The 42,410-nt window shown below is 46.9% G+C and carries 38 protein-coding genes and 7 tRNA genes (1 of these 45 only partly in view); 27 read left to right on the forward strand and 18 right to left on the reverse strand.

Features of this window, described 5'->3' with window-relative positions; translation table 11 throughout:
• The 9 genes from Q7S83_03130 to glmS form a co-directional block, all read left to right on the forward strand.
• On the forward strand, window positions 1-180 hold the 3' end of the coding sequence (locus Q7S83_03130; protein MDO8467107.1) for a pitrilysin family protein. Its footprint begins 1,095 nt before the window's first position; only the last 180 of its 1,275 coding nucleotides appear in the window; its start codon lies off the left edge, out of view; its stop codon occupies window positions 178-180.
• Between the two features lie 405 nt (window positions 181-585).
• Window positions 586-1,605: an AI-2E family transporter gene (locus Q7S83_03135; protein ID MDO8467108.1), complete on the forward strand. Its 1,020-nt coding sequence runs from the start codon at window positions 586-588 to the stop codon at window positions 1,603-1,605.
• Window positions 1,606-1,699: 94 nt separating this feature from the next.
• Window positions 1,700-3,163, forward strand: a complete 1,464-nt coding sequence (metG, locus tag Q7S83_03140; GenBank protein ID MDO8467109.1) for a methionine--tRNA ligase — start codon at window positions 1,700-1,702, stop codon at window positions 3,161-3,163.
• Window positions 3,156-4,001: a TatD family hydrolase gene (locus Q7S83_03145; protein MDO8467110.1), complete on the forward strand. Its 846-nt coding sequence runs from the start codon at window positions 3,156-3,158 to the stop codon at window positions 3,999-4,001. Before metG ends, Q7S83_03145 begins: the two co-directional genes overlap by 8 nt.
• A 37-nt stretch (window positions 4,002-4,038) precedes the next feature.
• Window positions 4,039-4,377: a hypothetical protein gene (locus Q7S83_03150; GenBank protein ID MDO8467111.1), complete on the forward strand. Its 339-nt coding sequence runs from the start codon at window positions 4,039-4,041 to the stop codon at window positions 4,375-4,377.
• An 82-nt stretch (window positions 4,378-4,459) separates the two neighbouring features.
• Window positions 4,460-6,106, forward strand: coding sequence for an AMP-binding protein (locus Q7S83_03155; GenBank protein ID MDO8467112.1), 1,647 nt, complete (start codon window positions 4,460-4,462; stop codon window positions 6,104-6,106).
• 43 nt (window positions 6,107-6,149) lie between these two features.
• Window positions 6,150-8,468 (forward strand): leucine--tRNA ligase, encoded by a 2,319-nt coding sequence (gene leuS / locus Q7S83_03160; GenBank protein MDO8467113.1) that lies wholly within the window; start codon window positions 6,150-6,152, stop codon window positions 8,466-8,468.
• A gap of 88 nt (window positions 8,469-8,556) precedes the next feature.
• On the forward strand, window positions 8,557-8,835 hold the full coding sequence (locus Q7S83_03165) for a hypothetical protein (protein MDO8467114.1): 279 nt from the start codon (window positions 8,557-8,559) through the stop codon (window positions 8,833-8,835).
• Between the two features lie 67 nt (window positions 8,836-8,902).
• Window positions 8,903-10,726, forward strand: a complete 1,824-nt coding sequence (gene glmS / locus Q7S83_03170) for a glutamine--fructose-6-phosphate transaminase (isomerizing) (GenBank protein MDO8467115.1) — start codon at window positions 8,903-8,905, stop codon at window positions 10,724-10,726.
• A 259-nt stretch (window positions 10,727-10,985) separates the two neighbouring features.
• Here the strand turns inward: glmS and Q7S83_03175 are convergent, their stop codons facing one another.
• Window positions 10,986-12,026: a trypsin-like peptidase domain-containing protein gene (locus Q7S83_03175; GenBank protein ID MDO8467116.1), complete on the reverse strand. Its 1,041-nt coding sequence runs from the start codon at window positions 12,024-12,026 to the stop codon at window positions 10,986-10,988.
• A 91-nt stretch (window positions 12,027-12,117) separates the two neighbouring features.
• Window positions 12,118-12,768: a DedA family protein gene (locus tag Q7S83_03180; GenBank protein ID MDO8467117.1), complete on the reverse strand. Its 651-nt coding sequence runs from the start codon at window positions 12,766-12,768 to the stop codon at window positions 12,118-12,120.
• 71 nt (window positions 12,769-12,839) lie between these two features.
• On the opposite strand from Q7S83_03180, the gene Q7S83_03185 reads away from it, so the two are divergent.
• Complete coding sequence (locus Q7S83_03185; protein ID MDO8467118.1) at window positions 12,840-13,661, forward strand: hypothetical protein; 822 nt, start codon at window positions 12,840-12,842, stop codon at window positions 13,659-13,661.
• Between the two features lie 2 nt (window positions 13,662-13,663).
• Complete coding sequence (locus tag Q7S83_03190) at window positions 13,664-14,068, forward strand: hypothetical protein (GenBank protein ID MDO8467119.1); 405 nt, start codon at window positions 13,664-13,666, stop codon at window positions 14,066-14,068.
• Between the two features lie 13 nt (window positions 14,069-14,081).
• Here the strand turns inward: Q7S83_03190 and Q7S83_03195 are convergent.
• From Q7S83_03195 to Q7S83_03205, 3 genes are all read right to left on the reverse strand, one after another.
• Window positions 14,082-14,164, reverse strand: a tRNA-Leu gene (locus Q7S83_03195).
• A gap of 4 nt (window positions 14,165-14,168) precedes the next feature.
• Complete coding sequence (locus Q7S83_03200; GenBank protein ID MDO8467120.1) at window positions 14,169-14,831, reverse strand: hypothetical protein; 663 nt, start codon at window positions 14,829-14,831, stop codon at window positions 14,169-14,171.
• Between the two features lie 79 nt (window positions 14,832-14,910).
• Complete coding sequence (locus Q7S83_03205; protein MDO8467121.1) at window positions 14,911-15,300, reverse strand: 50S ribosomal protein L19; 390 nt, start codon at window positions 15,298-15,300, stop codon at window positions 14,911-14,913.
• A 32-nt stretch (window positions 15,301-15,332) separates the two neighbouring features.
• On the opposite strand from Q7S83_03205, the gene Q7S83_03210 reads away from it, so the two are divergent.
• Both Q7S83_03210 and Q7S83_03215 read left to right on the forward strand, forming a co-directional pair.
• On the forward strand, window positions 15,333-16,442 hold the full coding sequence (locus Q7S83_03210) for a glycosyltransferase family 1 protein (protein MDO8467122.1): 1,110 nt from the start codon (window positions 15,333-15,335) through the stop codon (window positions 16,440-16,442).
• Between the two features lie 80 nt (window positions 16,443-16,522).
• Entirely contained in the window at window positions 16,523-18,520 is a 1,998-nt protein-coding gene (locus Q7S83_03215; GenBank protein ID MDO8467123.1) for a DUF4012 domain-containing protein, read from the forward strand.
• On the opposite strand, the gene Q7S83_03220 is transcribed toward Q7S83_03215, so the two are convergent.
• The 5 genes from Q7S83_03220 to Q7S83_03240 all read right to left on the reverse strand — a co-directional run bounded on the left by Q7S83_03220 (window position 18,459) and on the right by Q7S83_03240 (window position 20,136).
• A complete protein-coding gene (locus Q7S83_03220) occupies window positions 18,459-19,181 on the reverse strand; it encodes an RluA family pseudouridine synthase (GenBank protein ID MDO8467124.1) in 723 nt (240 codons plus the stop codon). The two genes, Q7S83_03215 and Q7S83_03220, sit on opposite strands and share 62 nt — an antisense overlap.
• Before the next feature lie 19 nt (window positions 19,182-19,200).
• A tRNA-Val gene (locus Q7S83_03225) sits at window positions 19,201-19,272 on the reverse strand.
• Between the two features lie 19 nt (window positions 19,273-19,291).
• Window positions 19,292-19,363, reverse strand: a tRNA-Ile gene (locus Q7S83_03230).
• Window positions 19,364-19,418: 55 nt separating this feature from the next.
• Window positions 19,419-19,610 carry a hypothetical protein gene (locus Q7S83_03235; GenBank protein MDO8467125.1) on the reverse strand — a complete coding sequence of 64 codons (192 nt, stop codon included), beginning with the start codon at window positions 19,608-19,610 and terminating at the stop codon, window positions 19,419-19,421.
• 1 nt (window position 19,611) lies between these two features.
• Complete coding sequence (locus Q7S83_03240) at window positions 19,612-20,136, reverse strand: hypothetical protein (protein ID MDO8467126.1); 525 nt, start codon at window positions 20,134-20,136, stop codon at window positions 19,612-19,614.
• 21 nt (window positions 20,137-20,157) lie between these two features.
• Here Q7S83_03240 and dprA point away from each other — a divergent pair, with 21 nt between their 5' ends.
• Both dprA and topA read left to right on the forward strand, forming a co-directional pair.
• Window positions 20,158-21,210, forward strand: coding sequence for a DNA-processing protein DprA (gene dprA / locus Q7S83_03245; protein ID MDO8467127.1), 1,053 nt, complete (start codon window positions 20,158-20,160; stop codon window positions 21,208-21,210).
• Between the two features lie 4 nt (window positions 21,211-21,214).
• Entirely contained in the window at window positions 21,215-23,287 is a 2,073-nt protein-coding gene (gene topA / locus Q7S83_03250) for a type I DNA topoisomerase (GenBank protein ID MDO8467128.1), read from the forward strand.
• A 10-nt stretch (window positions 23,288-23,297) separates the two neighbouring features.
• Here the strand turns inward: topA and Q7S83_03255 are convergent, their stop codons facing one another.
• The gene (locus tag Q7S83_03255; protein MDO8467129.1) at window positions 23,298-23,831 is read right to left on the reverse strand and encodes an NUDIX domain-containing protein; all 534 of its coding nucleotides are present in this window, start codon (window positions 23,829-23,831) and stop codon (window positions 23,298-23,300) included.
• Window positions 23,832-23,908: 77 nt separating this feature from the next.
• Window positions 23,909-25,003 carry a queuosine salvage family protein gene (locus Q7S83_03260; GenBank protein MDO8467130.1) on the reverse strand — a complete coding sequence of 365 codons (1,095 nt, stop codon included), beginning with the start codon at window positions 25,001-25,003 and terminating at the stop codon, window positions 23,909-23,911.
• Window positions 25,004-25,037: 34 nt separating this feature from the next.
• On the opposite strand from Q7S83_03260, the gene Q7S83_03265 reads away from it, so the two are divergent.
• Window positions 25,038-26,717 (forward strand): RelA/SpoT family protein, encoded by a 1,680-nt coding sequence (locus Q7S83_03265; protein MDO8467131.1) that lies wholly within the window; start codon window positions 25,038-25,040, stop codon window positions 26,715-26,717.
• Here Q7S83_03265 and Q7S83_03270 read toward each other — a convergent pair.
• Together Q7S83_03270 and Q7S83_03275 are read right to left on the reverse strand one after the other, a co-directional pair.
• Window positions 26,671-27,555 carry a ParB/RepB/Spo0J family partition protein gene (locus Q7S83_03270; protein MDO8467132.1) on the reverse strand — a complete coding sequence of 295 codons (885 nt, stop codon included), beginning with the start codon at window positions 27,553-27,555 and terminating at the stop codon, window positions 26,671-26,673. The genes Q7S83_03265 and Q7S83_03270 overlap by 47 nt on opposite strands.
• A 259-nt stretch (window positions 27,556-27,814) precedes the next feature.
• Window positions 27,815-27,897, reverse strand: a tRNA-Leu gene (locus Q7S83_03275).
• A 279-nt stretch (window positions 27,898-28,176) separates the two neighbouring features.
• On the opposite strand from Q7S83_03275, the gene Q7S83_03280 reads away from it, so the two are divergent.
• The 4 genes from Q7S83_03280 to Q7S83_03295 all read left to right on the forward strand — a co-directional run bounded on the left by Q7S83_03280 (window position 28,177) and on the right by Q7S83_03295 (window position 29,289).
• Window positions 28,177-28,635: a hypothetical protein gene (locus Q7S83_03280; protein ID MDO8467133.1), complete on the forward strand. Its 459-nt coding sequence runs from the start codon at window positions 28,177-28,179 to the stop codon at window positions 28,633-28,635.
• Window positions 28,636-28,689: 54 nt separating this feature from the next.
• Window positions 28,690-29,040 carry a hypothetical protein gene (locus tag Q7S83_03285; protein MDO8467134.1) on the forward strand — a complete coding sequence of 117 codons (351 nt, stop codon included), beginning with the start codon at window positions 28,690-28,692 and terminating at the stop codon, window positions 29,038-29,040.
• Window positions 29,041-29,115: 75 nt separating this feature from the next.
• Window positions 29,116-29,187: transfer RNA gene (locus Q7S83_03290), tRNA-Cys, on the forward strand.
• Between the two features lie 19 nt (window positions 29,188-29,206).
• Window positions 29,207-29,289: transfer RNA gene (locus tag Q7S83_03295), tRNA-Leu, on the forward strand.
• 64 nt (window positions 29,290-29,353) lie between these two features.
• Here Q7S83_03295 and Q7S83_03300 read toward each other — a convergent pair.
• Both Q7S83_03300 and infB read right to left on the reverse strand, forming a co-directional pair.
• Entirely contained in the window at window positions 29,354-29,701 is a 348-nt protein-coding gene (locus Q7S83_03300) for a ribosome-binding factor A (GenBank protein ID MDO8467135.1), read from the reverse strand.
• A 3-nt stretch (window positions 29,702-29,704) separates the two neighbouring features.
• Entirely contained in the window at window positions 29,705-31,126 is a 1,422-nt protein-coding gene (gene infB, locus Q7S83_03305; protein MDO8467136.1) for a translation initiation factor IF-2, read from the reverse strand.
• A 69-nt stretch (window positions 31,127-31,195) separates the two neighbouring features.
• Between infB and Q7S83_03310 the strand changes: the two genes are divergently transcribed.
• Both Q7S83_03310 and Q7S83_03315 read left to right on the forward strand, forming a co-directional pair.
• Window positions 31,196-32,083: a tyrosine-type recombinase/integrase gene (locus Q7S83_03310; protein MDO8467137.1), complete on the forward strand. Its 888-nt coding sequence runs from the start codon at window positions 31,196-31,198 to the stop codon at window positions 32,081-32,083.
• A gap of 35 nt (window positions 32,084-32,118) precedes the next feature.
• Window positions 32,119-33,540 (forward strand): carboxypeptidase-like regulatory domain-containing protein, encoded by a 1,422-nt coding sequence (locus Q7S83_03315; GenBank protein ID MDO8467138.1) that lies wholly within the window; start codon window positions 32,119-32,121, stop codon window positions 33,538-33,540.
• 22 nt (window positions 33,541-33,562) lie between these two features.
• On the opposite strand, the gene gpmI is transcribed toward Q7S83_03315, so the two are convergent.
• A complete protein-coding gene (gene gpmI / locus Q7S83_03320; protein MDO8467139.1) occupies window positions 33,563-35,089 on the reverse strand; it encodes a 2,3-bisphosphoglycerate-independent phosphoglycerate mutase in 1,527 nt (508 codons plus the stop codon).
• A gap of 22 nt (window positions 35,090-35,111) precedes the next feature.
• On the opposite strand from gpmI, the gene Q7S83_03325 reads away from it, so the two are divergent.
• The 3 genes from Q7S83_03325 to Q7S83_03335 are packed head-to-tail and all read left to right on the forward strand — an operon-like array spanning window position 35,112 to window position 40,457.
• Complete coding sequence (locus Q7S83_03325; GenBank protein ID MDO8467140.1) at window positions 35,112-36,179, forward strand: hypothetical protein; 1,068 nt, start codon at window positions 35,112-35,114, stop codon at window positions 36,177-36,179.
• A complete protein-coding gene (locus Q7S83_03330) occupies window positions 36,151-37,554 on the forward strand; it encodes a hypothetical protein (protein MDO8467141.1) in 1,404 nt (467 codons plus the stop codon). Before Q7S83_03325 ends, Q7S83_03330 begins: the two co-directional genes overlap by 29 nt.
• 11 nt (window positions 37,555-37,565) lie before the next feature.
• The gene (locus Q7S83_03335) at window positions 37,566-40,457 is read left to right on the forward strand and encodes an Ig domain-containing protein (GenBank protein MDO8467142.1); all 2,892 of its coding nucleotides are present in this window, start codon (window positions 37,566-37,568) and stop codon (window positions 40,455-40,457) included.
• A 38-nt stretch (window positions 40,458-40,495) separates the two neighbouring features.
• Here Q7S83_03335 and Q7S83_03340 read toward each other — a convergent pair.
• Window positions 40,496-40,579 (reverse strand) — tRNA-Leu (locus tag Q7S83_03340).
• A gap of 156 nt (window positions 40,580-40,735) precedes the next feature.
• Here Q7S83_03340 and Q7S83_03345 point away from each other — a divergent pair.
• A complete protein-coding gene (locus tag Q7S83_03345) occupies window positions 40,736-41,038 on the forward strand; it encodes a hypothetical protein (GenBank protein ID MDO8467143.1) in 303 nt (100 codons plus the stop codon).
• Window positions 41,039-41,208: 170 nt separating this feature from the next.
• On the forward strand, window positions 41,209-41,985 hold the full coding sequence (locus Q7S83_03350) for a hypothetical protein (GenBank protein ID MDO8467144.1): 777 nt from the start codon (window positions 41,209-41,211) through the stop codon (window positions 41,983-41,985).
• Window positions 41,986-42,410 lie beyond the last annotated feature (425 nt).

Raw genomic sequence — 42,410 nt, forward strand, 5'->3', positions numbered from 1 at the left:
CAGGAGATCTTAGAGAAAGAATCCAAGACTCCGGCGGAAGTCGCAAAAGGAATTGCCAAGGTTACAAAAGCGGAAGTGGTGGCGGTGGCGAAAGACATTTTCAAAAATGATAAGTTGAATCTGGCGATGATTGGACCCTATAAAGACAAGGAGCAGTTTGCAAAGATTTTGAAGTTTTAACCTCGCTTTTAGTACCCTCGGGCAATTACTTCTCGGAAACGGCATAATTTGCTTCCAGCGAGCAAATTTGCCTCTCCCTCGCTCCGCCACTCTGAAGAGACCAAGCTGGCGGAGCTCCGGCATGTTCCTTAAAGTAATTTGCCCTACGACCAAAAGCGACACTACGATCTTTTCTCCGAAACCCGAGCGAGCTTAATCGGCTAGGAGGTTTTTGTATAATATATCTTTAACAAAAACCCGATTAGCGCGAGTGCCAAGTGGAGTTCGCCGCAGGAGCGAACGAAGCGGGTTGAGGGAAGAGATTGGGGTGGAGTCCTTTGCCAAAACTTGGAAAGTTTAGTATTATATTGCATAATATAAATGTGCTTCGTTACGTTATAAATTACGTAGCGCAGATTGTTAAAAATGGATCAGAAAGCAGTCTCAATCAGTTGGGGTAGCTTGTGGAAGGTCGTTATGATGCTTTTGCTTGTTGTCACCCTGTATGTCGCTCGCGATATTTTAATCGCGTTGTTTTTGGCTATCATAATTTCTTCCGCCTTAGACCCGATAGTTACTTGGATGGAAAAACGCCGCATTCCTCGCTTGTTGGGCACCCTCGCTATTTATATCGTATTAATTTTTATGATCGCTCTTTTGGCGTATGCCGTTGTTCCGATAGCCCTTTCCGAGTTGAATGTGCTTTTGGGTAGCTTAAGCCAGTATTCCGGCACGCTATTTGATTTCATTGATACCTCCGGATTTATTGACTCTGTTAACCAGGCGCTTGGTAAAATTACCAATTTGTTGCTGAGTGGCAGTACTTCGGTGTTGGAAATCGGCACCAAGTTCTTGGGTGGCCTGACCGCTACTGTTTCAGTCTTCGTGCTCTCTTTCTATCTTACTGTCGGCAAGGACGGCGCAGAGAAGTTTTTGCTGACCATCCTGCCTTCGGTGTATGAAAGTAAAACCGTGCTTTTGTATCGCCGGATTAAGAAAAAAATCGGCAATTGGCTGGCTGGGCAGGTGGTTTTGAGCTTGGCTGTAGGTTTACTGGTATTTCTAGGACTCTGGATTCTAGGGGTCAAATATAGCCTCATTTTGGGCATTTTAGCCGGTATCTTCGAGCTTATTCCTTATGTCGGCCCTATCTTTAGCGGAAGCTTGGCAGTCCTGGTGGCTCTCACAGATTCCGCTCCGCTTGGATTTTATGTGTTGATTCTATTTATTATTATTCAGCAGTTAGAAAACAACGTGCTTGTCCCTGCTGTCACCAACTTAACTACGGCGCTTCAGCCGGTAGTGATTTTGATTGCTCTATTGATTGGGGCGAAAGTTTTTGGTTTCCTTGGCCTTGTCTTGGCTGTCCCGTCGGCGGTGTTGCTGCAGGAGTTCTTGGATGACTGGTCGGAATCAAAGGCTAGGCGAAGAGGGTTGGGCCTTTAGGCGAGTAGTCGCTAATAATGCGAATTTTGGCCAATAATGCTAATATTTATTCGCATTATTAATTCTTCCATTTGCATTATTCGCGATTACTTCAATGAATAAGTTTTACGTCACAACTTCCATACCCTATGTAAACGGCGCTCCCCACATCGGCAATGTGCTTGATTCGGTTTATGCCGATGTTTTGGCGCGCTATCATCGCCAACTCGGTGATGATGTCCGATTTTTGACCGGCACCGATGAGCATGGCTCTAAGATAGTGCGCAGCGCGAAGGCGGCCGGGTTAACTCCGCAGGAATTTGTGGACAAGAACTCTTTTCAGTTTAAAAAGTTGAAAGATGTTTTGAATCTTTCTTGGGATGATTTTATTCGAACCTCTGACCAGAGCCGTCATTGGTCCGGAGCGCAGAAATTATGGGGCAAGTTGGAAAAAGCGGGGGATCTCTACAAAAAAGCTTATAAAGGCCTTTATTGCATCGGCCACGAGGCTTTTATTACCGACAAAGACTTGGTTAACGGTATTTGCCAAGACCATCAAAAGGCGCCGGAGGTGATTGAGGAAGAAAATTATTTTTTCAAACTTTCTAAATACACCAAAGAAATTGAAAAGCAAATAAATTTGGGAACGTTCAAGGTTGTCCCGGAATCGCGAAGGAATGAGATTTTGTCGTTGTTGTCTCAAGGTTTGGAGGATGTGAGCTTTTCTCGCCCTGCTAAGGATTTATCTTGGGGCGTGCCGGTTCCCGGAGATTCTACCCAAACTATGTACGTTTGGGCTGACGCTTTAGTGAATTACATTTCCGCTCTTGGATATGGGAGCTCCGACGAGAAAATCTTCGAGAAATATTGGCCGGCAGATGTGCAGGTCATCGGGAAGGACAATCTTCGCTTTCACGCCGCTATCTGGCCGGGAATGTTGCTTTCCGCGGGCTTGCCTCTGCCACAAACAATTTTTGTGCATGGATTTTTGAATGTAAACGGACAAAAAATTTCTAAGACCGTGGGCAATGTAATTGATCCGGCGGAGTTGGTGGCGAAATATGGCACTGATCCTGTGCGTTTCTATCTTTTGCGGGAAGTCGCTCCATTTGATGATGGAGATTTTAGCTATGAAAAATTTGAAGAAGTTTATAACGCCAACTTAGCCAACGGATTGGGTAATTTTTCCGCCCGGGTACTGGCTCTTGGAGAAAAAGCGGGTGAGTTGGCTGGGGACGTGAATGATCCGAAAGTTAAAGAGATATTAGCGAAATCTGCAGAAGTGCGCGCGGCTGTAGCCGGGAAAGTTTCGGATTTTAAGTTTCACGAAGCGTTGGCGGCGATCTGGGGGTTTATCAGTTACGGCGATGTTTATGTAAACAATGAAAAGCCCTGGGAGGCCGGAAAAGAAAAAGTAATCACTCACGCCCTACTTATATTGGAGCAGGTCGCTGATCTTTTGAAACCATTTCTTCCGGAGACCGCTAAAAAAATATTGGATTGCATAGAGGTTACCGGTATCGGCACCCTTAAAGCCAAAAAGTGTCCGCCCCTGTTCCCACGAATTGAGCATGCCTAAGTTATTTGATAGCCATACTCATATACACTTTCCTATTTATGATCATGATCGGGAGGAGGTAATTAAGCGTGCCAGAGAAGCGGGAGTGAAGATGCTTTGTGTTGGCACGCAGGCCGCTTCGTCGCAGGCGGGCGTGGATTTGGCAAAAAAATATCCCGGCGAAATTTGGGCCGCGGCGGGTTTTCATCCGAATCATTTTGCCAGCGCTTGGTATCACGACAAGAAAGAGCAGGCAGAATCCGAAAGAGAGAAGTTTGACGCGTCAAACTTATTAAAAATCGCCCAGCAGCCAGAGGTGGTGGCAATCGGGGAGTGTGGGTTGGATTACTACAGATTACCGAACGACAAACAAGAAACAACTAACGACAAAAATACTCAACGCGACGCGTTTATCGCGCAGATTAAGATAGCCGAGCAGGTTGGGAAGCCGCTGATGATGCACATTCGTCCCTCACGAGGAACCGATGACGCCTATTTAGATGCTTTGGATATTTTGAAATCCGAAAAGTTTTCCGGTGGGAAGATTAGTCATTTTTTCGTGGGCTCGTTGGAGGCCGCAAAGAAAATGGCAGAGGCAGGATTCAGTTTTACTTTCGGCGGAGTGATCACTTTTGCCCGAAATTATGATGAAGTAATAAAATATTTGCCGATAGAGAATATCTTACTGGAAACTGACGCGCCGTATGTTGCTCCAATGCCGTACCGCGGAAAAAGAAACGAACCAGCATATATTTCGGCGACTGCGGCGAAAATCGCCGAGCTAAAAGGACTTTCAGTGGAGGAGGTAGCCGAGAAAACTTTCGCCAACGCATTGCGTATTTTCAAAATTACTTTATAATTTCTCCTTAGTTGTTCATAAGAATGGAGGCGCTCTGATGGTGAATTTTCCGAACACGAAGAAAGTTTTGAAATGTCTGTCAAATCTCACTGAGCGCGAAGAGATTATCTGGTCTCGTGACAAGTCGGGAGAATGTTGCAGCGTGGCATACCTACGTTGGAAATTCGAACTGATTTGGTCCCGCGGTCAGTTAGAATTTCTGATGGATGGAGTAAAGATGGAAAACTGTGTTGCGGAAGTGAAATCTCTCCAGGAGGGCATTGAGGAGCAGGAACAGAGGCGCAAGCCGGATATCTCTCACAAGCAGGAAAGTACTGCCGCCTCTTTCCTGCGAGACCTCTCTCGTCACAACAAGCCAGTACAGGCAAAAAAGTAAGCTGCGTTTATCGCGGCTTTTTTATTGGACAATTCAGTCAAAATTTGGTTAAATTTGCCTAGTTTTTTGAAAGGGAAGAAACGTGGCGATAACTCTGAACGACCTCTGGCGTGAAACGGTGGATCGTTTCCCCGACCATGACTATTTGAGTCTTTTTGGTCGAACGGTTACTTACACTAAGGTGGATAGGGAAAGTAGAAAGTTTGCCAATTTTCTCCGTTGTCAGGGTTTGAGGCCTGGCGACCGAGTAATGTTGTTGATGCCGAATTGCCCGCAAATGGCGATTGCTTGCTGGGGAATTTGGAGGGCGGGTTGTGTAATGACGGCTCTGAATCCTTTGCTTACTTCGTCTGAGTTGGTGGAGATGGCTAGATTGGTCGAACCGAGTCTTTTTGTGACGCTGAAGGATCTGGACGCGCACAACCGGGCACTTGTACCCAATTTGCCTTCCGACTGCGCAACGATGATGGTAGGCCTTGAGGCTTATTTGCCGCCCATAATGTCTGTGCTTTACAGGCTAAAAACTTTAGTTACGAAGCGTAATCCATCGTATCAATTCACTTGGAGTTCTATCCGGGATTCGGAATGCTCGAGCTATACCTTTGAAGACCTGCCCAAGCCGGATGATCTGGCAGTCCTGCAGTTCACCGGCGGCACTACCGGAAGCGTGAAGGCGGCTATGCTGACTCATGCCAATCTGGTGGCCAATACCGAGCAGGCGATGGATCTGGTCGGAAAAGTTATCGACGAGAATTCCGTCATTTTCAGCGCCATCCCATGTTTCCATGTCTACGGACTATCCGTTTGCTTAGTACTGGCCGCTTCTCGGGGGGCTAAAGTGGTGATGGTCCCGAAGTTCATGGATAGGAATAAAGTTATGAAAGATGGAAAAGAAGTTACTATCGCCACGATCAACAAAGAAGTCTTTCGGATCTTTAAGGAGGACTGCATCACTTTGCTTCCCGGAATTCCGAATATTTTTGCGGCTTTGATTGACGATAAAAGATTTCGGGATTTGGATATCGAGCACATGCGCCTTTGTGTGTCTGGGTCTGGCGCTTTGAATCAGGAAGTTAAGAGGAATTTTCAGGCCTGGGCCGGGTGCGAAATCATCGAAGGCTACGGACTTTCCGAAACTTCTCCGATTGTTTCTATCAATCCCCCCGGCCGCGCATTGCCGGGCAGTTTGGGAATTCCGGTTCGTGATACCGAGATTCGAATTGTTCCCGAGCCGGATGCCAAACTAGAAGACGGCGGCGAACTCTGGGTACGCGGTCCGCAGGTGATGAAGGGGTATTGGGAAAATGAAGAGGCGACCAAGGACGTGCTTACTCCCGACGGTTGGCTCAAAACCGGAGATATGGTGATTCAAGTTGGTGAACATCTTGTGATGACCGACCGGAAGAAAGACATGATTAAGGTTAGCGGTGAGAATGTTTATCCCAGCGAGATTGAAAAAATTTTGCTGGAGAAGTTGGGAGTTGCCGAGGCTTATGTGGTGGGCGTTCCTGACGACAAAAGCGGTGAGCGAGTGGTTGCCTGTCTTGTTCCGCAAGACGGCACTCGCAATTTTTCTCTCGAAGAGGTCCGAGCGGCCTGCGGCGGTCTAAGTAAAATAAAAATCCCCAAGGAAGTGTGGAATTTTTCTAAGGACCAAATTCCGCGAACTTATTTGGGCAAGGTTCAGAAGAAAGAATTAAGGAAGATGCTGACAAAAACCCCATCGTAAGATGGGGTTTTTTTATTGCTCGGAAAAAGTTAAAATTATCTCGATGAAGTACGACTTCAAGAAAATAGAAAAGAAGTGGCAAAAGGAATGGGCCAAGGGAAAATATAAAGTTTGGCATTCTGAAGATAAGTCCAAAAAACCGAAAGCTTATGTTTTGGATATGTTTCCTTATCCATCAGGAGAGGGCCTGCACGTCGGCCACGTGGAAGGCTACACCGCTTCCGATATCTATAGCCGATTTTTGCGGATGAGCGGCTATAACGTTCTCCACCCGATGGGCTGGGACGCTTTTGGTTTACCGGCGGAAAATTATGCTATAAAAAAGAAAATTCATCCGAGTATTGTGGTGAAAAATAACGTAAAGAATTTTACTCGCCAGTTGAATAGCTTAGGCTTCAGCTATGATTGGCAACGTGAAATTAATACTACCGACCCCGATTATTATAAATGGACGCAGTGGATTTTTCTTCAGCTTTTCAAAAAAGGACTGGCCTACGAGGCGGAGATTCCGGTTAATTGGTGTCCGAATGATAAAACCGTTCTGGCCAATGAAGAGGTGATTGATGGCGGCTGCGAGCGCTGCGGAGCGAATGTGGAGCGCAAGAAGCTGAAGCAGTGGGTTTTGAAGATTACTGCCTACGCCGACCGCCTGCTTGCCGACTTAGATGGGCTAGACTGGCCCGGGCGAGTAAAAGAGATGCAAAGAAATTGGATTGGCCGCTCGGAGGGGGCGCTGATTAAGTTTCCGGTGGTTTGTAACCGGCCTTATTCCGGCGCGCTGGAAATTTTCACTACTCGGCCCGACACCATTGCCGGAGTGGCTTATATGGTGGTTGCTCCGGAGCATCCGTTAATCTCGGAATTAGGTGAGCACATCGAAAATCTAACCGAAGTTAAAAAGTATATTGAGAAGGCGAAGAATAAAAGCGACAGAGAGCGTCAGGAAAATAAAGAGAAGACGGGTGTTGCATTGAAGGGGGTGCGGGCAGTCAACCCCTGGAGCAAAAAAGAAGTACCGATTTGGGTTTCAGACTATGTGCTGATGAATTACGGCACAGGAGCGATTATGGCCGTTCCTCAACACGACGAGCGTGATCGTGAATTTGCCGTAAAATTCCAACTGCCGATTTTTGATGAGCCTCTAATTTCTAAAGATGAAGTAGTTGCCAAGGTTGGAGGTCAGAAAAAAATTAACTATAAGCTTCGTGATTGGATATTTTCCCGCCAGCGTTATTGGGGTGAGCCTATCCCGATAATCAAGTGCGCGACTTGCGGCAACGTCGCAGTGCCGGAAGATGAGTTGCCGGTAGTTTTGCCTAAGGTGAAAAATTACGAGCCAACAGGTGAGGCCGAATCTCCTTTGGCGGGCATTGAAAAGTGGGTCAAGGTAAAATGCCCACAATGCGAAGGGCCGGCGAAGAGAGAGACGAATACAATGCCCCAATGGGCCGGCTCCTGCTGGTACTACATCGGCTATTTAATAGCCGAAAATCTCAAATCCCAAACTCTAATTTCTAAACAAATTCAAAATTCTAAATTTCAAAATGAGATCAAACATTGGCTTCCAGTGGATTTGTATCTTGGCGGAGTAGAGCATGCCGTACTCCATCTCTTGTATGCTCGTTTTTGGCACAAAGTTTTGTTTGATATCGGCGCGGTCTCTACTAAAGAGCCATTTATGAAGCTGGTCAATCAGGGTTTGATCTTGGGTCCGGATGGTTTAAAGATGTCTAAATCTAAGGGGAATGTGGTTAATCCCGATGAAATAGTGGCAGGTTTCGGGGCTGATTCGTTGCGCTTATATGAAATGTTTATGGGCCCATTGGAAGATGCCAAGCCTTGGGACCCGCGAGGGATTGTTGGTCTGCACCGCTTCTTACAGAGAGTGAATTCTTTGCCAATTATCAAGGGAGCTAGCAGCGCTGAATTAGAGCGATTACTCCATCAGACAACTAAAAAAGTGTCCGAAGACATTAAGGTCTTTCACTTCAACACCGCCATCAGCGCTCTGATGGTCTTGAGTAATAAAATGGAATCACTGCTTCCGGAATTTGTGAAATTACTGGCCCCATTTGCGCCACATCTTGCGCAGGAGCTTTGGCAGAGACTGGGAAATAAAACTTTACTTGATAATGAAACTTGGCCGAAGTGGGACTCGAAATTAATTCAGGAAGATAATTTTGAATTGATTGTTCAGGTAAATGGCAAGATGCGCGATAAATTTTCTACAGCTAAGGGTATTTCTCAATCGGAAGCCGAGGGTTTAGCTTTAGCCCGTGATGGCGTGAAGAAGTGGATAGCTGGAGGTCAGCCGAAGAAAGTTATTTTCGTGAAAGATCGCTTGATAAATTTTCTCGTTTAAGTTATATTATCGGCAGTTCGTTGTGGGCTTGATTAATCCATTGCGGGTTAATCGCCCGTCAGAATAGTCTTTTCCAGGAGAAGTGTTCATGCATAGAAGTGAAATTGCCAAGAGAGAAGAGGAGATGAAGGCTTTTGAACCCGATGCAAAGGATGACGTCCTGCGTTATTTGAGAATGCACCCAGAAGATGTGTTTATGATCTCGGATTTGAGAGCAGCTCTTTATCCCGACTGGGCAGAGCTGGAAGCAGATAACCGCGAGCCCAAATTCATGGCGCTGCTTAATGTTCTTGACGATCTCGTGAATGCCGGCATCGTGGAGAGGATTCGTGACTGCGCATACAACACTTACTACGGCCTCCATTAAAAATTATTCAGGCGCCTAAATGGCGCCTTTTTCTTTAGTCTCTAAGGCGGTAAGATTAATAGACATTATGTGCGGAATAGCGGGCTACATAGGGAAAAAGGAGGGACTGCCGATTGTTTTCGGCAATCTCAAAAAAATGGAGTATCGGGGCTACGACTCTGCGGGCGTAGCCTTTTTCGTTAATCGTAAAGGAAATTTTGATATTGAAGTAATTAAGCGTCCCGGAAAGATAAATATTTTAGAAAAGGATTTGCTAGGCGAGCGATCTTTGCCGGCAACTGCCGCTATCGCGCATAGCCGTTGGGCGACGCACGGTGTTCCTAATGAAGCGAATGCTCATCCTCACTCCGACTGCAAAAAAGAAATATTTTTAATTCACAACGGTATTATTGAAAACTATTCCGAATTGAAGGCGGTACTTATGAAAAAGGGGCATCACTTTCATTCCCAGACTGACACTGAAGTATTCCCGCATTTGATTGAAGAAGAATTGAAGTTGGAGAAAAGTTTTGAGGCAGCTTTTGAAAAAAGCTTGAAAAAAATTGTGGGCGCTTACGCATTTGCTGCAATTTATAAAAACGAGCCTTCTAAGTTGTTCATTGCCCGACTGGGCAGCCCATTGGTGGTGGGGGTGGGAAAGGGAGAGTATTTTGTGGCTTCTGATCCGACCGCGCTAGCGGGGTTAGTAAAAAAAGTTATTTATCTGAAAGACGGTCAGCGTGGAGTACTCTCGCTTGCCGGAATCAAGATCGGGCCGGCTCGGCCGAAGATAGAGAGATTGGAGATGAATATTGAACAAGCCCAGAAAGGCAGCTTCCCGCATTTTATGATGAAGGAAATATTCGAAGGCCCGGAAGTATTGCAATCGGCATTGCGTGGCCGGCTGTCGGCGAGTCGGGGGCTTGTGAAGTTGGGTGGTCTAGGGAGTGTCGCTAAAAAATTAAAGAAAATTAAAAAAATAGATATTATTTCCTGCGGCACCTCCTATTATTCGGGAATGGTGGGAGAGTATCTTTTTGAAGAACTGGCAGATTTGTCGGCGGAAGTTTTACTGGCTTCCGAATATCGCTATCGCAAACACCCGATTAATAAAAGCTCCGCCGCTCTGTTTATTTCTCAATCAGGAGAAACGGCAGATACTTTGGCCGCCTTAAAGAAGGCCAATGGCCACAACTTAATGACCCTGGGAATCGTGAATGTGGTGGGCTCCAGCATTGCCCGTGATACGGTAGCCGGAGTTTATAATCACGCTGGGCCGGAGATTGGAGTGGCCTCCACCAAGGCCTTTTTATCTCAACTAGGCGTACTGACTCTGATGGCACTCTATTTATCGGGGAAGCGAAGTGGTTTGAATAAAGAAGTAATGAAGGAGCTTTCGGTTTTAGCCGGGAAGATGAAGGAAGTTTTGAAGCAAAGTGAAAAAATAAAAGAATTGGCGAAAAAATATCTTAAATACAATAATTTTCTTTATTTGGGTCGCGGACACAACTATCCGGCGGCTTTGGAAGGAGCCCTGAAGATTAAAGAGATTGCTTATGTCCACGCCGAGGGTTACGCCGGCGGAGAGATGAAGCACGGACCGATTGCTTTGATCGATAAAAACTTTCCGACCATCGCTCTAGTGACCGAGAATCGGGTTTACGAAAAAATGATTTCTAACCTGCAGGAAATAAAAGCCCGTTCCGGACCGATTCTTGCCATAGCAACCGTGGGTGATAAAAAGATTGGCAAAATAGCTGATGACGTAATTTATGTTCCACGCACTGCGGAGCAGCTGGAGCCAATGCTAAATATCGTTCCGCTCCAGCTTTTTGCCTATCATTTTGGTGTATTGCGGGGGCATGACGTGGATAAACCTAGGAATCTTGCGAAAAGCGTGACTGTTGAGTAATCGCGAATAATGCCAATTTTAAACTTTAATATTGCGAATAAAAACGTGGAGCAGATGTAGGCGGACAAATTTGCATTATTTGCCAAAATTCGTATTATTAGCGAACACTTTATGAAGTACCTATTTCCTATAATTTTCCTTACCTCGGCGGTATTTTTTGCTTTCGCAGCCGTAAAATACGGTCCATCTGCGGTAGAAACAACCACCAGAGTGAGCGCCAAAGCGGTTACCTCTAAGCCGGTAGCCAGCTTTATAAATTTTATTTTCTCTCGGTAAGCTTCACCGCTACAGCAAAGGATTTTTTGCCCCGTAACACTTTTAGATTCATCACTCCGCCCACCTCCTTCTCTTCGAGGATGTCTTGAATGGTGCGGTCTGTAGTAATTTTTATTCCGTCGCATTCGAGTACGATATCTTTTTCTTTCAAGCCAGCCTTGTGAGCTGGGCTACCCGGTATAATCGCTTGTGTGTGTGGCTCTTGGCCAACTACCATTGCTCCGTAGTCAACGGCCAACTTCATTCGGGATTTCATATTTTCGTCTACGTTTATATAACGTAAACCAAGCAGCGGGCGCTTGATGTGGCCGAATTTTTTCAAATCAGCCAAATCCCGCTCCGCGTATTTTATCGGTATGGCGAAGCCGAGGCTTTGGGCTCCAAACACAATCGCGGAATTGATGCCGATAGCTTCTCCGCTCATATTCACCAGCGGCCCGCCGGAATTGCCTGGATTGATGGCGGCATCGGTTTGGATAAGTCCTCGAAGCTCTTGTGGGGCGACCATGGGGGCGGTGGCGGCGCGAATCGAGCGAGCAAGGCCGGAAATAATCCCGCTAGAGACTGTATTTTTAAACATTCCCAAAGCGTTGCCGATAGCGAGTACGCTTTCACCCAAGTCCAAATTTGAAGAATTGCCGAGTTTTACTATTGGTAAGTTTTTGGCACTGATTTTCAGAATTGCTATATCATCCACCGGATCGCGGGAGAGTACCTCGGCCTTATATTTTTTGTTATCGTCGGCGATTATTGTGTATTCCGCCTTCGGGTCAGCTACCACGTGTTTATTGGTTAGGATTATTCCTTCCGGGCTGACAATAAAACCGGATCCACCACCTATTTTCACCATTCCACGGGAATCTATCTCTTCAGGCGGAATGTTTAAGTGAGGATGACCATACGGCATAAACGGAAGTACTTCCGGAGGAATTTCTTTCTCCAAATCCTCCAAACTTTTGGAAATTACAATTGATACGACCGCGGGCATTACTTTTTTAATCGTTTCTACAATTTGAGATTTCATTGGTTAATTATACCATTCCATTTAATTTCTATAAGTCTGGTACGTGTACCATTCTATTTTATTTATATAAGTCTGGTACTCGTAACAAAAATTACGGAATAATGGTTGGCTTGCGTCGGTGCTTAATAAATTCAAGCACAGTCGGCACTAATGACACTATGATTATCCCTATGATTACTAGGCCGAAATTTTCTTTAATAATCGGAATGTTTCCGAAGAAGTAGCCGGCGAGCGAAAAAGCCATGACCCATAAAATTCCTCCGGCCACATTGTAGGCAAGAAATTTCAGATAATTCATATGACCGATTCCGGCCACAAAAGGAGCAAAGGTGCGGATAATCGGGATAAAGCGGGCAATGACGATGGTCTTTGCCCCATGAATTTCATAGAAATCATAGGCGCGGCGCAAATAATCTTTATTAAAAAATAAACTTTTTTCTTTAGAGAAAACCAGTGGCCCCGCTTTCCGGCCAATCCAATAATTTACGGTGTCGCCCAAAATAGCGGCGGTAGCAAGGAGGAGGATTAGGAGGCCGATATCAATACTTCCCAGCGCGGCAATCGCTCCGGCAGCGAAAAGCAGAGAGTCTCCGGGCAGAAAAGGGGTGGCGACTATACCGGTTTCGAGAAAGATCACCAAGGTTAAGATACCGTAAGTCCAAATACCGTAATTTTGGACGACGGTATTTAGATGCTCGTCGAGGTTCAAGAATAAATCGATTAATTGGCTTAGGATATCCATTGAGGGAATTTTAACATGCATACCAGACTTTATATAATGTAATAGAATGGTACAAATGATAAACTTATTTTATGTTTGGGTTTTGGAAAAAATCAGCAATTGTGGCAGCGGCCCTGGCTTTGGTTCCGTTGGCGGCCAATGCGGCGATTTTACGTAATTTGAAGCAGGGCGATCGGGGAGAAGACGTGCGGGAATTGCAGACAATTTTGAACAAGAGCCCCGACACTCGGGTCGCCTTGATTGGCCCCGGTTCCTCCGGAAACGAAACCGCCTATTTTGGCATCCTGACAAAAGTAGCAGTGATCAAATTCCAGGAAAAGTATGCCGCTGATATTTTGACTCCGGTGGGATTGAAGAGCGGCACCGGGTTTGTTGGCGGGCAGACGAGGATTCTTTTGCTACAACTGGCGGCTGGAAAGACGGCTCCACTGGCGTCTCCTTCGACGAGCCCAGGGCAAGCGACACCCCAGGCCGTAAAGACCCCGCCACCGAAAATTGTTTCTATTTCCCCCGGCGTCGTGACCGCCAGCACCCGCGAGCTTACGATAACTGGCGAAAATTTTACGCCGACCGGTAACGCCGTAGTTGTTTCGAGCGAGCTGCCCGGCGCGTTCATTGATCTTCCGTCCGCTGACGGCAAGGTAATAAAATTTAATTTTCACTTCGCGGCGGCCGATGCTTTGAAAAAGCAATTAGCCCCGATGATCGCTTCCGGTAGATACGCGGCCATTTCGGCATCCTTTACTAAAAATATCCAGGATCGGACCAGCCAGACCGGCAACGCCCAGATACCGGTTCAAGTTGAAGTCCGAAACTCCAACGGGGCGAGCGCGCAATTTCAGATATTAGTTGATCTCACCGAGATTCTTAAAGAAATCGGCCCGCAATATTGATTATGATAAAGATTTTCCAAGCTACATCGATAGTCGGTCTCGGAGTGGCGCTCGCCATGGCGATGGTCTTTTTGCCTATGCATGATTTTTCCCGCGCCCTAGCTCAAACAGCGAGCAGTGAAACTCCCTATGGTGGCCAGAGAGTCTATACGCTTACCTGTGATTGCAGCGGCAATGCATTGCTGTATATTATGGATTATCGAACCAACACTATCTTGACCCTTCTCTATCAAGAGGGGGCTTCTATTCTTTATAGTTATTACAATGTCTACACCAGCACTTACTTGCTGGGCACTTATTCATCCACCGGTAACAGCTGCAAGATATATGTCGGAGAGGATTGCGTGGATATATCTAACGAAGGCCAATTGGGTAGCCAGCCAGGCACCGGAACTTCGCAAAACTAAAACCCGCCAATTGTGCTCGGGACAGGAGTTGAACCTGCACGCCCTTGCGGGCACAAGCACCTCAAGCTTGCGTGTCTGCCGTTTCACCACCCGAGCTTATTTAAATGATATTCTTCTTGCCTATTATAGCGAGTACGGCCCTAATTTTCAAATATTTTCTTCTAAGACTCGTGGCGTGGTTTTTATAATATATCTTTGGCAACAATTTTAAAGATTCCGCTTTCGCATATTTTAGCTGATAGCACACACCCTTTTGGCCACGTCCGGTTACGTGGCCTTTGATATTCAATAATTCGTAAATTCGCTCACGCAGCCAGTTAATGTGTTTTTTGCTTGCCGATACAAACTCGGTATAAAACATAAAACTGGACCTCCATCGGGGATCCCAGTAGGAATAGAATGTTCCGTCGCCATCAAAATGTCCGCGTAAAAAATCAAAAAAGTATTGATTTGGTATTTCTAATGCGCTCATTACCTTCGACTTGTTCGCCATTAGTCCAATTTTTAATAAAAATCTATAGAAATTCACGTCACCAAACTGGATACGAAATGCCTTTTTACCAGTTTGCCCGGACGTTTTTTGTCCGATTTTATTTTTAATTCCTAGGCACCCCTTAAAATTCTCTAGTTGTTCCTTGTCCTTGGAAGTTAGATCAAAGTGCCGGCTATCGGATGATAAATTGCCATCGGTGGTTAAAAGCCCGATTGCGTAGGCAAAGTTGGGCGACCATTCAAGTTTTATTTTGTTTTTCGGTAAGGCCATTTCTTACTATTATACCTCAAGGTAATAGCGTATGCCAATGAGGGGGTAATCAAAAAGACCCCTTTCGGGGTCTTTTTGATTAGGATTTAGTTTCGACGGTTTCTTTCTTGGATTTCGCCGCGGTTTTAGTAGCGGCTTCTTTTTCTCCGCCGGTTCCTAATTTCTGACGAGTCTGACGCTTGGAAAGATCTCGGACATAGTAAATCTTGGAGCGGCTTACTTTTTTAGAGAAGCTGATTATATCCACCTTATCAATACGAGGGGAGTAGATTGGAAAGATTTTTTCTACGCCTATTCCGGCAACAGTCGAGCGGACGGTAAAGGTGGCGCCCGGTTCAGAGCCATGTTTACGAGCCAAGACTAAGCCTTCAAAGCGGCTAACGCGGTCTTTGTCGCCTTCTTTTACCTTTTCCCAAACCCGGACAGTTGAGCCGGCTTTTATTTTACTTAATGTTTCTTTGGAAATCATATCCCGTCTATTATAGACTAATTGAAGATAAGATGCAAATACTGGTGGATGCGCGGCTATTGTCGCGAGGTGGAAATTCGGGAGTGGAGGAATATACTCGCGGTTTATTGAGCGAGCTTTTTCAGCAGGGCCAAAGCGACACTTTCACTCTATTTTATAACGGACTAAATAAGGTTGCGCTGGAATCCCAGCTTCCGATAGCCGGTCGCAGTAATGTGCGGGTTCTAGATTTGAAGATTCCTAATAAGATATTTGATTTTTCTTCTCGGTTTTTGAATCGCCCTTTTATTAATCGACTTTCTAAGGCCGACTTAATTTTCAGCCCGCATTTCAATAATTTGGCTTGGCAGGGAGTGCCACGCATAGTTACGATTCCCGATCTTTCTTTTATTCACCACCCGCAATTTTTTTCCTGGCGGCATCGTTTCTGGAATTGGCTGCAGAATGTTAAACGTCAGGCGCAATTATCGGATAAAATCGTCACTGTTTCCGAATTTACAAAGAGCGATATCGTGGATTTGTTAGGAGTTGCCCCGGAAAAGGTAAGTGTAATTTATCCGGGAATTTCCAAGATTTTCCGGCCAATGACGGAGAGTAGGCCCGGCCGGCCATATATTTTGTATTTGGGAACCATCGAACCGCGCAAAAATATTGCTTTGCTGATCAGGGCTTTCAATGTTTTGAAGCAGGAGCCCCACTTTAAGGATTGGCAGTTGATAATCGCCGGCAGGTTGGGTTGGCTTTATGATCAAGTGTTACGGGAGGCAAAGAATTCTCCGTTCTCCGAGGATATAATTTTTCGCGGAGCCGTCGAAAGCCAAGAGCGGGTTTCGTTGTATAATTTAGCTAGGGTGTTCGTTTACCCTTCTTTTTTTGAGGGCTTCGGATTTCCACCGTTGGAGGCGCAGGCTGTCGGGTGTCCGGTGATTGTTTCTGATAGAACTTCTCTGCCGGAGGTTCTGGGCGCGACCGCGCTGTATGTTAATCCTTGGAAAGTGATGGATTTAGTTGATTCAATCAAACGACTAGATCAGGACGATAGCCTGCGATCCAAAATGATTACGGGGGGCATCGAAAATTCAGGGAAATTTGATTGGAAAAATTCTGCCGAGCAAACACTCAAGCTATTCCATGCCCGGTAGCCACAACTGCGACTGCGCTTCGCGCGTCTGTTAAAAATTATGACTATGAATTATTTTCAAAAATTGAATAAAATCTCCAGTTGTCGGATTGGAGAATGGTTATGGTCGCAGTTGTGGCACCGGGCATGAAATACATTGATATTCGCCCGCCAAAGCCTCGTCGGCGCCGGCCTACGGTTTATAAAGTGCCGGTTGATTTGCCGTATATACCAATCGCCAGAAGAGAACCTTCTGAAGAGCGACGGCCAAATTTAAAAGTTCCCCTTATCGGTACTTTAGCCGTGTTCTTGTCGGTGATAGTTTTTTTTGGGTTCAATCTGATGAAATTCAAAGAGCAGGCAGAGCAAACCGGCCCGGTAGTTTACAACAATTTCAAAGCCGGTGCGGCGGCGCTTTTCAATTTTGATCTTGGTTTAGCGAAAGAATCTTTTCAAAAAGCATCCGATGATCTGGCAATGTTGAATGAGAAGACGCCGTTGAATACCGCGCCGGCGGTTTTGAATACTTTTTTGAAGATTAGCCAGACTTCGGTTGCTCTCAGCGCCGACCTCGAGGATCTGAAGAAAAACGGCTTGGCTTTCATCATCAATAAACAGGGAGCCTTTTTGATAAAGAAATTGCATCATATTCAGGAATTGGTCGGGGAGATCGGAAAATTAGGCGACAAGCTGAAAAGCCAAGCGGCTAATCTTGGCTATAAGAGCGATGAAGAGTTCGCCGGACTGAATACTAAATTGGGCGAGGCTGATCAATTCTTGTCGGCATTTTTGAAATGGTTGGAGGCGCCGAAGAAGCAGCGTCTGGTGGTGTTGTTTCAGAATCCTTCGGAGATCCGCCCATCGGGGGGGTTTATCGGTAGTTACGCCATCGCCACCTTATTTCAGGGAAATCTTTTGGAACTAGAGACCCGCGACATCTATGATCCTGATGGCCAGTTGGATTTGAAGATTATTCCGCCGAAGGCATTACAGGGGGTAACGGATAAGTGGGGGGCGAGAGATTCCAATTGGTTTTTTGATTTCCCGATGTCGGCCAGAAAGGTGTTGGAATTTTTGGAAGCTTCAAAGATTTATAGCGAGCAGGGGATTCGTTTCAGTGGGGCGGTGGCGATTAATGTGGATGTGATGCAAGACTTAATTACCATTGTTGGGCCGTTTGAGTTGCCGGAATATGGCTTAACCATAAGCGACGATAATTTTTTAAAGGAGGTACAGCGGGAAGTAGAGTCTGGTAAAGATAAAGAAAAGGGCGAGCCGAAAAAAATTATCAAAACTTTGGCGCCGATGATTTTTATGGAAATTGCGAAATTAAGCGAAGCGCAAAAAGAGGATTTACTGAAAAAAATGGCGACGCGGCTGAAAAATAAAGATTTGATGGTGTATTTCAAAGACCCCGCGATTCAGCGGTACACTAAAGAACTGGGAATCGGTGGAGAAGTCATGGCTTTGCCGGAAGAGTTTACAGGAGAATACTTGGCGGTAGTGAACGCGAATATTGCGGGGGGTAAGAGCGATGCCTTAATCGAACAAGTGATTAAGTTTTCAAGCATTATTGATGAAGACGGCGACGCAAAGAATAATTTAACAGTGACTAGAAAGCACAATGGCGCCAATGAGAAAGATTGGTGGTACAAGGCCACTAATAAGAATTATCTACAGGCCTATGTTACTTCCGGGTCTATTTTAAAAAAGACTACCGGCGCTACTCCGCGGACCGTTGTGCCGGCCGTTGATTATGTAAAACAAGGATACGCCAAAGACCAGGACTTGGTGGCGTTAGAGAGTGGCGACTCTTTGGGCAGGGAAGTGTTGGCTAGTTGGTTGAATGTGAAGGCTGGAGATTCGGGTAAATTGTCTTTTGATTATCAGCGTTTGGGAGTGGTGGATTTGTCTAAAACTTCCCTCTATCAATTTATTTTTGAAAAGCAATCCGGAGTCGGTGGAAGATTAGAAGTTAATTTACGAGCGCCGGAGGGTTTTCAGTGGCGGGAGAGTGGCGCTCGGGATTTTCAATATTCTAGCGACGATCTACCGGCGAGAATTGTTTTAGATCTAAATCTGGAGGCCGCTTTGCGCTAAAGTGCATCTTTTTTCCGTTTGGCATGGTGAGCTCCAGCGATTCTGCATGTAAAAATTGTCGCTTAATAAATTTCGGCGCTTTTCTTGTGGTGTATACGGCATCGCCCACAATTGGGTGACCGATAGACGCGAGGTGAACTCTGATTTGGTGAGTTCGGCCGGTTTTTGGCTCTGCTTCAACAAGAGTAAACAGCTCGTGCTCTCCGGGAAGGGAATAAACTCCGAGTACCCGATAGATGGTAATGGCGTCTTTAATCATTGCCGTTCCTTTTGTGCGGGTGGTGCGTTTTAACGTGCCGGATTTTAATCCGAGTGGGCGGTCAATGATCCCTGATGGTTTTTTAATTTCGCCCCAAACCATTGCTTGGTACACCTTTTTGATTTCGTGGTTCTGGAAGAGTTTTTTCAGATATTCAAAGGTTTTTTGGTTACGGGCAACCACCATCACTCCGGATGTGTCTTGGTCCAGTCGGTGCACGATTCCCGGCCGATTTTCCGGATCATCGCCAACTTTTTTAACTTCCGGATATTTTTTCACCAGCCATTTAACCAGCGAATTTTCGTCGGCGAATTTTTTAATCGGATGCACCAAAAGACCGGCGGGCTTATTGAGCACCACCAGATTCTTGTCCTTGTAGATAATTTTTGGTTGGCGGGTCATTAGGAGATTTTATTATCTGTGCGCCCTGGAGGGATCGAACCTCCGACCTTTTCAATGTCAATGAAACGCTCTACCACTGAGCTAAGGGCGCAATAATTTTCGGAGGACTGTGCGTGTGGAAGGAATCGAACCTTCGACCTCTGTCTTATCAGGACAGCGTTCTACCACTGAACTACACACGCATAATGTAGCGCGTATTCGATACTTTATCAGATGATTTGCCGATTTTCAAATCGATTATTGGGCCTTTTGGATTTTCTGGAATCCCTCCAAGTCGAAGGTGGCAATCTCGGGAGTCTTGCGAATGTCGGCTCCGGAAATGGCTGAGAGATTTTGCAACAGGAAGTTCAGGAGATAAATCACATAAATCATCAGCGCCAAAGCGATTGTGATACCCGCAACATATAATATAGCCGCGTTCTTTTTCATTTTATTGGAAAAATACCTGACCTTCGGCAATAATGTTGAAATTATCGCCACCCGACTGGCGAGTCATATCAACGGAATTAAATTTAATGTATAACTGGCCTTTTTCTACATCCTTGAGGAATTTGGACCAATTTGCGTAAGTGGCGAGTCCCGTCAGAGAGAATTTAATAAATCCGGGAGTGTCGGCGGTGCTGGAAGTTTCGCCTCCGAAATCAAAACTTAATTCGGCGCCATTTTTTTGGGCCAAGTCGGTCATTTCCCGGCCGAAGTTGATTAGCTTGTCCTTGGAGGGGAGGACGACGTCCAGTTTTTTGGTGAGTGGGGCGGCCTTATCGGCGTCGTTTTTCAAGGTTGCCAGCGATTCGGTGGCTCGAGTACGCAGCGCCAGTTCATTGCGTAATTCAGTGATATTGGTTGAATTTTTTCCCACATGCCAGGCTAAAAATTGCACCACTCCCACCGCGAGAATTGTTAATCCCAAGCTTATGCCCAGTTGAATCCAGAGTTGCTTTTTAAAAAGGTCCATACAATAGTAGTATAACACTCTATGGATTCAGCCGATTTGTTATCCGAAAAGAAGTTTTATAACGCGCTTTGTGTCGCCAATCACGGAGACATTTTTGATATGAAAAAAATCCGAACCGCCTTTTCTTCTTGGGCCGAGGCCTGGGCTAAAGGAGGGAGCGGGCGGAATATTGATCCGGAAGCCGAATGGGAAAAACTTTCAGAACTGGGTATCAGTCTGTCTCTTCGCGGCGATAAGGATTTTCCGGTTCTTTTGAGTGAGGCAACTGACGCCCCATTCGCCATTTATTATAAAGGCATTATTCCGAAGGACGGGCGAAGCGTTTCAATCGTCGGCACTCGCAGGGCAACTATGATCGCCAAAAGCGCCGCTAAAGACTTTGCGAGCCAGCTGGTCAAATCCGGCGTGGCAGTGATTAGCGGTTTAGCGATGGGCATTGATACTGCCGCTCACGAAGGGGCGCTCGCCGCAGGTGGGAAAGCAATTGCTGTCTTGGCCAATTCTTTGGACTCGGTATATCCACGGCAGAATGAAAACTTAGCAAGACGAATTTTAGAAACCGGAGGCGCGCTGATTAGTGAGTATCCTTTAGGATCGGAAACTTTTCCGGTTAGATTTTTAGAGCGTAATCGGATTGTCAGTGGATTGTCTCCGGCGACTCTTGTGATTGAGGCTCCGGAAGATTCCGGTTCTCTGGTGACGGCGAATTTAGCCTTAGAGCAGAACCGGGAAGTTTTTGTGGTGCCGGGGCCGGTGAGCCATGAAAATTATCAAGGCTCGCATAAGTTAATTCGCGCGGGAGCGCGATTGGTAACCTCGGCTGCCGAGATTTTGGAGGATTTAGGTTGGCAGGATGAGGCGTCTCAAACCGCTTCGCTCTTGGAGCTTCCCATAGCTAAATTGGCTGCCGGGGAGAAAGTAGTCTTTAACGCCCTACGGAGCGCCGGCGAGGCTCTTCAAGTTGACAGAATACAAGAAATAACCAGAATGAGTGTTCTGGAAGTCAGCCGTAATCTGACTTTTTTGCAGATAAAAGGTTTAATTAAAGAAGATGCTGGGCGTTACACAGTTTAATTTTATGCAACTTGTAATTGTAGAATCACCAACAAAAGCCAAAACAATTTCCAAATTTTTGGGAAAGAAGTATAAAGTCGAGTCATCCTACGGCCACATTCGCGACCTTCCAAGGAGTACGCTTGGTATTGATGTAGAGAATAATTTTGAACCGAAATATATTGTTCCGGTGAAGGCGAAGAAGGTGGTAAAGCAGCTGAAGTTGGACGTAAAGAAGTGTGACGAAGTAATTCTGGCAACTGATCAAGACCGTGAAGGGGAGGCAATCGCTTGGCATTTAGCGCAGGCTTTGGGTTTGGAGAAATTTAAGAGAATCGTTTTTCATGAAATCACTAAGACCGCAATTGAGCACGCGCTGACCGAATCGCGCGAGTTGGATATGAATATGGTGGACGCCCAACAGGCGCGTCGTATTTTGGATCGCTTAGTTGGCTACAAGCTTTCGCCGTTTTTGTGGAAAAAGGTGACTCGCGGGCTTTCTGCGGGCCGCGTGCAGTCGGTAGCGGTGCGACTGATTGTGGAGAGAGAAAATGAGATTCGGGCTTTTAAGCCGGAAGAATATTGGACGATTGTCGCGGAACTCCTTAAGGGATCCGACATGATTGAGTTCTCGCTGAATAAGATAAATGGGGAGGGCGTGGATAAGTTGGGCATTAAGGGAAAAGAGGCGGCTGATGAAATCGTCGCTAATCTTCAAAAATCCGAATTCGTTGTTTCTTCCGTAGAGAAAAAAGAGGCAAATAAAAATCCACTCCCGCCATTTACTACCAGTACGTTGCAGCAGACCGCTGCAACTCGTTTGGGTTTTTCATCTAAGAAAACCATGGTAATCGCCCAGCATTTATATGAAAACGGCCACATTACTTATATGCGTACCGATTCGGTAAATTTATCAAAAGAGTCCGTAGGCGCGGCTAAAGATTGGCTCACTAGGGAACTGGGGGAGAATTATTCTTTGCCTGAACCGAGAACCTTTAAAGCGTCTTCCAAGCTCGCGCAGGAGGCTCATGAGGCCGTTCGCCCGACCAATATTTCTGCCACGCCCGATTTAATTGAGCTGGCCGACGAAGGAGAAAAGAAGCTTTATCGGTTGATTTGGCAGCGGTTTGTAGCCTGCCAAATGCCACAGGCAAGAGTAGCTTTAACGACGATTGATGTAGAGGCGGGCGCATATTCATTGAGAACTAACGGGCAGATGATTGTTTTTGATGGATTTTTGAAAATCTGGCCGCAGAAATTTTCCGAAAAAGATTTACCGGAACTGACGAAGGGCGACAAGTTGAATCTTCAGGCGATTAAGCCCGACCAACACTTTACTGAGCCACCTGCGCGCTTTACTGAAGCATCGTTGATTAAAATTTTGGAAGAATATGGCATTGGCCGGCCGTCTACTTATGCGCCTACGATTTCCGTGATTCAGGTGCGTAACTATGTCAGAAAAGAAACTGGAAAGTTTTTTCCGACCGAGACGGGTGAATTAGTGAATAAAGTTTTGACGGAGCACTTCCCTCAAATTGTAGACATTAGTTTTACCGCGAAAATGGAAGAACAACTCGACCAAATTGCTGATGGAAAAGAAAAATGGCAGCAGGTTATCGGTGATTTTTATGGGCCTTTTGAAAAAAATCTGGAAGCGAAGTACAACGAGGTGAATAAAAAAGATCTTGTGCAGGAGGAAATGACTGAAGAGAAGTGTGAAAAATGTGGAAAGTTGATGATGATTAAATACGGCCGGTTCGGAAAGTTTATGGCTTGCTCCGGTTTTCCGGATTGTAAAACCACCAAAGCTCTCCCGAAAGATGCTCCTAAAATGATTGGAATGAAATGCCCGAAGTGTTTGGAGGGAGATGTAGTCGTAAAAAAGGTAAATAAGGGGCGAGCCCGCGGAAAGATTTTTTGGGGCTGCAATAAATATCCAAAGTGTGACTTTGCCAGCTGGACTGACCCGCTCAATCCTCCGGTAGAAGGGGAGCAACCGGCAGCTGCCGCTCCAGCCGAAGCTTCGGCTAAGGAAGGCAAAGAGCAGGACGAAGATGACGCTCCTCAAGAAGACGAAGAAAAAAGCCCCGAATCTTAAGATTCGGGGCTTATGGGTTTAGGGTTTTGGCCCAAGCAAAGCCTTTTTTCAGAATTTCTTTTGAATCACTGAACATTGCGATAATTGCCCGGTTCAACACGCCGGAGTCTCTTTTGTAGTTAGCTTTCAGGTCTTGGATAAGGGGAAGTTGTTTCTCTGTGACTTTAATCGGTCCTCCGGTGGCGGCGTTGAGGCGTAGAGTTTTTAGGCTATCTACTGGGAAGTGAACTGCCCAGGCAGACGTATTGCCTCCCGTCACGCTCGGATTTTCTAGATGAATAATTCTTTTACCTTCATTGCGGGCTATAAAGAAATCCGCCAGCCAGACCCATCCAGCCTCTTCGCCGATTTCCCGACGCAGGGCTTCTTCATAAGTCTCCTCATCTTTCACGCCACCCCAAACTGTCAGTTGAGAGCCGCCTGGATAAGATTCGGGTATCAGGTTTTCATCATTGATTTCACCGCGTTTTTGCAGAATTGCCACCAGACCGTCCGGCGGAAGGTGCATAAACACGATTAGTCCGACCGAGCGTTTTTCGGGCATGAGGTTCTCCCTCTTGTGAGCGTTATCAAAAAACCGCAATTATTTTCGCACGGAAATAAAAAAACCGCCATAGGCGGTTAGTAATCAGTCGTCCTACAAAGATGAGCGGGAGTTTTTAAGTTGCGGCCCATCTGCCAGAGGGCGTTATCTAGGGCGAGCATCGAAACGGGTTTTTTGCCGCAGCCGATCAGATGTGTATTCAGGAAAGCGAGAAGATTTTTTACTGCCGAAATGGTCGCCATCCTGATCTCCCGGACCTCTTCACTTTTGGCGGGTAATTCTTCCTGCCGGTCGATCCTCGCGGCCAGCTTTTGAGAGTAGATGATCGCTCCGCGAGACCGTAGCGCGTTGGGAATCGCCGAATCGGCGATTGGTCCCAGCAGGTTTCCATCTACGAGGGACTTCAGATCTTGCGGAGCCGACAATGCCCTTCCTTGATAAATCATCAGCCAGAGCTGTGCGCGTTTGGCAAAACGTAACGGGTATCTTCCTAGTTCGTCTTCGTGATAAGAGCAATCTAGCCCGAAGCTTTTGGGAAAGTTTAGTTCGATGAGATCCACAATCCCTATGCGTGATTCATTTCCAAAAGCGCGATAACCCCCTTCTTGGAAAAGGCTTTGCCATTCGGAATTAAATACTCTTTCCAGCGCTTCCGCTGTTTCCAGCAGATAAATTCCCCGATAGCCGATTAGCGGCATTGGGCAGTGTCCTTGGAAAAATCGATTGATGCCGTTTTTTGATCGGATGATGTTCATCATCGCTTCGGTTTCGATGGGTCGTTCGCCGAAATGCCGATAGAAGCACCGGCACATTGCTTGCGAGCCGTAGTAGACTCCGGTTTCATCAACAACTTTGAAACGCAAATGCGGCGCGTGCGGATCGGTAAAGGTAAAATTGACTGCGCAGATGTAAGGAAGATAGGAGGCAAGTGCCAAGCTATCTTTCGGTAATACTCCGGGCATCTGCCAGTCAGGAATCGCTAGCCGAAGTTCGCTAATGGACAACGCCAATATCTTGAGTTGATTTTCATCGATTCTGACGTGTTTGCCATGGCAAACTTGGAAAAACTCATTTTCCCACAACTCGGTAATTGCTCTGGTTCTGGGATTGAGTTTCGGAGCAATCTCCTGATTTGACTGTTCAGGACTCATCTGGCCTCCTTTGTTACTCATTGAAAAACAGCTTGCTAGATAATACTCTGAAAGCGTGCCAAGTGTCAAAGATTTTATAAATAAGGATAGATATGGCCTAGTTAGCCGAGCTTATGGGTTTTCTAAGTTTGCCCATTCGGGCCAGAAAAGAAAAAATGGCGAACCGTATTTTTCTCACTGTCTGGCGGCCGCGGAGTCTATCGCCGAGTGGGGATTGGATGAGGCGACGGTTGCCGCTGCTTTGTTGCACGACGTAGTGGAAGACACCAATCATTCTCTGGATGAACTTAAGGAAAAATTTGGAGAAGAGGTGGCGTTTTTGGTGGACGGCGTCACGAAGATAGGCAAAGTGCGGTATCGGGGCATTGAGGCGAAGGTGGAAAATTTGCGGAAATTTATTTTATATTTAAGCCAAGACATACGCGTGATTTTGGTGAAGTTGGCGGACCGACTGCATAATATGAAAACTTTGTACGCCGTTCACGCTTTGAAGCAGAAACGGATTGCGCTCGAAACAATGGAGATTTACGCCCCACTCGCATACCGGCTGGGAATGCAGAGATTAAGCGGCGAGTTGGAAGATTTGGCTTTTCCTTATCTCTATCCGCAGGAATATAAATGGCTCATAGAAAATGTGAAAGAGCGCTTCGAAGAGCGGGAGCGTTATTCGCAACGCGTAAAGCCGGTTATTGAATCGGAGCTGAAGAAAAATAATGTCGGTACGATTTTAGTGGATTCGCGGGCGAAGCGATATACGAGTTTGTATAAAAAACTTCTTCGCTACGATATGAACGTGGAAAGCATCTATGACTTGGTGGCGATGCGTATCATCGTAAAAAGTTTGGAGGATTGCTACGCGGCGCTCGGAGTAGTTCATAAGATGTGGCCACCAGTCCCGCATCGATTTAAGGACTACATTGCCCTTCCGAAAGGTAATGGTTATCGTAGTTTACACACCACAGTTTTCGGACCGGAAAATAAAATCACCGAGATTCAAATAAAAACCGAACAGATGCACGCTGAGGCCGAGAACGGTATCGCGGCGCACTTTGCATACCAGCAAACAAAGAGCACTAAGGCTTACTTGGAAAGAAATGCTTCCGTGGCCGATAAAAAAGAGCTTTCTTGGATTAAGCAGTTGCGTAGCTGGCAGCAGGACTTCACCAATCCGGAGGAGTTCGTGCAGTCTTTGAAAATTGATTTTTTCCAAGACAGAATTTTAACTCTCACTCCGAAAGGGGAGGTGATTGATTTACCGGTAGGCGCCACTCCGATTGATTTTGCTTACCAAATTCACACGGAAGTCGGCAATCATTGCGCCGGCGCGAAAGTGAATGGGAAGATTGCCGTTTTGGATCACAAATTAAAATCAGGCGATATCGTGGAAATTATTATTCAAAAAAATAAGCGCCCATCGGAATCTTGGTTAGAGTTCGCGCACACCGGCTCAGCGCGTAATCATATCCGGGCCGGTTTGCGGCACAATGTCGGCAATCTGGATAAAAAAGAACCGCAGGCCACCGAATTAAAATTGACCGTTAAAGACCGGGAGGGTTTACTTGGCGACATTTCTGAAATGATTACCCGTTCGCATGTCCGCATTCAGTCGGTCAATGCAAAAATGCCGGTCGTGAAAATAAGCTGTGAGGTAATGACGAAAGATAAAGCCGAGAAATTGTTGGAGAAGATTAAAAAACTGAAGGAGGTGAAGGCGGCAGACTTTCGTCTAATTTAGGAGCGTTGGTTAGCCGAGCCACAATTCCGTGCAGTTCCTCGGGTGAGTAAAAAGTAATAATTAATTTTCCGGTTTCTCCGGAGCGATCAACTTTTACAGGGGTGCCTAGTGCGGACTCCAATTCTCTTTGTAGTGTTTCAGTTTCGGGATCTATAGAAAGGGGAGCGGGAAGTATCCCGTCCATCGTCGGTGATTCCACGCGCTTGATTCTTTGAATGCGAGATTTTAATTCGCGTACACTCAAATTACTGCGCAATAAATCTTCCATCAGCATTTGTTGTTGCCCTGGATCATCTACGGTCAGCAATAATCTGCCCTGGCTTTCGCTTATCTGATTTCTGGAAATAGCATCTTGAACTGCAGTCGGCAGGCCGAGTAGGCGCATAGTGTTAGCAATTACTTCTCGGCTTTTTCCAATGCGGGCGGCGATTTCACGCTGGGTCATCGCGAACTCATCTTGCAATCGGGAATAGGCGCGGGCAGATTCAATCGGATTTAAATCGGCGCGTTGCACGTTTTCCAAAACCGCCAGCTCTAAGCGTTCCTTCTCTAGGGTGACGCTGCGGATGATGGCGGGGATTCTTTCCAAACCGAGCATGCGTGAGGCTTGCCATCTTCGCTCGCCGGCGATGAGTTGATAGGCTACCTCCGTGCCGAGCTCGCTCTCCGTTTCAACTTTCGTGACGGTAATCGGCTGGAGAATGCCGAACTCGCGAATGGAATTTGCGAGGTTTTTTAATTCTTCAGGATCAAAATTTCTCCGCGGCTGCTGCGGGTTAGGGGAGATTTTGTCTACCTCTATAAGAAAGACCGGTCCTTGAATCGGGGGATTGTCCATGGAGTAATCGCTAATATACGAATTTAAAATTAAATAATGCGAATGTTCGACAATTTAATCTTAACACAAAGTGCTCGGGGAGAGACTTTCGCTTCGTTTTTAGGCTGCCGCCTAAAACTCGCCGAACTACTTTCGTAGCACCCCGACCCCCGCTTAAGAAACCAAAGGTTTCTTACCCTTCGGATCTTCCTGGACGGGGTGCTACTCGTTCGAGTCTCAGGCACAAAATAAATCAGCCCGTTTGGGCTGTTTCATTTTGTGCTCGGGGAGAGACTCGAACTCTCATGATGTTGCCATCGGTGGATTTTGAGTCCACTGCGTCTGCCATTCCGCCACCCGAGCAATGATAGCCTTCTGCCTAGAAAACCTTCTACTGCAATTCCCATATTTGGGCTGTGGCTAGGGAAAAATTATTCACAATATGCTTATATTGCTCAAATTTTTCCTACGCCTCGCTCTCAAATATGTGAATCTCGTAACGAAGTTTACTAGGCAGAAGGCTATTGGTCATTTTTCCTTGTTTTAGGCTCCTTGTCTAGTGCTATTGACAAGACGGTTGCAATGTGCTAAAATAGGCTCACATAAGAGGGGCTCGGTTAAGAGTCCTTTTTATTTAACCCTATGACTAATTTCTATCAAAAGATGGCAAACGGAGCCCTTTCATTGGCTCTTTTGGGCAACATTTCGTCTTTCGCGCCCGTATTTCCAGTAGCGTCTTTTGACGCTTCTGTGATTCCGGAAAGCGTGGAATTGACGGCTGTGTCGGCCAAGACTCCAATGGAAGAGGGAATTAAGCGTATGCAATTGCATATCACTGCCTATTCTTCTACTCCCGACCAAACTGACGACTCCCCGTTTATTACGGCGGCCAATACTCATGTGCGGGACGGTATCGTGGCGACCAATGCGTTGCCTATGTACACTCGCGTGAAGATTCCGGAATTGTTCGGTGAAAAGGTTTTCGTAGTTGAAGACCGCATGAACCGCCGTTTTCAGGACCGTATGGATATCTGGATGCCCGACCGAGCCCCTGCTTTGAAGTTCGGCATTAAGACTGCGGAGGTCGTTGTATTGAACTAGAGCGTCCCCCGTCCGCCAACTGGCGGAGGGGACGTTTTAGTATAATTAAAAGATATGAAAAATATTAAAATCGCCTTGTGGAGTTTGCGGATAGGTATCGCCTTTACGTTCCTTTATGCTGCGGTTGATTCATTCATCAATCCGGATATGTGGATTGGATTCTTGCCGCCGATGATGCAGGCAATCGTGCCGGGAGAAATTTTACTGCCGATATTTTCGGTGTACGAAATAGTTTTGGGTTTATGGCTCTTGTCGGGATGGAAATCTTTTTACCCCGCTTTGTTGTCGGGCGCGACAATGATCGGAATTATTGTCTCGAGTCCTAGCCAATTCATCATTACTTTCCGTGATGTAGCGATCTTAGGCGCCGCCGTAGCTTTAGCGGCGTTGAGTAAGGAAGAGTAGGTGGGCCTGCCCCGTGAGAGCGGAGCGATTTTACGGGGTTGAAAATTAGCTGTTTTTGAGTAATATTGTGCTAGTGGCGCGGTAGCCAATTGGGAAGGCTGCGGTCTGCAAAACCGCTATGAGCGGGTTCGATTCCCGCCCGCGCCTCATATATTGACAAAAGAATGCCCGGGTGGCGAAATGGCAGACGCAGAGGACTTAAGATCCTCCGCCCGCAAGGGCTTGTGGGTTCGAGTCCCACCCCGGGCACAAATTCAAAAGACGGACATTGTCCGTCTTTTGAATTTCATGCTGGATTCGAACTACGCAGTAATTATTCTGGGGTTTTTTGATCTCCGCTTTCCATTAATTTCTTTTCAATCCTCGCCGCGTAATCCTGCCCATAATCAATTTCAAAAAATATTTGCGGCATCGGGCGGATGTTCATCTGCTTCATTAGTAAATGCTGAAGCTGGCCGCGTTTTTCGTCCAGAGCCTTTTTTACTTCCTTAGATTTCTCGGTCGGGTAGACACTTACTTTCACCACTGCCCGTAAAAGATCTCCGTCTACATTCGCCTCGGTGATTGTGGCCAACGCCCCCTCTACTTCAATCTCTTTCAAGATTAATTTCCCCAACTCCGCCATTATCAGGCCACTAACTCTTTCTGGTCTGTGATTCATAGTTTAGTAAGCTACTAAAATGTCGCCAACTTTAATTTCTTTTTCGCAGTCAAATATCAAACCGCACTCCAGCCCCATTTCCACTGTTTTTGCGTCCCGTTTTCCCTGTTGAAGATTTACGATTTTTCCAGTTCCTAAAATTTCTTTGTTGCGATCTACTTCTAAAACGGCGTTGTTGATGATTTGCCCTTCGGTGACTTTTCCGCCGATGACCTGCTTAGTTCCTTTTTTGCTGAAGAGGGCGAGAATTTCTAATTTTCCTTTCGCGGCTTTTCGGGCTAGGGAGAACAAAGTTTCTTCAATGGCTTTGGTTAGGTCGTAGATAATTTCGGATTCCACAATTTTAATTCCATTAGCTCGGGCCATTGTGGCGGCGGCGGGGATGGTGCGGGTCCGAAAGCCGATGATGATGGATTTCGTGGAAAGCGCATGCTTAACATCGCCATCGGTGATGTCACCCACGCCTTCGCTGATAATTTCGATTCGCTGGTCGGCTTTAAGCGGAAGGTTTTTTATGATTTCCGACAGGGCTTCCAGTGAACCGGAAACGTCGGCTTTCAAAACTAGCTGAATGTTGCCCTCTGCCTCTCTCTTGGTTTGCGCGATTTTTGGCCCAGCCGCTACTGCCTTCGTTGCCGCCACTTCTTGATGAGCGCCGGCGTAGAATTCGGTGCCAGCGGGAGGCAGGGTTTCAAAACCCACTACAATAGCGGGAGCGGAAGGTTCTAGAGAATCAACTTTTTCCCCGAGGAAATTTTCCATCATCCGAATTTTTCCGGTGTGTTTTCCCGCGGAAATTTCATCGCCCATTTTCAGCGTGCCGTCTTTGACGATTAACGTGGCCATAATTCCGCGGCGGCGATCCAATTTAGATTCCAATACCAATCCTTTGGCAGGGGAGACGGGGTCGTATTCCAAAGTTTCCATATCAGAAGCCAAAAGAATCAGATCCAGCAGGTCGTCCACCCCTTCGCCGGTTTTCGCCGAAATTGGCTGGTTACTCACATCGCCTCCGTAGCCTTCCATTAATACGCCGGCCTGCATCAGGTCATTTTTAACTTTCTCGGTTTCGGCAACTTTATCAATTTTGTTGATTGCGACAATCATTGGAGTCTTGGACTCCTGAATTATCTTGATTGCGGCTTTTGTTTGCGGCTGAACGCTGTCATCAGTTGCGACTACGAGAATGGCCACATCGGCGATTTTGGCGCCGCGGGTTTTCATCTGGGAAAAAGCCTCATGGCCGGGAGTATCAATGAAGGTAATTTTCCTACCTCCATGCACAATTTCATAAGCGCCAACGGATTGGGTAATACCACCGGCCTCTTTGGCGGCGACATTAGCTTTGCGGATATAGTCCAACAGCGTGGTCTTGCCGTGGTCTACGCTTCCCATTATTACGACAATTGGCGGGCGCTTATTCATATTGAGCAAATTATGTCAGAAAAACCCGATTTTCGCAATTAATAATGTGCGACACGTTATAATGAGTATATGACCAAGATAGAGGAACTTTTGAAGGATTACTTAGATTATCTGGAAATTGAGAAAAACCGCTCACCGAAAACGAGGCAGAATTACGAGCGGTATCTTAAGGCGTTCTTTGTTTCTGAAGGTGTTAAATCCGTTGGCGATCTTACTTTGGAAAATATAAAAAATTTCCGTCTAGCTCTGGCCCGCAAAGAAGGACTGAAGAAAGTTACGCAAAATTATTATGTAATTGCGATTCGCAACTTTTTAAAATATCTGATCAAAAAAGATATTGATGTAGTGGCGCCGGATAAAATTGAGCTTCCGAAAGTTCCTTCACGCCAAATTGAATTGGTGGAAGTAGAGGAGTTGGATAGATTGTTGGCGAGTCCAAAACTGGATAGCTTGCGTGGCTTACGCGATAAAGCAATTCTGGAAGTATTATTTTCCACTGGTCTGCGTTTGGCGGAGCTCTGCAAATTGGATAGATATTTAAATTTTGACCGCGGCGAAGTAACAGTGCGGGGCAAGGGGGAGAAGTTGCGACTAGTGTTCGTCTCTGAAGCCGCTCAGCAGGCGATTAAAAATTATTTAGCGAAACGACCCGACACCGACAATAAACTTTTCATCAGCTTAGATAAAAAGGGGAAGGTAATCGGGCCGATTACGCCGCGCTCGGTGCAGAGGATGGTCAGTTTTTATTCCCGCAAAGCCGGCATCACCACCAAGCTGACCCCGCACGGCTTGCGCCATCTTTTCGCCACTGATCTTTTACGCAACGGCGCCGATATCCGTTCCGTCCAAGAATTGCTCGGCCACTCCAGTATTTCCACTACCCAGATCTATACCCACGTCACCAACAAGCATCTGAAAGAGATTCATAAGACTTTCCACGACCAGAAGAAGAAATAGGGTTGAGCTAAAATGTTAGAATAAATAAATAACTAATGACTAACAACTTACGACTTACTACTAAAACCAAAATCGCGATTTTGTCGTCGGTCGTTTGTTGTTTGTCGTTGGTCACGCCCCTGGCGCAGGCGCAAGGCCTTAGCTCGCAAGTATTGTCTCTTTCCATAGTTAATCCGAGCGGGCCAATCTCACAGGTGAGAGTGGTATTTAATATTCCATCGGGTTTTGCGCCGGTTGATTTGGGCCCGCAGGCAATCTGGGATTCGGTTAATAAGCAGATTACGGTTAATTTGGGAGTGTTTATTCCCGGAGAGACTAAACCTGTGAACATTACTTTATCTGCGCCGCCGGGAGTTTATACAATCACCGGTAAGACTTACGGTTTCTGGGACGACGTAGCTCAGCCTTTTGAAACAGCTATTAAGCCAATCGTGTTGGTTTTCCAAGCGCCTTCTTCCAGCTTGAGTACTCTACCGAAGCAAGTTGAGCAGATTCCCGCGGGGTCGCGCGCTGGAACTTTTCTGGAGGACTTGGCTCAGCAATTGAAACCAAATGAAGAAGTAATTCAGGTGGCGGAAACCATCAGCTTGCCGGTGGCGGTCGGTCTAGGTGGGTTGGGCGTAGTTTCATTGTTTGCTTCGGCTTATACCTCCAGCGCATCTTTTGCCGCTGCGCTTTCCCGAATTGCCAGCTATATTGGATTTGGTTTATTCCGCCTGAAAAAAAGAAAGCCGTGGGGCAGAGTAGTCAATCATCTTACCGGCAAGCCGCTACAGGGGGCGTTTGTGAAAATTTTGGATGTGGCGTTTAAAAAAGTGAAAGAGACACAAGTTACTGACCACGAGGGTCGCTTCGGTTTCCTAGTTTCTCCGGGAGATTATCTGATTCGTGTTTCCAAAAATGGTTTCGGAGAATACGAAACCAAAGCTTTCCAGATTAGCGAGCCGGATCAAGTTTTGAATTTGGAAATCAGCCTAGAGCCGTTGACCACGACTTTAGCGGATTATGCATTAGGCCTAGTGCGTTTTTGGAATCGGCTGAATTGGTTTTTGGCGAAAATTAATCCCGTGGTATTGGCATTTGGTTTAGTGGCCAGCATTATTTCTACCTTGATTACTCCCAGCCCGTTGAATTATGTAATCCTGGGGCTTTATGGAGTATTGATAATTATAAATATAATTTTGGCGAGTATCCTTGTGCGTTCTTATGGAAGAATATTAGACAGGGGTACTGGCGACCCAATTGCCTTGGCAGTTGTCCGGCTTTTCAATGTTCAGGAAAACTGGCTGATGGGTACGCACGTTTCCGATCAGCTGGGGCGATTCAATTTTCTACTTGATCCGGGTTCTTATTATGTAACGGTGGCGAGAAATGAATTTGCGGCTTACCAATCTCAACCCACGCATTTTTCTCGGGCGGCTTTGCTGAATTTCGATATCAAGTTGGATAGACAATAGCGACTAGGGACTAGACTGACGGTTAGATGGCCAGACGGCCGATGCTTTTCAGCAGGCTTTTCCCGTCCATCTCTTTCGGTTGAGGAATCTGCATAATTTCTAAAATTGTGGGGGCGACGTCGGCTAAAATTCCGGCCGGTTCCAATTCGTTGGACGTCGGCTTTCCGGTGGCTTTATATGCATTGCCGATTATAAATAGCGGCACCGGATTAGTTGAATGCTCGGTATCCATGGCGCCGGTTTCCATATCAATCATTTCTTCGCAGTTGCCATGGTCGGCGGTGATGAGCATGGCGCCGTCTTGTTCTAAAACCTTGGCGCCGATTTTTCCTAAGCATTCATCCAACACCTCGATGGCTTTGGTGGCCGCTTTTAAATTTCCCGTATGTCCGACCATGTCGCCGTTGGCAAAGTTCACGATGATGAAATCATATTTTTGCTTGTCGAGAACGTTTAAAATTTTGTCGGTAATTTCATAGGCAGACATTTCCGGTTTTTGGTCGTAGTCGGTTACGGCGGGCGAGGGGATGGTGATGCGGTCTTCGCCGGCGAACGGTTTCTCTACCCCTCCATTGAAGAAATAAGTCGCATGGGCGTATTTTTCACTTTCAGCGATGTGGAATTGAGTTTTTCCGGCATCAGCGAGAACGCGCGCCAGCGGGTGAGTGATGTATTGAGGTGGGAACGCAACCTTCACCGGCAGGCCTTCTTCATATTGAGTAAGCGTTACCAAAAAAAGGCCGTCAATTTTCGCCAGCGCTTCGGTGAGTTGGCGGGCGCGGTCGGGTCGAAAGTTGAAAAAAATTGCGGCATCGGTTTTCTTCATTAATCCCACCGGTCCCCTCTTATCTATAATCACCGTCGGCTCAATCAGTTCATCTTCCACGTTTTTTGCGTAGGGAGTGTTTAGCGCTTCTTCGGTGCTATGCGCTGTTGCCCCTTGCCCATCCATCATGCAGGCGATTGTTCTTTTGGTGCGGTCCCAGTTTTTGTTCCGGTCCATTGCCCAATATCGACCGGTGATGCTGGCGATTTTTCCAATGCCTAGTTGAGACATTTCGGCTTCTATCATTCGGATGAAAGTCGGGGCGGAGCGCGCCGAAGCATCTTCCCCATCAGTAAAAGCGTGCACAAAAACTTCGCCTTTATACTTTTTCTTTGCCAACATCCGGAGAAGGGCAATGGGGTGGTCGATGTGCGCGTGAATTCCGGAATTAGTCAGTACTCCGAAAAGATGCACCGCCGGCCGCTGAATTACTTCATCCCAAACCGGAATGTTAAAAAAAGACCCGTCTTCAATTGCCAAGCTGATTCGGGGATAATTTTGGTAGATAACAAGTCCGGCGCCTAGATTGGTGTGGCCAACTTCCGAGCTACCTACTTCGCCCCACGGCACCCCTACTTCAATACCCGAAGCATGCAATTTCGCGCCCAAAAAATTTTCGGAAATTTTCTGAAGATTGGGTTTTTTGGCCAATGCCACAGCATTGCCTTTGGTTTCTTCGGAAACCCCCACTCCATCTAAAATTGCTAAGACTACAGGCTTCATTGTTTCAGTATATAATAAAATTATGTCGAAGCCGAAAAATAATCATTGGGAGCATTGGGCAGCATCCGTGCCTTTAGTCGTTTTGTTTTTAATCGGACTTTTATTTTATCCGGGCGATTCCAAACCGGCGGTCGCCTCCCATCAAAGTTTTATTGAGGGAAATTATCCGGAAATCCGCGATTCAATAGTAGATCTAGAAAATATTGACCAAGTTTTCAATCTGGTTTTTTCTTCGCTGGGAGAGGAGGCACGCGTTTATCCCACAGAAAATTATTATTATTTTGTTTTTAAAGTGCGCGGAAAAGAAATTTGGGGAAATATGCATTTCCCACCGGCCGAGGAAATAGGGGATTATGTGGACTTTGCTTATTGGACGTTCGAAAGCGATCCAATGGAGGCTGATAAAATATTTTCCCGATATAAACAATATGGAATTGCGGATGGCCTTTCCATTGCCCCGCTCTCATTGCTGAAATATTCAGTCAGTTATGGCGGGAAGTCCGTAGCTTTTTCTTTTAATGACCTGCCGCAGTCGTTGCCGGTTGGCTTAAGCTTAAAGAACGATGAAGTTCTGGCCGGGCGCACCTTTGATGAGTCCGGCTATGCGTTTCTGTTAATTTACAACCAATCCAACCCGCATTTTATGTTTGTTCTTGACGAGTCTAGTCGCGCGCCAGCCTCGCCGAGTCTAGGCGGGCCGGAAAATTTGCAGACCAACGACGCCGAGCTTTGGATTGGTGAGAAGTCCGGTTTCGCTTTCTATCAAGACGGCAACAGGAAGATTTTAGTTGGGGTTCGGACGGAGAATGTTAAGAGGAATAACTATTATGACGGTCCATTTGATCAGTTGGCCGATAATTTTGCGACTGACGGCAGGCTTTCCGAATATATGCAGGCCGCCTATCCTTATGCGAAAGGGCGGATTGATAAATATGGGCGGTTCACTGACGTTGAGCATTCTCGTTTGGCCATCACCCCATATCATTTTTACTACGAACCGGCGGAACTCTCTGCTATAATTAACAAATGCAGTGTTCAAGATTTCTACAGCTGCATAACTTATGATTTCAAAGAAGCTAGCCGTTTTTAGCATTTTTTTATTTGCATCGCTGATTTCGGCTAACTCGGCGCTTGGAGCCGTTGGCTCTATTTTTGATTATTCTGGGAAGCTCAACGATTTATATAATAAGTCTCCTTTTTGGTACCCGTGTCACGATTGGAAGTTCACCTGGTTCTTGCCTTGCGGTTACACGCCGGTTATTAATCTGACCTTGAAATTTAGCGGGGGAGTTGCTCCCGATTATGTTTTCCCCCCGATTGTTTTGCGGCCGATGTATGGGCCGCTTCCTAGTGACCTAACCTTCCTTTTGCCCGACAGTCTAAGCGCTTTCATTGATACTGATGGTTTGGGTTTTACGCCAACTCTCTCCACTAGCGTTACCTTTACCCCAACTGATGGTTTTGGAGGTCCTGCGGGACCGGGCGTAACAGCTGATCTGCCGCCGATAATCTTTGAGCCGATACCAAGCGCGCCTACCGATCCTTTTGACCTGGTTCTTCCAATTCCGGGCGGGGGAGTAGATGTTCCCGTTCCTCCGATATTGACCATTCCTCCGGCAAGTCCGCCCTCCGGCTCCGGCGATCCAATTCCAGGTCCCGGTGTCGTGCCTCCGGTTGTACCTGCCACGCCATCTCCAACCCCTACTCCTCCACCGACTGGCGGTCCAACCCCTTCGCCAACTCCCACCCCATCTCCGGTTCCGCCGAGCCACTCGGTGACTTTGTCGTTCTTCGTTCCTCCGCCAGCACCCTCTCCAGTTCCTACCCCTCCGCCAGCTGGCGGACCGGTTCCAACGCCTACTCCGACTCCTTCGCCAACGCCAACTCCTCCGCCAGCTGGCGGACCGACTCCCTCTCCATCCCCAGTACCGGTCCCGCCTAGTCATTCATTTATAATTTCCATTTTCGTTCCGCCACCGGCTCCGTCTCCGACGCCAATTCCAGTGCCGACTCCTTCACCAACCCCTCCGCCAGCCGGCGGACCAACGCCATCACCCACTCCGAGTCCTACGCCCGCGCCAATTCCTCCAGCTCCTTCTCCGACTCCCATGCCATCACCGGTTCCACCGAGTCATTCGCCAATTTTGTCGTTCTTTGAAGACATTTTTGGTGGGGGGGGAGATTGGGATTTTGGTGACGCCCCCGATGGTACGGTCGCTTATCCCGACACTAGCGGAGGAGGCGCACCAACTTCTTGCACAGCATTCATTGATTCCACGCCAGGACCATACAAAACCACCGCGACAGCTATTTGTGGTTTTACTTGCGTATCCGGAATTCCAACGATCGATTTTTATACCGGCGACGGGACGCCATTTATCAGTTTGATCAGCCCTCCGGACGGATATGCTTGCAACGGTAAGCCGACTTTGGGTAAAAGCAGTATTGGTTGCAGTTGTAAATAATAAACGGAATTATGAATCATGAATTAAGAATCAAGAATAATGGATTGATGAAAAAACTAGCTATTCTTCTGGTCGTCAGTTATTGGTCGTCAGTCGTTGGTTCTGCTTTGGCCGCTGACGTAATCGGAAAGTTCCCGTCACTTTTGGGTTCTGATGGAGCTAGGGCAATTGATGCTGATATTGTTTGGCTTGGAGATTTACGCGACAAGGAATCTAATTCCAAACAGACCGATGCCGATAATGATGATGGTGTAGTGGCAGAATTCAATTCCTGCGCCGCCAGCGAATCAACCTTTAAGGTTCATTTGAAAAAACCCAGTGAGATCACAGGGGTTGCCTACTTAAACCTTTGGGCAGATTGGAATCGTGACGGCGAATGGTCCGGTGGCGACGAATGCGCAGCCGAGTGGGCAGTGGTTAACTATGAAATTGATTTGTCCAAGCAGGTCGCCGAAATTCAGCCTTATGTGGTGTTTTTCCCGGCTGGTAAGACGACGAACGTCTGGTATCGGGCGGTGATTTCTTATAATGAAAAATTGACTCGTGCCGATGGCGGAGGCGAGTTTTCGGCTGGAGAAGTAGAAGATTACGGCCCGACATTAGAAAAGCCCAAGGAAGATATTCCGGAGAAGGGGAATCCGCCACCATATAAAGTACCGCCGCCATTTCATTTGTGGATTCTTTCGCGGTGGTTTCCGCCCCCGCCGGTTCCAGTGCCACCGGATGAACCTTTTACTCCCGATCCTCGCGCCCCCGTGCCGAATATTCCCGGAGACCCTGACTTTGATTTGCTTAGAATAACCACCGAGCCACCCGTCACCTACTCTTTGAACATCTGGCAGAGGATATTGAATTTGCCTCCATTGATTTGGATTTTCCCTCCCTCAACCCAGCCGGAACCTCCGGTTACTTTCACTCCCGATGGGAAAGGCGGGGGAGGAGCAGCGGCTCCGGGCGTCGCCTTCTTTGACCCCGAGGGGAGCGGCATACCCCAATCACCTTACGGACCCGCCATAGTTACTTGCGAAGGAGCAGTCAATCATGGCGGTACTGTAGAGCTTGATATTAAACTCCAACACACCAAGGAATCGGCCTCTGAATATTCTGTTTATTTCGTCGAATTAGATGGCGACGCGAAGCCAAAGAATTCTAGTCTGGATACTTATGGTGGAGATGGTAGATCTACTCAAACAGGGTCTTCCGGCTCATCCAATGCGAGCACGCAACAGGGTGCGATAAAAGCCAGCTACAAATACATACGAGATGGTGTTTCAGATGATATTACAGTCGAGAATTACACGCTGACTTATCACTCTACTCAGGTTCATGATTTCCAAGGGACAACGTTTGATACATTTCCGATAACTCTTGGTTATCGTGAGCACCTTGTGGGTCACGCGGATACGATTCATGTCAGTGGTTATAACATCCCCGGCGCAACTTGCACGGTCGCTATTCAGCACGTAGGAGAACCCACCACCCCAACCCCATCCCCGGTACCAGCCCCGGTTCCTACGCCTACTCCCTCCGGAGATGATTCGCAGAAAAATATCGTTCCTCCCGCCGTTCCTCCGACGGAGAGTCTGAACATCTGGCAGAGGATACCGTTTAAGGGAATTATTAATTTCATCGATACCCTTCGCAAGGGCGACTTATATAATCTCCCGCCGTTTTGGGCCACGATTGGCGAGCCGGTAGTCGGTGAAACTAAATCTTTCGTAAATCTGGTTGGCGAATCTATTCGGCAAAGAACTCTTTGTTTGATTAGGAACGCGGCTTGCGACGATGGCAACGCTGATGACCAGACAATAACATTTATTTTGTCCAGAAAAGAAGTGGTTATTCCTTTGCCGGTTTCTCCCTTCCCGCGCACCGTCACCCTGCCAACTAAGCCTATTTTTCAAGTGTTTTCTCCATTGCAATTCTTGTCCGAGCGATTGAACGATTTAAGCACACAGTTGAGGAGATTGGTGGTTCCGGATCCGATTATTACTACAACAACTATAGCGAAGAATCCTCTTTGTGTTGCAGAAATTACGGAGCAGGCTAATCAGAATGAGCGGTATCAATATAAAATGGGTTGCAATAACTACACTAGTTGCTCCGGTCAAATTCGCTATTCCACCAACATTGGAGGCTTAGTGGGAGTCAGGAAGATTGAATTGCCTGTCACGGGAATTTTGACTAACTATGATTATATTCCTACTGTTGCTACCGTTGCCGCCGTGCAGACCACTTGTTCCGGCCCAGCGTACAATACGAAAGAAGTAGTCACAATTTCCTCAACCGCCTCCAGCTTCAAGAGTGGTGGCAGTAATCCCGCAGGCAATACCGCAGCCGGAGTTGCGCCAAATATCACTACTACCAGCTTGCCTGATGGCACGAATGGAACGGCTTACAGCCAGACCGTTTCTGCCACCGGAGGAGCCGATCCTTATCAGTGGACTATCGTCAGCGGCGCGTTGCCGACCGGTTTATCCATCAATTCCTCTACCGGAGTGATTAGCGGTACGCCAACAGCTACTGCCACTTTCAACTTTAGCGTTCGGGCAAGGACTCCATCTAACAACCTCTTTGATGACCAAGCTTTGTCCATTATTGTCGCCGCTGCAGTTAGCGACCTTGTTATAACCACTACTGACGTTCCGGATAAGACGGCCAGCGTTCCTTCCAGCGACACCATTTCCGCGACCGGCGGCACGACGCCATATGTATGGTCCATCAATACTCTTAGCGTGGCCTGCTTGGTGAATAATTACGCGATCAATTCCAGCACCGGCGCGTTAACTAGCAATAACGGTGGCGGTACGGGTACCTGCACTCTGACGGTTCACGTTGAAGATGCGCAGGGGACCCCGGATACGGACGACCAGGTATTGGAGTTTGTTATCAACGCGCCGTAGCAATCAAAAACCCGCCATCCGGCGGGTTTTAGTTTTAGTGCTCCCGAGAGGATTTGAACCTCTAATCCCTTGCGGGAACATGGTCCTAAGCCATGCGTGTCTGCCAGTTCCACCACGGGAGCGTTGATGACCCCGCCACAGGCGGGCAAGCATATTTAAACACATTCAGGAGCTTTTTTAAATATTGCGGTGGCTTTCATTAACGCGGTAAGCCAGGAAGTGAAAGTGCGAGTGTTTAATAAAGCAATTGCTCGCACTTCTACTTCCTGATAAAATTAATGTCAGCAGCTCTTTGGGAAAATAAAATGTCGCGAGCGAAGCCTGACCCGCTTGCGAAAGCGGGGGATGGTTGGTGCGTCCCAATACCATTGGATACAGAACGGTATAAAGAATTGGAAGCGAATGAGTTTCGGAAAGCCAAGAGAGCTTTTTGCTTCATGATTTTTTCTCTGCTGGCGATTCTCGCGGTATTTTTTGCGCTTGTGGAATTTGCCCTTCCGGCTCTACAGGACTACTCCGGAAAAATCACTATTGTTTTTATTTTTTCCCGTATCATAATCTGGTTCCTTTTCAGAATTTGAACCCGCCATCCGGCGGGCTTTTTTATTTACCCCAAGCTAGCCGAAGGAGAAGAGCTCACTTTCATAGAGCTTGACGAATAGGCTTAAATCGTGTATAATACCTCTGTAAGTTGTCCATTGAAAACATCGTAGGAAAACCAAAAAGGCCTAAAGGCCAAAGGAGAAGAGCAATGACTACGACCGGATTTTTCATGTTCATGCTGGTCGCTGTGATTCTTCCGTTCCTCTGCGTGATTGTGGTTCGTCCCAGAACCGGAATGGTATTGGCGAATCTTTCAGGTGGGCATCGTTCGGTGGGGCCGGGACTGCAGTTTATTTTCCGGTTTTTCGAATGGCCTGATGTGAGCGTATCGCTGGATAAGTTCGAGATACAGTTTCACTTCCGGCCGGACACAGCAAGTAGGGATGTGGTGCCGATGCAGGTGGTAGTAGGCTGTGAAGTCAGTGTGCCATATCTTTTCGAGTACGCCCGTTTCCGGTCTGCCGAAGAGAGAAACATGGCAGTACAGAAACGGACGGAAGACTTCCTGACCAGTCTGGTTCATTGCTACCAGGATCCTGATGGAGTTTATCAGGACCGGAATGAAATCGCTCTTAAGCTACAGATACTTTTCAAAAGGAGCGTAGCCGGAGAGCCGAGCTTTGAGGAGTATTACGGGGTGAAGGTGAACTATGCCTTTCTTTCCGAAATCGCTCCGCTTCAAATCATTCAGGATGCCGCCGCGCTCAAGCGAGTTAATCAGGAAAAAGTGGCCGCGTTGAAAGTGATGATGCGCGGCTATGAAAAGGAAGCAAAGAGGATTCTGAAGAGGAATCCAGACATGACCGAACTGCAGGCGACGGAGTTGTTGATGGCGGAATCCGGTTCTGCCCCTCGTACCGTGCATCAGATTGAAGCTGGCGCAACGCTATCGAAGGTTATAAATAAGTTCACAGAAAATAACTAACACTCACCCCCCCACTATGCTATGGCATAGTGGGGGTTTTGTTTGTGAGAGAAATAGGTTTACCCGCCTCAGGAGGGCTCAAAATAGCACCCCCTACGCGGAGTGACTTCGCCTGATCTGGGCTTGACCCAGCACCGAGCCGAGCACTGCATCGTCTGCCAGCTTTTCTGTGGTCAATGTTGAGAGTTCGCAAATCTAGTTTTGAGTATGCATATTTAGGCTTATTTCTGGACGATGGAAAAGCGTGGTGCTCGATCTGGTGACTGGGCTTGACATTTAGGCTTAAATCGTGTATAATACAGCAAGTCAGTTGTCCATTGAAAACATCGCAGTAAAACCCCAAACAAGGAGACAAGTCATGATTCACTACGAAAAGAATGACCCCCATATCATCGAGTTCTACAAGTTCAAGATCCTCTGGGTAA

The sequence above is a fragment of the bacterium genome (assembly GCA_030646995.1).
Lineage (GTDB): Bacteria > Patescibacteriota > Minisyncoccia > UBA6257 > WO2-44-18 > JAUSKF01.

Excerpts from the sequence above, each read along its gene's own strand:
- Q7S83_03135 (MDO8467108.1), top strand. The coding sequence starts at position 586 with ATGGATCAGAAAGCAGTCTCAATCAGTTGGGGTAGCTTGTGGAAGGTC.
- metG (MDO8467109.1), top strand. The coding sequence starts at position 1,700 with ATGAATAAGTTTTACGTCACAACTTCCATACCCTATGTAAACGGCGCT.
- Q7S83_03145 (MDO8467110.1), top strand. The coding sequence starts at position 3,156 with ATGCCTAAGTTATTTGATAGCCATACTCATATACACTTTCCTATTTAT.
- Q7S83_03150 (MDO8467111.1), top strand. The coding sequence starts at position 4,039 with ATGGTGAATTTTCCGAACACGAAGAAAGTTTTGAAATGTCTGTCAAAT.
- leuS (MDO8467113.1), top strand. The coding sequence starts at position 6,150 with ATGAAGTACGACTTCAAGAAAATAGAAAAGAAGTGGCAAAAGGAATGG.
- Q7S83_03165 (MDO8467114.1), top strand. The coding sequence starts at position 8,557 with ATGCATAGAAGTGAAATTGCCAAGAGAGAAGAGGAGATGAAGGCTTTT.
- glmS (MDO8467115.1), top strand. The coding sequence starts at position 8,903 with ATGTGCGGAATAGCGGGCTACATAGGGAAAAAGGAGGGACTGCCGATT.
- Q7S83_03175 (MDO8467116.1), bottom strand. The coding sequence starts at position 12,026 with ATGAAATCTCAAATTGTAGAAACGATTAAAAAAGTAATGCCCGCGGTC.
- Q7S83_03180 (MDO8467117.1), bottom strand. The coding sequence starts at position 12,768 with ATGGATATCCTAAGCCAATTAATCGATTTATTCTTGAACCTCGACGAG.
- Q7S83_03185 (MDO8467118.1), top strand. The coding sequence starts at position 12,840 with ATGTTTGGGTTTTGGAAAAAATCAGCAATTGTGGCAGCGGCCCTGGCT.
- Q7S83_03190 (MDO8467119.1), top strand. The coding sequence starts at position 13,664 with ATGATAAAGATTTTCCAAGCTACATCGATAGTCGGTCTCGGAGTGGCG.
- Q7S83_03200 (MDO8467120.1), bottom strand. The coding sequence starts at position 14,831 with ATGGCCTTACCGAAAAACAAAATAAAACTTGAATGGTCGCCCAACTTT.
- Q7S83_03205 (MDO8467121.1), bottom strand. The coding sequence starts at position 15,300 with ATGATTTCCAAAGAAACATTAAGTAAAATAAAAGCCGGCTCAACTGTC.
- Q7S83_03210 (MDO8467122.1), top strand. The coding sequence starts at position 15,333 with ATGCAAATACTGGTGGATGCGCGGCTATTGTCGCGAGGTGGAAATTCG.
- Q7S83_03220 (MDO8467124.1), bottom strand. The coding sequence starts at position 19,181 with ATGACCCGCCAACCAAAAATTATCTACAAGGACAAGAATCTGGTGGTG.
- Q7S83_03235 (MDO8467125.1), bottom strand. The coding sequence starts at position 19,610 with ATGAAAAAGAACGCGGCTATATTATATGTTGCGGGTATCACAATCGCT.
- Q7S83_03240 (MDO8467126.1), bottom strand. The coding sequence starts at position 20,136 with ATGGACCTTTTTAAAAAGCAACTCTGGATTCAACTGGGCATAAGCTTG.
- dprA (MDO8467127.1), top strand. The coding sequence starts at position 20,158 with ATGGATTCAGCCGATTTGTTATCCGAAAAGAAGTTTTATAACGCGCTT.
- topA (MDO8467128.1), top strand. The coding sequence starts at position 21,215 with ATGCAACTTGTAATTGTAGAATCACCAACAAAAGCCAAAACAATTTCC.
- Q7S83_03255 (MDO8467129.1), bottom strand. The coding sequence starts at position 23,831 with ATGCCCGAAAAACGCTCGGTCGGACTAATCGTGTTTATGCACCTTCCG.
- Q7S83_03260 (MDO8467130.1), bottom strand. The coding sequence starts at position 25,003 with ATGAGTAACAAAGGAGGCCAGATGAGTCCTGAACAGTCAAATCAGGAG.
- Q7S83_03270 (MDO8467132.1), bottom strand. The coding sequence starts at position 27,555 with ATGGACAATCCCCCGATTCAAGGACCGGTCTTTCTTATAGAGGTAGAC.
- Q7S83_03280 (MDO8467133.1), top strand. The coding sequence starts at position 28,177 with ATGACTAATTTCTATCAAAAGATGGCAAACGGAGCCCTTTCATTGGCT.
- Q7S83_03285 (MDO8467134.1), top strand. The coding sequence starts at position 28,690 with ATGAAAAATATTAAAATCGCCTTGTGGAGTTTGCGGATAGGTATCGCC.
- Q7S83_03300 (MDO8467135.1), bottom strand. The coding sequence starts at position 29,701 with ATGAATCACAGACCAGAAAGAGTTAGTGGCCTGATAATGGCGGAGTTG.
- infB (MDO8467136.1), bottom strand. The coding sequence starts at position 31,126 with ATGAATAAGCGCCCGCCAATTGTCGTAATAATGGGAAGCGTAGACCAC.
- Q7S83_03310 (MDO8467137.1), top strand. The coding sequence starts at position 31,196 with ATGACCAAGATAGAGGAACTTTTGAAGGATTACTTAGATTATCTGGAA.
- Q7S83_03315 (MDO8467138.1), top strand. The coding sequence starts at position 32,119 with ATGACTAACAACTTACGACTTACTACTAAAACCAAAATCGCGATTTTG.
- gpmI (MDO8467139.1), bottom strand. The coding sequence starts at position 35,089 with ATGAAGCCTGTAGTCTTAGCAATTTTAGATGGAGTGGGGGTTTCCGAA.
- Q7S83_03325 (MDO8467140.1), top strand. The coding sequence starts at position 35,112 with ATGTCGAAGCCGAAAAATAATCATTGGGAGCATTGGGCAGCATCCGTG.
- Q7S83_03330 (MDO8467141.1), top strand. The coding sequence starts at position 36,151 with ATGATTTCAAAGAAGCTAGCCGTTTTTAGCATTTTTTTATTTGCATCG.
- Q7S83_03335 (MDO8467142.1), top strand. The coding sequence starts at position 37,566 with ATGAATCATGAATTAAGAATCAAGAATAATGGATTGATGAAAAAACTA.
- Q7S83_03345 (MDO8467143.1), top strand. The coding sequence starts at position 40,736 with ATGTCAGCAGCTCTTTGGGAAAATAAAATGTCGCGAGCGAAGCCTGAC.
- Q7S83_03350 (MDO8467144.1), top strand. The coding sequence starts at position 41,209 with ATGACTACGACCGGATTTTTCATGTTCATGCTGGTCGCTGTGATTCTT.